Below are 57,402 nucleotides of genomic sequence, written 5' to 3'. Positions count from 1 at the left end.
GGAGAACCGGGTCCTGGACCTGGAAGTCAGAGCCCAGCTCAGCCTTGCGCTGCGCGAGGATGTCGAAGAGCTCGGCAGCGGTCTCGCCGCCCTGCACCGTCTTCACCTTCTCCTCGATGGGGGCCTGCGGGTCGCTGGCCTTCGCGATGACCGCGTTGAGGTCAGCCGCGGACGGCAGCTCCGGCATGGCGGCAGCCGAGGAGGACGAGCTCTCCGCCGAGCTCGTCGACGTGTCCTCACTCCCCTGATCATTGGAGCACGCGCTGAGCGTGACAGCGGTTGCCAGCACAGCACCCGCAGCGGCAATTCGGTAAAGCTTCACGGAAATCTCCTCTACTCGACAATTGACTGGAATATGCTATCAACTCCCCGGCCCTCGGGACGATCCCGCTCCCCGCCGCCCCGCCCGGCGACGCGCAAATCCCCAGGTCACCGGAACCCCGTCGTGGGCAATACCTCACCGCGGCTCAGTTTTCTGAGAGCCACTCATCCCACTCTAAGCTGCGCAGAGGGTCGGCCGGGCGAAGCTCGGCATCGTCGATCGCGAAGGTCCGGGTGCGCCCAGGACCCGTCGTCCGCGTCTCAAAACGCACGGATACCACGCCATGGCCCACCCCCTGGACCCAGCCGTGCCCCCACTCCGGGTGGTGGACGTCCTGCGTGGGGTACCACGTGTCCGGGTTCTCCTCCGTGGCCTCGAGCTCCGCCTCCCCCTCGGCGCGTTCCTCCGGGCTGCCCCGCACCCCCACTTCGAAATCCGTATCGACGTCGATCCTTCGCACCACCTGGTGTTCGAGCTCGGGGAAGAGCACATCCTGCCGCGCCTCCTCCAGTCCGGAATAGCCGACGCCCACCAGCCTGATGGGCCCCACCTCGTCCGGATAGCGTACGAGGCTGCGCGCGGTGGCCAGGAGGGTGTCCTCCTCATCCGTGGCATAGGGCAAGGTCGCGGAGCGGGACTCGATCCGAAAGTCCGCCATGCGCAGCTTGACGGTCACGGTCCTGGCCGCCCGGCCGTCGCGCCCGAGGCGCGCATACGCACCCTCCGCGGCGCGCTCGATGGCGGCATCGACCTGACCGTGCGTCACGAGATCCCGCGGATAGGTGTGCTCCGCCGAGACCTGTTTGGCCACAGCCCGAGGGGCGACGGGCCGCTCGTCGATACCACGCGCCAGATCCCACAGCGCCGGGCCGATGGTCCCTCCCAGGCTAGAGACCACCTCCTTGCGGCTCAGCGAGGCGAGGTCCGCAATACTTACCACGCCCAGGCTGCGCAGCTTCGCCTCCGTGATGGGCCCCACGCCCCACAGCTCCCCCACGGGGAGGGGGCCGACGATCTCGTCGTGCCGGTCCGGCGGGATCACCGCCACCCCATCGGGTTTGGCCAGCCCAGAGCCGATCTTCGCGGTCTGCTTCCCCGCCCCCGCACCGATAGAGCTCGGCAGCCCGGTCTCCTCGCGGATCCTCGCGCGCAACTGGTGGGCCCAGCGCTCCACCTCCTCGGGCGAGGCGCCCCGCAGCTCCTCTGGCTCCATGTAGCCCTCGTCGATACTCAGCTGCTCCACCAGCCCCACCTCCTCGCGGAGCAGCTCAAACACGCGCCGCGAAGCGAGCGAATAGACCTCCTTCCGGGGGCGGACGACGACGGCCTGGCTCCCCACAAGCGCCCGGGCGCGAATCATCGGCATGGCGGAGTGCGCCCCGAAGCGTCGAGCCTCATAGGAAGCGCCGGCCACCACCCCGCGGAGCCCGAGGCCGCCCACGAGCACCGGCCTTCCCCGCAGGGTTGGGCGGGTGAGCTGCTCGCAGGATGCAAAGAAGGCATCCATATCGATATGCAACACCCACCGTGACATGGCGCCCATCCTATCGAATACCTGTGCCCATAGCGGAATCGCTAGGGTGGAGCCCATGGACCAGATGCATCTCATTGAACAGGCCGTCACGCTCGCCCGCGAAGAGCATGAATCCCACCGGGATGCCGCGGGCGGCCCGCTCCTCGAGCACCTCACCCGGGTCAGCGGCGAACTGCGCGAGCAGGGTGGGACGCCTGAGGCTATCGCCGTGTGCTGGCTCCACCACATTCTGCGCGACACCGACATCGAGTCCGAGGACCTCCGCGAGATGGGTTTTAGCGATTCCATCATCGAGGCCGTCGAGGTCCTCACCCCGCAGCCCGAGCTCTCCGAGGAGGAGTGGCTCCAGCGCATCAACGCCCACGACCTCGCCCGCCAGGTCAAACAGGCCGACATCGCGGATCACACCCGCCCCGAGGCACTCGACGCCCTCGACAGCGCGCAGCGCGCTCACGCGGAGGAGTTCCGGGAGCGCGCTGCGGAGATGTTCGCCAGGTAGACGCGGGGACGGGCTGGCCTCCCCCGCGTGCCCTTAGGCCTCGGCCTCGCTGAGGCGCTCGATGCTCACCGTCACACCGGAGAGCACCTCGTGGGCCTTCGGCCCCTCGGCCGGGAGGGGCTCAGTGCTCACGCGGAAGTCCTTCGCCAGGGTTTCGCAGGCGATGAACTCCGCGTGCCGCGTTGCCCACTCCTCCTTCTCCGCGGGCACGCTGAGCACCGCGCGAATCCGGTCGGAGACCTCCAGGTCCTCGGCCTTGCGGGCGTCCTGGATCCCGCGGACCACGTCCGCCGCCCAGCCTTCGGCCTCGAGTTCCTCGGTGAGCGTCATGTCCAGGACGACGAGCCCATTGCACCCATCGATCTGTGCTGTGGATTCCGGGTTCGCCGCCACGAGCCGCTCGGTGAATTCCCCTGGTTCGAGCAACATTCCGTCCGCGTTCACGCGATCGCCTTCGCGGGTATAGTTCCCCGTCTTCACAGCCTTGATCGCGCGCTGCACATCCTTCCCCAGCCGCGGTCCCGCAACCCGAGCGTTCACGGCAATCTCGACGACGCCGACGGATGCCACATCGTCCGTCAGCTCAACATTCTTCACGTTGACCTCATCGCGGATGATGTCGCGGAACGCTGCCAGCGTCGAGGCCTCGGGAAGCGCCACCGTGAGGGAGGGCAGCGGCAGACGGTTGCGCAGCTTGTGGGCCTTGCGTACCGAGGAGGCCGCGGAGCAAGCGGCACGGACCGCGTCCATGGTAGCGACGAGTTCGTCGTCGGCCGGGTAGTCCTCCGCCTTGGGGAAGTCCGCGAGGTGGACGGAGCGGCCGCCGGTCAGGCCGCGCCAGATGACCTCGGACACCAGCGGAAGCAGCGGGGCCGTGACCCTGGTGAGGGTTTCCAGCACGGTGTAGAGGGTGTTGAAGGCGTGGAGGTTGTCCTCTTCCCCGCCCCAGAAGCGGTCCCGCGAACGACGTACGTACCAGTTGGTGAGTGCGTCGCAGAAGCGTCGGACCTCATCGCACGCGGTGGCAATATCCATGGCCTCGAGTGCGTCACCCGTCGTCTTCACCAGGTCATGGAGTTTGGCAAGGATGTAGCGGTCCAGCACTGCCGGGGATGACGTCGACCACTCCGCCGGCCGAGAGGAGTAGAGCTGCAGGAAGGTGTACGCGTTCCACATCGGAAGGAGCGCCTGGCGCACGCCATCGCGGATGCCTTGCTCCGTCACGATGAGGTTGCCGCCTCGAAGGATCGGCGAGGCCATGAGGTACCAGCGCATCGCGTCAGAGCCGTCGCGGTCGAAAACCTCGTTGACGTCCGGGTAGTTCCCCTTCGACTTGGACATCTTCAGTCCATCATCGCCGAGGATGATCCCGTGCGCGACCACCGTCGAGAACGCGGGCCGGTCAAAGAGAGCGGTCGCGAGCACGTGGAGGGAGTAGAACCAGCCGCGCGACTGCCCCGAATACTCGACGATGAAGTCCGCCGGGGAGTGCGTGTCAAACCATTCTTCGTTCTCGAAGGGGTAGTGCTTCTGCGCGAAGGGCATGGAGCCGGACTCGAACCAGCAGTCGAGGACCTCCGGGACGCGGCGCATCGTGGACTTCCCCGTCGGGTCGTCCGGGTTCGGGCGCGTGAGCTCGTCGATGTAGGGGCGGTGCAGGCTCGTGGGCCGGACGCCGAAGTCCCGCTCCAGCTCGTCGAGGGATCCGTAGACGTCGACGCGGGGGTATTCTTCGGAGTCGGACACCCACACCGGGATCGGCGAACCCCAGTAACGGTTGCGCGAGATGTTCCAGTCGCGCGCCCCCTCGAGCCACTTGCCGAACTGGCCATCGCGGATGTGCGAGGGGATCCACGTCGTGTTCTCGTGGTTGAGCTCCACCATCCGCTCGCGGAACTTCGTCACCGAGACGAACCAGCTGGGCAGCGCCATGTAGATGAGCGGCTCGCCGGAGCGCCAGGAGTGCGGGTAGGAGTGCTCGATCGTGCGGTGACGCACCACCCGGGAGGCCTCCTTGAGGTCCCGAATGATGGCCTTGTTCGCATCAAAGACCAGCTGCCCCTCGTAGGGCGGCACCTGCTCGGTGAACTTGCCGTCCATGTTGACGGGGATCACCACGTCGATGCCATAGGCCTGGCACGTCGTCATATCGTCCTCACCGAAGGCCGGAGCCTGGTGGACGATACCCGTGCCGTCCTCCGTGGTGACATAATCCGCGAGGAGCACCTGGAACGCCTTCGGGTGGTCCTTGAAGAACTCAAAGATCGGCTGGTAGGTGAGACCCTCGAGCGCCCGCCCGGGCAGGGTGAGCAGGACCTCGTGGTCCTTGCCCAACTCCGCGGCATACTCCCCGCGCAGCGTGTCCGCGAGGAGCACCTTCTTCCCGCGGATCTCCGGGGAGCTCCCCTCTTCGCCGACGCGCACCAGGGCGTACTCCGTCTCGGGGTGCACCGCGAGTGCGAGGTTCGACGGCAAGGTCCACGGGGTGGTCGTCCAGGCGAGGGCGGCGGCCTCGCCCACCTCCGGGTGCTCGGCGAGGGTCGTCTCCGCGGCGGAGCCCTCCCGGGCCCCCGTGACCGGGAAGGTCACCGTGAGGGTCGGGTCCTGGCGCATGCGGTAGGCGTCGTCGAGGCGGGTCTCCTGGTTGGACAGCGGGGTGTGCTCCGCCCAGGAGTAGGGCAGGACGCGGAAGCCCTGGTAGATGAGCCCCTTGTCGTAGAGGGCCTTGAAGGCCCACATGACGGACTCCATGAAGTCAATGTCCATGGTCTTATAGCCATGGTCAAAGTCCACCCAGCGGGCCTGGCGGGTGACATAGGAGCGCCACTCCTCGGTGTAGCGCAGGACGGAGGTGGCGCAGGCCTCGTTGAAGGCCTCGATGCCCATCTCCTCGATCTCGTTCTTGCCCTTGATCCCGAGCTGCTTTTCCGCATCGAGCTCGGCGGGAAGACCGTGTGTATCCCAGCCGAACACGCGCTGAACATACTTGCCACGCATCGTCTGGAAACGCGGGATGATGTCCTTCACATAGCCGGTGAGCAGGTGGCCATAGTGTGGAAGCCCGTTGGCAAAGGGCGGGCCATCATAAAACACGAACTCCGTGGAGCCCTCGCGCTGACGCAGAGACTCCTGGAACGTGCCGTCTTTCTCCCAATACGTGAGAACTTCGCGCTCCATATCCGGGAAGCGCGAGGATCCCCCGCTGAGATCAACCTTGGGGTACACTCCCCCGACCTTGTCGGCCATCGTCACTCCTTCACGTGCCTAGCGTTGTGCCATGCAGGGACGCAGCGACTGCTACGCGGTACCACCCTGCTTGGGCCGGCCGCAGCCAACCCCGCTTCATTGCAGTGAAGGATGATGACGGATCCACCCGTCCGGTTCTACTGAGCTCTTCCACGAGCCGTTCTTCCGGAGCGCTCCCCGGTGATAGCCGGATCAGTGCGCGAGGCCCCGGGGCGCTTCGGCTCTCCACGACGTCAAGCCAGTGCCCCAGAACACGTGCTCATCAGTATAACGGATCCTCCCCGGATCCCCTATGCCTTCCCCTCCGAACGCGCACGGCGACGTCGCACCCAGTCGATAATGAGGAAGATCAGCCCCAGGATCGCGAAGACAAAGACTCCCACCGTGGTCAGCGTCGTTCCCGTACTGAGCGCGAGAACGAGGCAGAGAAAGGCGAGAAAAGCACTCACGAGTGCCAGGGTGAGCATGTGAACCCCTTAGTGATGATGCTCGCCCTCGCGGGCGAGGATAGACGAACTCCCCGCGGGCGCATGGCCTCGCGGGGAGGGCTAATCCACGAGGGATTAGTTGTTCTTGGTGTCCGTCCGGCCGTCCGGAGCGGCGCTCCCGCGGGTCTCCAGCTCCTCGAGCTGGGTCTCCAGCAGGGTGCGGAGGCGAGTGCGGTACTCGCGCTCGAAGGTCCGCAGCTCGCTGATGCGGTTCTCCAGAGCGCTCTGCTGGCGCTTGACGGTGGCCATGATCTCGGAGTGCTTGCGCTCGGCGTCGGCCTGGAGGGCGGCAGCCTTCTCCTCGGCGTTGCGAACCTGGGCCTCGGCGCGCGCGTTGGCGTCGGACACGGTCTTCTCAGCCTGACGCTCCGCATCGCTGACGAGGGTGCGGGAGCGGGTGTCCGCCTCGGACAGCTGCTTCTCGGCGGCCGCGCGGGCTTCCTCGATCATAGAGGTGGACTCGGCCTGAGCGTCCGAGGTGAGGCGGTCGGCCATCTCCTGGGCCAGGCCCAGGACCTTGGCAGCCTGCATGTGGGTGTCGGCTGTGGCGGTCCCCGCCGCGCCGGCGAAGCCCGCAGCGGCAGCGGCCTGGCGCGGCTCCTCGGAGCGAGACTCGGTGCTCTTCTCCGAACGCGCCTTCTCCGCCTCGGAGCGAGCCTTCTCGGCTTCCTGTTCCGCGCGGCGAGCCTTGGCCTCGGCATCCTCCTGAGCGGAACGGGCCTCAGCCAGCTTCTTCTCGTAGGAGGCACGAAGCTCGGACTCGATCTTCGTGCGCAGCGCCTGCTCGTCGACGGCGGAGGAGCGGGTGGAGGTCGCTGCAGCAGCCGTGCCAGCCGCCCCGGACTTGCTCCGCGCATCCTTCAGCTCGGATTCCAGCTCCTCGGTGCGCTGACGCAGCTCCTCGTTCTCATCCTGGAGCTGGCCAAGCGTATCTTCGACGAGGTCCAGGAACTGGTCGACCTCGTCCTCGCTGTATCCGCGCTTGCCGATCGGCGGCTTGCTGAAAGCCACATTGTGCACATCTGCTGGTGTCAGCGCCATTGACATTCCCTTCGCTTGGTCTGCCCAATCGAGCGAACTACACGCCCGACAGTGTATTCCCTAACGTATCCTACGGACTTTCGGTGACAAGTCTAGCCTCTTCCACCCCCAGATCGTGAGACGGGGGCAGATTTTTTGAAAGCGTTTTTATAGATTAGCACCCATGAAGACCAGCTGCACCAGCAGCTGGAGGAAGATGATGATAAAGAAGAGGGCGAGCACCGCCACATCGAGCCCGATATTCCCCATTCGGAGGGGAGGGATGATCTTCCGGAGGAGCTTGACGGGGGGATCCGTCGGCACGAAAAACACCGTCTCCGCCAGCACCATAAACCACCGCGGGGGCTGGGGGCTCCGGGAGAAGCTCAGAATCATTTCGATGAGGATGCGTCCCACGAGCAAATAAAAGAAGATTCTGAGCAGGATGAGCAGAATAAAGCCGACATAAATCACAGCACCAAAGCCTAATGAACCTTCGCCAGAGATGCGAACAGCCCACTGCCTCGCTGGCAGTGGGCGTCGAGCAGGGGCCGCAGGCTCCCGGCGCTCCCGGTTCCGATGAGGGTTAGCGCAGGCGCAGAGCGCGGTCCAGCTCGTAGGTGGAGATCGTCGCCCCCTCGGGGATGATGGCGAAGACCAGGCGGTCGAGCTTCTTCATCTGGCCGCGGAGGCCGAAGCAGAGGCCCGCCGCGAAGTCGATGACGCGCTTGGCCTCGGAGTGCTCCATCCGGGTGAGATCGAAGACGATGGCGTCGCCGTCGCGGAAGGGCTCGCCGATGCGGGAGGCCTCCGTGTAGGAGTGCAGCTCGACGGCCAGCACGGACGGGGTGTAGCTGCGCGGCTCAGCGGCGCGGGGGGCGGGCTCATAGTCGTGTTCGCGACGGGCACCATAGCCCAGGGACTCCTCGGCGCGGCCGTAGTGCGGGTCGTCGTCGTAGTACGGATCGTCGACGTCGACAGCCGTCGGCCCGAGGCCGAAAAATTCCTTCGTGCTCTTGATAAAGGACATTCTGTTCCCCTCTTGATCTGTCGTGGCCCTATGGAACCGGGGCTCGATCAGCCCCTCGTGGTGATTGAGTTTTAGGCTAGCGGGCGGCTGCCGAGGATTGCTGTACCGACACGCACAATGGTCGAGCCCGCAGCGATCGCCTCGGCCATGTCAGCGGACATGCCCGCGGAGAAGCCCAGCCCACGGCCGGCGCGCTCCTCCATCTCGCCGCGCAGCGCGGCGGCCTGGGCAAAGACCTCCACCGGGTCGGCGCCCACCGGCGGGACGCACATGAGCCCAGCAAGGGAGAGGTGCTCGGCCTCAAGGACGCGCTCGGTGAGTGCGGGGAGGTCGGCCGTCGAGACCCCACCGCGGCTCGTGTCCCCATCCGCACTCCACTGGAGGTAGCACGGGAGGACGGCGCGCTCCTCCGGCCGGTCTCCGCGCTCGAGCGCGAGGGCCACGCCGTGGTTGAGGCCGTCGGCGATGCGGAGGGAGTCGACGCTGTGCACGCTGGAGGCCCAGCGCGCCACGGCATTGCACTTCTTCGATTGGATCTGGCCGATCATCGCGAAGCCCATGGCGGGCAGCTCGGCGGCCTTGGCCCGGGCCTCCTGCTCGCGGTTCTCCCCCACCTCGGTGACGCCGAGGTCACCCAAGATCTCGACGTCGCTGGCGGGGTGGAACTTGGTGACGGGGAGGAGCGTGACCTCCTCCGGCGTGCGGCCGGCCACACGGCTGGCCTCGGCGATCTGCTCCCTCACGGCGGCGAGTGCCTGTGCAATCTCTTCACGACGGTTCATATCACTGCTCCTCGGGCAGCCACACGATGCCGGCCTGCCGCCCAGTTGTTCCTTCCCGCCGGTAGGAGAAGAAGGTGTCATCCTCGATGGTGCAGCGGGGATCGACGTCCACCGCTTCCACGCCCAGCCCAGCGAGCTGGCGCACAAGCCCCGCACGGATGTCCAGGCCGGGCGTCCCTTTCGCGGTGCGAGCTAGGGATCCTGGAAGGTGTCGCTCCACGTCGCGGGCCATCGCCTCCGGGACTTCATAGCGGGCACCCGATGCCGCGGGCCCCAGCAGCGCGTGGATGCGGCCGGGCTCCGCGCCGAGGGTGCTCATCACCTCGACGGCGCGACGGAGAATCCCGTTGCGCGCCCCGGTGCGCCCGGCGTGGACCGCGGCGATCACCCCGGCCTCGTGGTCGGAGAGCAGGACCGGGACGCAATCGGCGACGAGGACGCAGAGCGCCAGGCCCCGGGCCGTAGTCACGAGGGCGTCCGTCGCCTCGACGGGGCCGTCCTGCGGCCCGTCGACGACGGTCACCGTCGGCGTGTGGAGCTGCTCCATCCACACGAAGCGGGCGGGGTCGAGCTCAAGGATGCGGGCCAGCCGCTCACGATTGGCCCGGACGGCCGCGGGATCATCCCCCACGTGCTCGCCGAGGTTGAAGGAAGCATACGGCGCAGCGGAAACCCCGCCCGCACGGCTCGTGAACACCTTGCGGACGGGGCGAGTGCGCGGATCAACCGACGTCATCATGACCCTAGCGCATCATCGGGGGGAGGTCGATGTCGAAGTCATCATCGTCATCGCGACGGCTCGGCGCGCGGTAGTCATCCCCGGAGGTGAACATGCCGCCGCGGTGCGGGCGCTCGTCGAGGTGGTGGCGGCCGCTCGCGGAGTCGCGGGAATCACGATCCCGGAAGTCCCGCTCGGCGCGATCCTCCCGGCCACGCTCGGAGGATCCGAAGAGGGAGTCCTGGGAGCTCGGCGCCGGAGTGGGGTTCTCGCGCTGCGGGCGCTCGGCCGGCTCCGCGGGGGCGGAGGCGGGCTGCTCGGTGCGAGCGGAGTCCTGCTGGACGGGCGCCGGGGAGGACTCGTCGAAACCCGTCGCGATGATGGTGACGCGCACCTCGTCGCCGAGGTTGTCGTCCACCGTCGCGCCGAAGATGATGTGGGCATCTTCGTCAGTCTTTTCCTCGATGAGGGAGGTGGCCTCGCCGACCTCGTTCATGCCCATGTCAGAGCCGCCCGCGACGGAGAGCAGCAGGCGGGTCGCGCCGTCCATGCTGGACTCGAGCAGCGGGGAGTTGATGGCCTGGAGGGCGGCGTCGACGATGCGGCTATCGGAGCTGGAGCTACCGACACCCATGAGGGCGGAGCCGGCGCCCTCCATGACGGAGCGCACGTCAGCGAAGTCGACGTTGATGAGACCCGGGTTGGTGATGAGGTCAGAGATACCCTTCACACCATTGTGAAGGACTTCATCGGCGGCGTGGAAGGCGTCCACCATGGAGAGGCTCTCATCGCCCAGCTGCATGAGGCGATCGTTCGGGATGACGACGACGGTGTCACACACCTCACGGAGCTTCTCGATGCCCTCCATCGCCTGGCGGTTACGGCGGCGTCCCTCGAACTTGAAGGGCCGGGTGACGACGCCGACGGTCAGCGCGCCCTGCTTCTTCGCGATGCTCGCGACGACCGGGGCGGCGCCGGTGCCCGTTCCGCCGCCCTCGCCGGCGGTGACGAACACCATGTCCGCACCCTTGAGGATCTCCTCGATCTCCGCCTTGTGCTCCTCCGCGGCGGCTCGGCCCACTTCAGGATCGGCGCCGGCGCCGAGGCCACGGGTGGTCTCTCGGCCGATGTCGAGCTTGACGTCCGCGTCGGAGAACATCAGCACCTGGGAGTCGGTGTTGACGGTAATGAACTCGACGCCCTTGAGGCCTTCCTCAATCATCCGGTTCACAGCATTGCCGCCGCCGCCGCCGACTCCGACGACCTTGATGACGGCGAGTGACTGGTTCGGGGAATTCATTGCTAGGTCTCTCGCCTTTCCGATGAGAAGTCTGTCACTAGGGTTCTTTCATTCTGGCTGCAGAAGTGCAGACCGATCCCTTCCATCATGAGGGACAGACAACGCAAACGCCGTGACATTTGCACGGCGTGTCGTTACCCTCAACCACTACTTTAGGGTTTTGGCCTGCGGTTTTAGCGCTGCTCCCCCACCGTACTCAGGAGTCTCGGCGGGTGATCAACTCGGGGTTGGAAATATTCCAATTCCCGTCCGGGAAGGTCAGCACTGATTCCAACGCGATGGCCTTATTCCGGTTGTTTTCCGTCGCACCCCAATACACCGTGCGCCCATCTTTGATGTAGAGCGTCATGGCCTTCTCCGCGGAGACGTCGACGCGCTCCAAGGCGCTGCGCTGCTCCGAACCGACCTCGCTCAGCGCCCGGGCCACCTCCGCGAGGGTCTCCCCATCCTGGGATCCCGAGCCCGTCACGGCGAGGGCATCCGGCGGCGGATCCCCCTGGAGGAAGATGTCCCCGTTCTCATCAATGAGCGAGGCCACCCCGTTCTCCTCCCGGTAGAGCGGGGCCTGACGCTCGGTGATGCGGATCGTGGCCGTCGACGGGAAGTCCCGGGAGACGGTCACCGATCGGGTCCACGGAAGCGCCGCCACGCCCTGGGCAGCGCCCGTGCTGTCCAGCCGCAGGAGGTTATCCCCCTCGTGGATGCCGCTCGCCGCCACGATCTCCTCCTGGGTGCTGTGCTCCGCGCCCTCCACCGTGATGGTGCGGATCGCGCAGAGCGGGCTCCACAGGAGGACCGCCACGAGAGCGAGGATCAGGATGATGAGGACCCCGCCGCTGATGAGCGCCGTGCGCGCGGAGGGCATCCTCAATGCTCTTCCTCCTGCAGGGCGTCGAGAATCTCATCGGCGAGCAGCGTCACGGTACCCGCGCCGATGGTGAGGATGAGGTCCCCGGGGCCGGCCATCGCGCGCACGCGCCCGGCCACGGCGGAGAAGTCCGGTTCGTAGATGACCTCCTCGGCGTCGATGGCATCCGTGATGAGCCGGGAGCTCACTCCTTCGACGGGGTCCTCCCGCGCGCCGAAGATCTCGAGGACGACGACGCGATCAGCCAGCGACAGGGCCTCGGCGAACTCAGTAGCGAAGTTCACGGTCCGCGAGTACAGGTGCGGCTGGAAGACCGCGATGAGCTGGCCGCCCTCCTCAGCCTCGAGCTTCTCCCGCGCGGCGCTGAGCACGGCGCGCACCTCGGTGGGGTGGTGCGCATAGTCATCGAAGACGCGGGCGCCCGCGAAGCGCGGGTTATCCACCGTGCCGTGATATTCGAAACGACGGCGCACGCCGGTGAAGTTGCTAAGCCCCGCGCAGAGCCGATCGCACTCACCACCGGCCAGGTGCCCGGCCAGCAGCGCGGCCGCAGCGTTGAGCACCATGTGTTCGCCCGGGATGCTCAGCCGCACCGTCACGGTGCGCCCGGCGATCTCCATCTGCGCCACGGTTCCCGCGGCGTCGATGGCGCTCTTCAGCACCTCGACCTCGCAGGGAAGATCGGGGTGGCGGGCGGCTGCTGCCGTCGTGCCATAGCCATGGACCGTGATGCCCCGCGCGGCCGCGCGCTCACCGAGGCTCGCCGCGTGCTCGTCATCGAGGCAGACGACGAGGTGCCCGTCCTCCCCCAGGCGGTCGGCGAACTGATCGAAGATGGCGAAGTACTTCTCCTCAGAACCGAAGTAGTCGAGGTGATCCGGCTCGATATTGGTGACAACGGCAATGTCCGGGGAGTAGCGGAGGAAGGAGCCGTCGGACTCGTCCGCCTCCGCGACGAAGGCGTGGCCGGTCCCGTTGTGGGCATTCGTCCCGGCGCGGTTGAGCTGCCCGCCGATGGCGAAGCTCGGGTCCATTCCCGCCTCTTGCATGGCGACCACCGTCATCGAGGTGGTGGACGTCTTGCCGTGAGTCCCCGCGATGAGGATCTGCTGGGAGCCCAGCATGAGCTCCGCGAGGAGGTCCGAGCGCCGGAGGATGGGGATGCCCGCCTCGCGCGCGGCGACGAGCTCGGGATTGTCCTGCGGGATGGCGGCGAAGGAGGTGGCGACCACCGTGGGCAGCTCCCCGGCCAGGCGCAGGTTCTCCGCGTCGTGGCCGATGGAGATGGTGGCCCCCATGGAGCGCAGCGCGAGGATGGGCCGGGACTCCTTGGCATCCGAGCCGGACACCACCGAGCCGCGGTCGAGGAGGATCCGCGCTACCCCGGACATCCCTGCCCCACCGATGCCGATGAGGTGAACCCGGCTGAGGTCATAGCCCCCGGTGCTCTCGTTATGGCCTTGTGCAGTGCTCACGGACGGTCTCCTTTAGTTCTCGGGCGTGTCGGGGCGGGCAGAGTCGAGGCGCGCCATGATGCGGTCGGCGATCGTTGCGGCCACATCGCCGGCACCGACGCGGCCGGCGGCGGAGGCCATCGCGTTGTACACGGAGGCGTCGTCGAGGATGCTCAGCACGTGGCGCTGGAGCTCCTCGGCGTCCATGTCGCTGTCCTGGACGATCCGGGCGGCGCCGGCGCTCACGGCATCGCGGGCATTGAGGCCCTGCTCGCCGTTACCGTGCGGCAGGGGAACGTAGATGGCGGGGAGGTTGGCGGCCGTCACCTCGGCGACGGTCATCGCGCCGGCCCGGCACACGATGAGGTCCGCCACCGCATAGGCGGCCGACATGTCCTCGATGTAGGGCACCGGCACGTAACCATCAGCCTCCTGAGCGGGGCGTTCGTTGCGGGGCCCATAGGCGTGAAGGATCTGGATCCCCTTGGCCGCAAGGGGCTCGACGGCACCGGCCAGCGCATCATTGAGACGCTTGGCCCCCTGAGAGCCGCCGGTGACGAGGAGCGTCTGCCGGTGGCTCTCCAGACCCCACAGGCTGCGGGCGCGCTCGGCGTCCTCGCCCTCGCGGTGCCCTCCCAAGTCAGAGCGGATGGGAATCCCGACGACATCGCCCGGCATCCCCGAGCCCGGCACGGCGTTGAGGCCCGTGCCGCCGAGGCTCACCCCCAGCTTGTTGGCCAGCCCCGCCCGGGCATTGGCCTCATGGACAAAGAAGGGGGTGCGCAGGCTCCACGCCGCGAGGTAGGCGGAGGCGGCGACGTATCCGCCGAATCCGATGAGCGCGTCGGCGTGCACATCCTTCATGATCGCGCGGGCTTGCATCACGGAGCGGCCTACCTTGGCCGGCAGGCTCAGAAGTTTCGGGGACAGCTTCCGCGGGACGGGCACTGGGTCAATGAGCCGGAGATCATAACCGCGCTCGGGGACGAGAGTTTGTTCCAGGCCCTTCGTGGTGCCCAGCGCGGTGACGCGGGCGCCATAGTGCTCCCGGAGCGCATCGGCGACAGCCAGGGCCGGCTCAATGTGGCCGGCAGTGCCACCACCAGCCACGATGATGGAAGGGGTCGCGTCAGACATGGGTGTTATCTCCTTCCGCGTGGGTCGCGGTAGCGCTCGGTTGGTCGTTCTGTCCTGACGCTACCACCGGCTGAGGAGGGCCGGCGGCGCCGGGTCACGGGCCTCGGGCGGCTGCTCTGGGAGCCTCTCGGGGCGTCGCCGCGGGCGCGCTCCCGCTCCTCCCCGCGCTGCTCACGGGGACGCACGACGGGGCCTTCCGCGAGCGGCTCGCGAATGCGCAGGAGCCGGTCAAAGAAGGGGCGGCCGTAGTTCTGCATCGAGGACACGGCCTCCGGTTCGTGCCGGGCGCAACTAGCCAGCAGACCCATGGAAGCCAGGGTGATGATGGCGGAGGTACCACCCGCCGAGATGAGCGGCAGCTGGATACCCGTCACCGGCACCACGCCGATGACATAGCCGATATTGACGAAGGCTTGGACGACGACGCCCGCGGTGAGCGTCGCGGCCATGAGGGCGTGGAAGTCATTCTGGGAGCGGCGAGCCACCCGCAGCCCGAAGTAGCCCAGGAGGCCGAAGAGCAGGATGACCATGGCCCCACCCCACAGGCCGAGCTCCTCCCCGATGATCGCGAAGATGAAGTCATTTTTGGCCTCGGGGAGGTAGAACCACTTCGCGCGCGACTGCCCGATCCCCACCCCCAGGGCCCCGCCGTCCGCGAGGGAGAGGAAGCCCTGGTGGGATTGGTAGGCGTTCGAGCGGGTGTCGTCGAAGTTACCGACGAGCGCGTCGAGGTAGACGTGAATGCGCTGGGAGCGGTACCCGCCGCCCAGCAGGATCACGCCCACCGTGAGCACCGCGAGCGCCACGACGCCGACGAAGAAACTGCGCTGCACGCCGACGAAGAACAGCAGAGCGAGGACCACAACGGCGAAGGACACAGCCATGCCGAAATCCCGCTCAGCGAAGATGAGCACGCCCATGAGCACACCCACGCCGCCGAAGACGAAGATTCGCTTGCGGCGCTCATCGGGGCTATAGCCGGCCCCGGCGAGGTAGTGCGCGCCCCAGATGGCGATCGTCACGCGGGCCACCTCCGAGGGTTGCAGGCGCAAGGGGCCCAGCACAATCCACGACTGGGATCCGAAGTCCTCCAAACCCGTTCCGATCCCAGGAATGAGGACGAGGACGAGGAGGAGGATGGAGATTCCCAGGAGAATGGGGGCCAGCCTGCGGATGAAGGAGAGGCGTGTGACGAGGCAGCACCACATGAGGATGAGGCCCAGCGCTACGAGCACGCACTGCCGGAGAGCCGAGCCCCACACGCTGTCGCCCTCGATGACGGACCACGTCATCGAGGAGGAGAACACCATGACCACGCCGATCGCGGTGAGAGCGAAGACGACGATCCGAATCATGAGGTAATCGAGGGTCGGCTGGGTCTCCATCCACTGCCGCACCGGGGCGAGGAAGGAGGCCACGCTCGACTGCTCGCGGTTCTTCTCGCGAGTCTTCTCACGGGGCCGCTCCCGGCGGGTCGGTGCGCTCGACGTCATGGCTTAGCTCCTCGAGTAGATGCTTCTCACGGTCTCGGTAAAGATGTCCCCGCGGTGTCCCATGCCGCGATACATGTCCAGCGACGCCGCCGCCGGCGCGAGGACCAGCGTGTCCCCCGGCCGCGCGATCTCCCGGGAGGCCAGGACGAGATCTCGCATCGCCTGCTCGGGGTCCGTCGACTCCGTGCTCACGACGCGGACCTCGGGCGCCAGCGTCTGAAGGGCGTCGACGATCTCCTGCCGATCAATACCCAGAACAAAGGCCGCCTTCATCCGGGAGGCGTGCTTGGCGATGAGCTCGTGAACGTCGGCGCCCTTGAGCTGGCCTCCGGCGAACCACAGGATGTTTTCCACCCCGGCCAGCGCGGCATCGGCCGCGTGCGGGTTGGTGGCTTTGGAATTATCAATGGCGCGGATGCCGTCGATGTCCGCGACGACCTGCCCCCGGTGCCCGGCCACGTGGAAGTCGGCGAGCGCGGCGGCGATGTCCTCCGGCGGGACTCCGCAGTGATAGGCCATCGCGGCGGCGGCGAGGGCGTCGAGGACCCCGGCGGGCCCCGGCGGGTCGATGCCCTCAATGGGGGCGAGCTCCACGTCCTCCGCACCCGTCCGGTCCACGATCATGCCCCCGCGCACACCCACCTGCCCCGGCTCTGGCTCCCCGGCGGTGAAGCCGGTGACCCCATCGAGGAGCTGCTCGCTGCGCAGAAGGGTGCGCAGGTTCTCATCGTCCACCCCGGCAAAAGCCTTGTGGGCCGCGAGGACCTTCGTCTTGTCCATCGCATAGGCGCGGAAGCCGCCGTGCCAGTCCAGGTGATCCTCCGCGAGGTTGAGGTAGACACCCGCCTCCGGGGCCAGCGTGGAGCACCAGTGCAGCTGGAAGCTCGAGAGCTCGACGACCAGCGTGTTCACCCGCTCCGGGCTCTGGAGCGCCTCCGTGACCGCCATGCCAATATTGCCGACGGCCAGCGCCCGGGGATCCACCCGGCGCATCATCGCGGCGAGCATGGCCGTCGTGGTGGACTTGCCGTTCGTCCCGGTGACGCCCAGCCAGCGCCGGGGCTCACCGAAGGCGCCCGACTGATCGAGGCGCCACGCGAGCTCCACATCGCCGATGACGTCCACCTGCTTCTCCTCCGCGCGGCGGAAGAGAGGGGTGTCCGGGCGCCACCCCGGGGAGGTGATGACGAGGTCCACGCCGTCCAGCGCCTCCCCCGCCTCCTCGACGCTCAGCCCGCGGATGCGGCCTGGCTGGAGGGCCTCGCACTGCTGGCGGACCGTGGGGTTGTCGTCGACAACAATGAGGGGATTATCGAAGGAGCGCAGGAGGCCGAGCACGCTTCGGCCCGTCACTCCCCCGCCCACAACCATGAGGGTTCCGCTGAGATTAAGACACGACGTCATAGATGCCTCCCACCGTGTTGAGCCACTCGCCGTAGAAGATGCTGCTGCCGATGAGCACCGCCATCGCCGCGATGAGCCAGAAGCGGATCACCACGGTGGTTTCCGCCCAGCCGCCGTTTTCAAAGTGGTGGTGGAAGGGCGCCATCCGGAAGAAGCGCTTGCCGGTGCTCTTGAACACCGCCACCTGGATGACGACGGAGGCCGCCTCCATGACGAAGAGGGCGCCGATGATGATCATGAGCAACTCGGTACGCGAGGTGACGGAGATCCCGGCCACGAGCCCACCGAGTGCGAGCGAGCCCGTGTCCCCCATGAAGATCTTCGCGGGCGCCGCGTTCCACCAGAGGAAGCCCAGGCAGGCGCCCAGACCCGCGGCCGCGAGCACCGCAAGGTCCAACGGGTCACGCACCTGGTAGCAGCCGGCGAGCACATTGTGGTCGCAGGAGTTGCGGAACTGCCAGAAGGTGATGACCGCGTAGGCGCCCATGACCAGCGCCGTCGTGCCGGCTGCGAGGCCGTCGAGCCCATCGGTGAGGTTCACGGCATTCGACCACGCGCTGATGAGGATGTACATGAAGACGAGGAAAATGATGATCCCGATGATCCCGCCGCCCAGCGCGATATCAAACGTGTCGAGGTCGCGGATGAGCGAGAGCTTCGTCGTGCCCGGGGTCAGACCGTTCTCATCGGGGAACTGCAGGATGAGAATCCCGAAGAGCAGCGCGACGACGAGCTGCCCCACCAGCTTGGCGGTCTTGTTCAGCCCGAGGTTACGGCGGCGGAAGAGCTTGATGAAGTCATCGAGGAAGCCCAGCAGGCCGAGCCCCAGCATGAGCCCCAGGACGAGCAGGCCGGAGGCGCTGAAGCCGCCAAAGCCGGTCGCCTTGCCGTAGATCCCCACCACCACATAAGCAACGGTGATGCCGAGCAGGATCGCCAGGCCACCCATCGTGGGGGTTCCCCGCTTGCGCAGGTGGCTGCGGGGGCCGTCGTCGCGGATCTCCTGCCCGAAACCTTCTGCCGAAAACCACCGGATGAGTAGTGGCGTGACAAAAATCGCCACCAGGAAGCTAACCATTCCGGCGATGATGATGTGGGTCATGAGGGTTCCTGACTCTCCTTGCCAGTATTTGTCATTCTCTTCACTTCGTGGGTTCCTCGTCGTCCTCGGCGAGGAGGGCTTCCGCCACACGCCACAGGCGCTGGGCGTTCGACGCCTTCACCAGCACAACATCGCGGGGCCGCAACCTGTCGTCCAGGTACTCCGCGGCCTCGTCCACGCTAGTGGCAATCTCTGTAGTTATACCGCGCGCGGCCGCGGCCTCACGCATTGCCCGGCAGCACTCGCCGTCGTGGGGATCGACGGTGAGGAGCACGTCAATGCGGTAGCGCGCGAGATCCTCGGCGATGGCCTCATGCGCGGCGGCGGCATCCTCGCCGAGCTCTCCCATCTCACCAAGCACCGCGACACTCCGCGCCTCCGGGCGGGCGCTGGCGGTATAGGCCAGAGCGGCGATGCCCGCGCGCATAGACTCCGGATTCGCATTGTAGGAGTCATTGATGACAGTGACCCCATCCGCCCTCGTCGTGACGTCCATCCGGTGGGCCGAGGCCGGCCGGTGCCGCTCGAGGGCCTCCGCCACCTCCGCGATGCTCATCCCGCAGTGCAGGCCGACGGCAGCCGCCGCCACGGCATTGGACACCTGGTGCTCCCCGAAGACGTTGAGCGCGATCCGCGTGGGATCCTGCCCCGGGGCGTGCAGGGTGAAGGAGGGGCGGGTGATGTCGTCGAGCGCGATGTCGCTGGCGTAGATGTCCGCATCCGTGGCCGGCGGGGTGGCCGTCGAGTAGCGGCAAACCTGCGCGCTGGTGCGCTCGGACATGGTGATGACGAAGGGGTCATCGGCGTTGAGGATGGCCACACCCTCGGCGGGCAGGGCCTCCACGAGTTCGCCCTTCGCCTGCGCGATGTTCTTCCGGGAGCCGAACTCCCCCAGGTGCGCCGAGCCGACGTTGAGGACAACCCCGATGCTCGGCGGGGCGATCCGCGCAAGGTGAGCGATGTGCCCGATCCCGCGGGCGGACATCTCCGCGACGAGGTAGCGCGTCGACTCCGTGCAGCGCAGGGCCGTGTAGGGGTGGCCGAGCTCATTGTTGAAGGATCCGGGGGGCGCCACGGTCGGCCCGGAGCTGGACAGCACGGACGCGATGAGGTCCTTCGTCGAGGTCTTCCCCGCCGACCCCGTCACGCCGATGACAGTGAGCCCGCCAGCCGTGAGCCTGCGCACGACCTCCCGCGCGAGCGCCGAGAGCGCCTCAATGACCGCCGTCGCCGAGCCGTCCTCATCGTGGGCAAAGGCCTCCGCGTTGCCGCCGGCCGGCCCGTGGGGCTCGACGATAATCGCCGGCACCCCCACCGGGCGGGCGGCGAGAACCGCGACCGCTCCGGACTCCAGCACCGCCTGCGCGGCGTAGTCATGCCCATCGACCCGCGCCCCGGGCAGGGCCACAAAGAGGTCCCCCGGGCTGATCTTCCGCGAGTCGAACTCGACCGAGCCCGTGATGGTCTGCTCGGGGTCACGCACCTCGCTGAGCGTGCCGCCCACGATCTCCGCGATCTCCGCCAGGCTGAGCTCAATCATTGTTCACCTCTCCCCGCGCTGCTGCGAGCGCTGCTCGGACTTCTTCCCTGTCATCGAAATGGTGCGTGACATCGCCGACGAGCTGCCCCGTCTCATGCCCCTTCCCGGCGACGACCACGGCGTCCCCGGGCTGCGCCCAGCGGATGAGTTCGACGATAGCCTCGCGGCGATCACCGATCACACGAATCTCCGCCTCGGTGCCGGCATCGCGTGCCCCGGCCTCGACGGCCTTTCGGATCGTGGCCGGGTCCTCGGTGCGGGGGTTGTCGTCGGTAATGATGAGGAGTTCAGCGAGTCGCGCCGCCGCCTCCCCCATGAGGGGCCGCTTGGCGGAGTCGCGATCCCCGCCGGCGCCCAGGACAATGCCCAGCCGGCCCTGGGTCTGCCCGCGGAGGGTGTCGAGCACCGCGGCCACGGCCGCCGGCTTGTGGGCGTAGTCCACCACGGCGATGAAGTCCTGGCCCTCGTCGATCCGCTCCATGCGGCCCGGGACCGCCACGTGGGCGATGCCCTCGGCGACGGCCTTCTCATCCACCCCGGCCGCGCGCGCGAGCGTGAGCGCCAGCGCGGCATTGCTGATGTTGAACGCGCCCGGCAGCGGGAGGGCGACGCGGATGTCCTCCTCCCCCTCGGTGTGAAGGAGGAAGGTCTGCGCCCCGGCGGAGTCGACTTCGATGTCGCTCACCGTGACCGTGGCCTCGGCGTCGGATCGCCGGGAGACGGTGATGGGCTCGGCGGCGATCCCGGCCATGCGCTCACCCCACTCATCGTCGACGCAGATGACGCTCTGCTGGGCGTGCACCGGCGAGGTCGGGTGGAAGAAGCGGGCCTTGGCCTCGAAGTAGTCCTCCATGGTCGGGTGGAAGTCGAGGTGATCCTGGGAGAGATTCGTGAAACCGGCGACGTCAAAGTCGCTGCCATCCACGCGCCCGAGCGCGAGCGCGTGGCTCGAGACCTCCATCACCACGTGGGTCACGCCCTCGTCCACCATGTGCTTGAAGAGCCCCTGGAGCATGGGCGCCTCCGGAGTGGTGAGCGGAGTGTTGACGGGATGACCATTGATCTTCGTCCCCGTCGTGCCGATGAGCCCCACCGAGCAGCCCGCGTGCCGGAGGCCGGCCTCGAGGAGATAACTCGTGGTCGTCTTCCCGGAGGTCCCGGTGATACCGATGAGGGTGAGGTGACGGGAGGGGTGCCCATAAACCTCTGCGGCGACGACGCCGAGGATCGCCCGCACGTCCTCGACGACGATCACCGGCCGCTCATCCCCCTCTTCCTCGAGGATGCGCTGCCCGGTGACGTCGGTGAGCACGGCGGCGGCCGGCGTGTCCGGGGCGAAGCGGGCCCCGTGCGTGCGGGTGCCCGGCAGCGCGGCAAAGAGACCTCCCTCCGGCACCGCGGTGGAGTCCAGACTGATGTCGGAGATGAGGATCTCCCCGGCGGCCTCGTCTCCGTCGAGACGTCCGCCCGCGAGATCAACGAGGGTGGCTAAGGATGTTCCCATGGTTACTCCGTTGCTTGTAGAACTAGTTGCCCTTCCATCGGCGGGGAGGGAGGCACGTTGTCTCGATCCAGAAGCCAGGAAGCAATATCGGTGAACAGCGGCGCGGCGGACTGCCCGCCCTCGCCGTGGACGCCGCGATGCGGCTCATCGAGCATGATCGCGACGACATAACGCGGATCATCCGCCGGCGCGATGCCCGCGAAGGTGATCCAGTATTGACTTTGCGAGTACGCCCCGGTGTTGGGGTCAACCTTCTGGGCCGTGCCCGTCTTCCCGGAGAGCTGATATCCGGCGAGCCCGGCATTGCCCGCCGTACCGCTTTGCACCCCGGTGGGGTCATGCTGAAGGACGGCCCGCAGCATGTCGGTGACGGTCCGGGCGGTCTTCCCGCTGACCACCTGGGTCCGCTTCGGTTCATCGAGCGGCTGCTCTTTGCCATCGGCGGAGGTGATGGAGTGGATGATCCGGGGCTCCACGCGCTCCCCACCATTGGCGATGGTCTGGTAAACCGACGCCATCTGCAGCGCGGTCCACGACATGCCCTGCCCGATCGGCAGGTTGGCGAAGGTGCCGCCACCCCACTGCTCCGGCGCGGGATAGAGCCCCTGGGACTCGTTGGGCAGCTCGATGCCGGTGCTTTGCCCGATCCCAAACTTCTCCAGGTATTCGGCGAACTTCTTCTCTCCAAGGCGCTGCGCCAGCTGGAGCGTCCCGACGTTGGAGGACTTCCCGAAGATTCCGGTGGTGGTGTACTTCACCGTGCCGTGGTCCCACGCATCCCGCACGTTGACGCCGGACATTTCGATACTTCCGGGAACGTCGTGCACCTCGTCGGGCGTCGTGAGCCCTTCTTCGATGGTGCTGGCGGCGGTGATGACCTTCGCGACGGAGCCGGGCTCAAAGGGATGCGAGGTGGAGGTGTTGTCGAAGATCTTCCCGTCACCCAGCTGCTTCTCCAGGTCCCCGTTGGGATCGATGGTGTTCGAGTTCGCCATGGCCAGCACCTCGGCGGTCTTGGCGTCGAGCACCACCGCCGAGGCATCCTTGGCGCCGGAGTTCTTCTTCGCCTGCTCCAGCTGCTGCTGGACATAGGTCTGGAGATCCAGGTCGAGGGTGAGCGTCACGTTGGAGCCGTCCACCGCGGGCACCTGGTCACGCAGCGTGCCGGGAATGACCTGCCCATCCACGGAGACATCCTCCACCTTGCGGCCGTTGATGCCGCTCAGGTCATTATCCGCCCAGGCCTCGAAGCCAAACTGCCCCTGGCCATCGACGGACACCTTCCCGATGATGTTCTCCGCCACCGCGCCATTCGGGTACTGGCGAATGTCCTGGTGGTCGGCCGCCACGCCGTGGTACTCCGCGGCGATCTCCGCCGCCACGTCCGGATCCACATTGCGGACCAGCACCTCATAGGAGGAATCCTCGTGGAGCTTCGTGAGGAGGTCCTCGCTCTTGACCTGGTCATCCTTGCTGTTCGTCGCACCCTTGATTTTCTTCGGGATGCCCTCGGCCATGTCCTTGAGACGCTTCTCGACGCGCTCATCCTTGAGTTTCTCCCGCTCATCCTTGGGCACGCCCTCCTGGGCCATCGCCTGGATTTCCTGCTCGCCGAGCTCCCGGCGCAGCACGATTGGAGAGACCGTCAGCGAGCGCGCCTGCATGGTGTAGGCCAGCTGGCGCCCTTCGCGGTCGGTGATTTCTCCGCGGCGCGCCGGCTCGACGTACTCCGAGGAGCGCTGCCTCAGCGCTTGCTGATGAAGATCCGGGCCCCACACGAGCTGCACCCACGCCAGGCGCCCGATGAGAACAAAGACCAACGCCACAATGACCACCACGACGACGGCCACCCGCGTCGTATGCCCCAGCGGGATAGCGGCCGGGCGAGCTGTCGGCCCGACGCGCGGCACGCGGCCGCGTTCGCGCTGCTCACGCCTGTCCTGGGGATAAGGCGAACGGCGGGACGAGCGACCTCGTCCCGCGTATCCCCTGCCATCCTGTGGTGGCGTCACGACCTCTGTTCACCAGCCTTACTGTTGACGCGGCGGATAGGGTGTCCGGCCCGGTTGATTCTGGCTCGGGGCCGGGGCGGCCGCCTGGGCGTCGCCCGGGGCTTGAGCCTGCGGGTCAACGGTCTGTGCGGGGGTGTTCTGCCCCTGGCTGGGCAGGCGCTCCCCGTGCGGAACGGCGGCAAGACGGTCAGCCATATTACGGGTGTCAGCTGGGTTGGAGCTGGCGGTGTGCTGAGAGGAGGTTTCAGCATTGATATCGATGACCGGCCGGGTCGTCGCATCACCGGGCCGCTGCTCCACGAGCGCGCCGTTCTCATCCGGGCCCATGACCGTCGGCTGAACAGGCACGACCATGTTCATCTCCTGGGCGCGCCGCGCGAGCTCAGAGGCCGAGGACTTGTCCGCCAGGTCCCGGTGGAGGGTCTCCAGCTGGTTCTCCAGCTGGGACTCCTGGGAGGTGAGCTGCTGCATCTCGAAAGCCTGCTGCGTGGTGACACCAGACAGGTACATAGCCAGCGCGATCCCGCCGAGCAGCATCGTCACGATGAGCCCGGCAATCTTCACCCAGCGATGGGTCACCCGCACCGAGCCGATACGGCGTCCCCGCACCGACACGACCTGCCGGGATCCCAAACGCCCCTGGCGACGCCGCGTCTCCTCCCGGCGCGGCAGCCCGGTCGCGGGCTTCTGCGGGCGCGGAGCGAACGCGGTTCCCGTCGACCAATTCCTCGTGCCCGTCCGGGAGCGCGAGGGCGTGGTCACCGGGCGCGCCGTCGGAACATGGCGGCGCTCGGCCGTCCTCACGCTCCGCCCTGGGCGCGAGGCAGCGTGCTCCCTCTCACGGGCGCGGGCACGGCCACGGCTGAAGCGATCGCTTCGGGTCGTCATGGTCATCGCTGGCCTCCGTACTCTGTGCTCGTTTTCTCCACCGCGCGCACCCGCACCGGCGCGGCGCGCGGATTGTCCTCAATTTCTACCGCCGATGCCTTCTCCGCCCCGCGCGTGAGGAGGCGGAAGCACGGCTGCGTGCCGGGAAGATCCATGGGCAGCCCGGGCGGGGTTGCCGACGACGTCATGTCCCCCAACGCCTTCTTCACGATCTTGTCCTCAAGGGACTGGTAGGACATGAACACCATCCGCCCGCCGAGCCCCAGCATCTCCGCGACGACAGGAATCGCGGCGCGCAGCGAATCAAGTTCCTGGTTCACCTCCACCCGCAGGGCCTGGAAGGTTCTCTTGGCGGGGTGGCCGCCGGTCCGCCGGGTGGCCGCGGGGATCGTGGCGTAGAGCAGCTCGACGAGCCGCGCCGAGGTCGTGAAGGGCTCCTTCTCCCGCTCGCGGAGGACCGCGCTCGCGATCTTCCCGGCGAAGCGCTCATCCCCGTACGTCTTGAGCACGCGCGCGAGATCCCCGTGGGAATAGGTGTTGAGCACGTCCGCCGCCGTCTTCCCGTGGCTGGGATCCATGCGCATGTCCAGCGGCGCATCCGTGCGATAGGCGAATCCGCGCTCGACCTGATCGAGCTGCATGGAGGACACCCCGAGGTCGAAGAGCGCCCCGGCGAGTCCATCCTCGACGAGGGCAGCCGCGCGCGGATTGTCCGCGATAGCCTCCGCGCACTCGTCGAAGCGGGCGTGGAGAGGAACAAAGCGCTCCCCGAAGGGAGCAAGGCGGGCTGTCGCATCGCGCAGGGCATTCTCATCCCGATCGACGCCGATGACATGGGTGTCGGGGAAGGTCTGGAGGAAATTCTCCGTGTGGCCCCCGGCGCCGAGGGTGGCGTCGAGAATCACGGCACGGTCCCCCGCGGCCGTGACGGCAGGGGCGAGGAGCTCTGTCACGCGATCGCGCAGCACGGGAATATGTCCGTGGTTGGCGGCTATGCGGTCCTCCAAGGCGTGGCCCCCTCCGTTGTCCTTCGCGTACACGGGACGACAATGCGCGGGGCGCATATAGGGCCCTGTCCGAGGGACGCTCTGATATCGGGGAAGTACACCAGAGCGTCAACCTCAGACAGAGTCCATATACGCACTCCGGAGTGGCTCCTTAGAGAAGACCACCGAGCACGTCATCTGAGTCAGCTGCCGAGAAATCAGCTTCCGTGTCCTCCTGGTACCGAGCCCAGGACTCCGCGTCCCAGATCTCCAGGAAGTCCACCGAGCCGATGACCACGCATTCCTTCACCAGCCCCGCATACTCACGATGCGCAGCCGATAAAGTGATCCGCCCGTGCCCGTCAGGACGCTGCTCATCCGCACTCGCAGCGAGGTTGCGGATAAACGCACGAGCCTGCGGGTTAGTCCTGGAAACCGCGGCTGCCTTGCGGGCGCGTGCCGCGAATTCCTCCCGGGGATAGACCGCCAAACTGTGGTCTTGCCCCTTCGTGACCGTCAGGCCTCCAGCCAGTTCCTCCCGGAACTTCGCTGGAAGGGTCAATCGCCCCTTGTCATCGAGCTTTGGCGTGTAGGTACCCAGAAACATGACCGGGCCCACCTCCTCCGCTCGTGACGCGGATCGACTTTCTCGAGCTGTGGCGCAGTCTCCTCTCCGGCCGAGAGGCCAACCGCCCCACCGCTGCGCCCCACATTACCCCACTTTCCCCCACAATCAACACTTTTCCTTCCCCCGTCGTCCCCAATGCCCCCTAAAGATGCAGGTTAATGCAGGAAAATTCAGGTGGGACACGAAGCGCGGCCCATACCATGACAGGCGCGCGAAAAACACCATGCGCACCACAAGAACACAGCAACCCCATAGACACCTACAGGCACCGAGGGCGACATTCTTCAGCGTTTTCGCTGTTCACAGCGGTGAGAGAGCAGAGCACTCCACCCACGCGGGAGAGCACATCACCACAACCACGGGGCACAGTGGGGGAAAGTGGGGGATCATGGTGGGGCGATGTGGGGAGCGGGGTGAGCGCGTCATCAGCGCGGCACACAGAGAGCAGCGGCGCGCCGCACCCCAGGCACAACAAAACCCCTCGCTGCAGCGAGGGGTAGGGGTCAGCGGATCAGAGGGCCGGAGGCAGGCCTAGTTGTTATCGAAGCGCCGACGGAAGTTGTCCTCCAGCTTCGAGCTCAGGCTTCCCCCGCCCGAGTGACGGCGGGGGCTCGAGGCCGCAGCCCCGACGCGGGCCGGCACCCCATCACGGCGCGCCCGGAGCATCCAGATCCCGGCACCCAGCATGAGAACGAATCCCACGATGCTCAGCGCCACCCACCACAGGTTGGACTGGGCGAGCGCAACGCCCCCGAGAAGAAGAACGAGCCCAAGGACCACGAGGGCGATCCCCCGGGCGCTGACCATCCCCTGCGACGGTCCCCCGTCATCGACGTCGCTGACGGAGGCGCCGAAGCGCGGATCGTCAGCAAACAGGGACTCCTCAATTTCGCGGAGTGCCCGACGTTCCTCATCCGATAGTGCCACGACATCCTCCCAGTTACGTCTGTGTTCTGGATTTGCAGCCCTCCCGGCGCGCTCGCGCCCGGACAAGAAGGCCACCTATGTGGTCTAACGTTCAGGCTAGCGCGAATGTTCCGCCGCGGTGGAAAAGATGCGGCGGACACCCACCCGACTGGCGGGGCGGCGCGCTTCCCTACCTTGCCCCGCCAGGCTGAGCCCTAGGCCGCGTCCTGCAGATCCACCCCTTCGCACTCATCGAGGAACTCGCCCACCCGCGCCAGGAGCTCGTCGAGACGGCGGGGGTCGTCGATCCCCCGCACGCCGGCCATGAGCCGCTGCCGAGTGGAGCTGAAACGGCGGAACACCTCCGCCCAGTAGGCCCCTCTCTCATCGATGAGGGCGAGCCGCTGCCACGCCCCGGAGGGGACGCGCCGCCGGCGCCTTAGCCCCGCCTCCTCGATCCGCGAACCAGCGGTCCGCAGCGCCGCCTGGTACGCGCTTTCGAAAGCATGCGCGTAGTCACCCTGCTCCCGCTGCGCTTCCGCCTGCTCCAGAAGGGAGTGTGCCTTCATAAGGAAGCTCATCCTCCGCGAGGACGGCTGAGCATACCTGGTCGTTGCCGACATGACCTGGACCATGATCATCACGTCCTTTCTCTCTCTATTGACACCCGTGACCCTAATCAGCACCCCGGACATCACCCGCCAACCTTTCGAACACACTTTCTATCCTACACGCCTCGCCCCCAGCCCGCCCCCGCACATGGTTCGATAGACACTGTGCCTGTCGAAATCCGCCGCCTCACGATCCCCGAATTCTCGGTGCACTGCCCCTCGTTCGTGGACATTTATCTCTCCGCGATGGGCTACCCGACTGACATCAAGGACAGGCAAGTCGCCCACTGGCGGCGTGACACCACGCACCCCGGCTTCGAGGCGCTGTGTGCCATCGACCGCGGCTACATCGTGGGATTCGCCTATGGCTTCCTGGGATCACGAGACCACTGGTGGTATCACCAGCTCGTCAAGGGGGTGCGTGAACAGGCGCCGTCGAGCCCCCTCCATTGGCAGGTGCTGAGCAGCTACTTCGAGGTGGCGGAAGTGCATGTCGCGCCCTCGTGTCAATCGCGCGGCATCGGACGCCACCTCCTGCGTGGCCTCACCCACCGCGTGCCGGCGCTCTACACCGTGCTCTCCACCCCCGAGGTTCCCGACGAAGCCAACGCGGCCTTCCACCTCTACCGCTCCGAGGGCTACCGCGACTTGCTGCGGCACTACTATTTCACCGGCGATGACCGCCCCTTCGCAGTGCTCTACTCCCCCAGCGTGGGCCAGCGGGAGGAGCGCTAACTCCTGCCCGAGGACCGGCCGGTATCGTGGGGAGAGTTCAAGAATCTTCCTCGCGCTTTCGGAGTGTGCACCTGATGACTGCCTTCGACGAGTTCCCCCGCCGCGTCACCGCGACGTTGCACCGCTACTTCGACGCCCGCGCCGAGGAGGTTGCACGCATCGGTGAGCCGGTGAGCCTCGCCGTCCAGCACCTTCGCGACTTCGTCCTCAACGGCGGCAAGCGGGTGCGCCCCACCTATGCGTGGGCGGGCTTCCTCGGCGCGAAGGGCCTCGACGGCGCAGAGGATCCCGAGGCCGTCCTCACCGCGCTCTCCTCGCTCGAGTTCATCCAGGCCTGCGCCCTCATCCACGATGACATCATCGACGCCTCCGACACCCGCCGCGGCCAGCCCACCATCCACCGACGGATGGAAGCCCACCACCGGGACCACGGCTGGCACGGCGAGGCGGGGCACTTTGGGGAATCCGTCGCGATCCTCGTGGGGGATATGGCGCTGGCCTGGGCGGAGGATATGTTCCTCGACTCGGGGCTCAGTCCCGACGCCCTCCGCCGCGCCCGAGAGCCGTGGCGCGCCATGCGCACCGAGGTCATCGGCGGGCAGGTGCTCGACATCGTCTCGGAGGCCTCCGGCACGGAGGACATCGCCGCCGCGGAGGCCGTCAACCGCTTCAAGACCGCGGCCTACACCATTGAACGGCCGCTGCACCTCGGCGCCGCCCTCGCCGGGGGAAGCCCGGAGCTCATCGCCGCGCTGCGCGGCTATGGCCGGGATATCGGCATCGCCTACCAGCTGCGCGATGACCAACTGGGCGTCTTCGGTGACCCCAGCGTGACCGGGAAGCCCGCCGGCGATGACGTGCGCAATGGGAAGCGAACCGTCCTCCTCGCGACCGCGCTCCAGGCCGCCGACGCCCACGACCCCGCCGCGGCGGAGGAACTTCGCCAGGGAGTTGGGCACACGAGGGACGAGGCCCACGTGCACCGGCTCACGGAGATCATCCGGGATATGGGGGCGGAGGATGCCGTCGAGAATTCCATTGCGGAGCTGCAGGAATCGGGCCTTCGCCATCTCACGGAGGCGGGGATCGATCCTGAACTGACAGAGAATCTGCGGATGCTGGCGCTTCGCGCCACCGAGCGGCGATCCTAGGTCGGCGGCTCGGATGCTTCGGAGAACGCAAGGAGAATCGGTGAGAATTTCAGCGCGCAACCTGCCCTCCTGCATGGCCCTGACCATTGGGTCCACGCTCGTGCTGTCGATCAGCTCCTTCGGCGCGGGGGCCACCCGCAACCGGGGTGGCATGCTCGACGCGCTGGGGCTCGACTTCCTCGCCTATGGCCACGGCGGAGCGGTATCCAACCTCTTCTTCTTCTGGTCGCTTGTCGTGCTCATTGGGACGTGGGCGCTTGCAGGACGGCGATTCGTCTTCCAGAGCACTCGCCCAGAGGCCGAGCGGCTGCGAGAGATTCGCCGCCTTCTCTTCGCACAGATTCTCTGCCTCATCCCCGCGGCGCCCATGCTCTCGCGGGACGTCTACTCCTACCTCATGCAGGGCGCCATGGTGCGCGACGGCTTCGACCCCTACACTCAGGGCGCCGCGATCAATCCCGGCCCCATGCTGCTCGAAGTCTCCTTCGACTGGCGCAACACCACGACCCCCTACGGTCCCCTCCACCTGTGGATCGGCAACGTCATCACACACATCGTGGGGCAGAACGTCACTCTGGGCGTGCTGCTGTACAAGATCGTGTCCATCCTCGGATTCTTTGCGATCGCCTGGGCGATCCCGCGGATCGCGGACCGGCTCGGAGCCTCCCCGACGCTGGCGCTGTGGATCGGCGTGTCCAACCCCCTCATGGTGCTGCACATGGTGGGCGGGATGCACAATGAGTCGATCATGGTCGGGCTCGTGAGCCTGGGTCTCCTCTGCGCGCTGCGCCGGAGATTCCTCCTCAGCGTCGCGCTCGTGGGCGTCGCGGTCTCGCTCAAGGCCACGGCGGCGATCGCGCTGCCCTTCATCGTCTGGCTCGCGGTGCGGGCCTTTGGCGGGGATCGTCACGCGCCGCGTGGCCGACGCATCGGAGCCTTCATCCTCTCCGGGGCGATTGGCGTCGTGGAAACCATCGCCGTCGTGAGCCTCGTGACGTGGGTGTCGGGCTCTAGCTGGGGCTGGCTCTCCGAGATCAGTGGAAACTCCAAGGTCATCAATCCGCTGGCGCTACCGTCGCTCCTCGCGAACCTCGTGACCCCCTTCTTCCAGCTGGGGAACGACGACTTCAGCTACAACACCCCACTCGGGATCTTCCGCACGATCAGCATGGTGTGCATGCTGGTGGGCCTCGTCCTCGTGTGGTGGTTCTTCCGCTCCGACGCCCGCCGCGCCCTCACCGGAATCTGCGCCGCCTACCTCGTGGCGTTTGTCTTCAACTCCGTGACGCTGCCCTGGTACTACGCGAGCATCATCTCACTCCTCGGCGTCATCTCGCTGCCCAAGCCCCTCATTAAGTGGGTGATCGGCGTGTCGATCGTCCTCACCCTGGCCTTCGCCGGGTCGGGCAACCACATGCTCTACAACGTGGGCTGGATGGTGGCGACGGCGCTCGGAGCCTGGATCCTCGCCGACCTCTCAATGGGCCCGCGGCGGCGCGTTTCCCTGGCGCACGCCGCCGGCCAGGATCCCGCCGAGGGGGAGGCTACACCGCCATCCCCTGCGCCCGCCGCATAACTTCCCGGGCCAGGTGGCCGTGGAGAGCGTCCACCGGGCGCCCGGGCAGGGAGTCATCCTCAGTGAAGAGGTAACGGAGGATCTCTTCATCGTTATAGCCGCCGTCGGACAGCACGGTGATGAGCCCCGGGATGAAGCGGTTGACCCCCTTCTCCCCAAAGAACACGGCGGGCACCTTGCGCACGCCCTCGTCCTTCACCGCGAGGAGCTGGTGAGACTTCACTAGGTTCACCACGTGCGTGACAGGCACGTCGAGGCGCTCGGCGATGGTGGGGAAATCGAGCAGCGGTTCCCCGTCGGGAAGCAGTGAAGCATTCACGCGGATCTCTCTTCTCTCTGACATAGTCCTCTACGAGTGGTGGATCAGGCGGAAACGGCCTCGCCGAACCCGCCACCACACTCCGCAGAGTACACGGTACGACGCCTTCCCTCGCCTCCTCCCGGCGGCCCGAGCGCGAGAGACACACACGGGACGAGAGTGGGGTATGTGGCAAGGCTAAAAGGTGATCGTCCATACTATAGCCATGGCTGAACTGAACGTCGGGGAGATTCTCGAAGCGCGCTACCGGATTGATCGTCCGATCGCCCGTGGCGGGATGTCCACGGTGTACCGCGCGGTGGACCTGCGCCTGGCCCGCGCCGTGGCGCTCAAGGTCATGGATCAGCGCTTCGCCGCAGACCCCGTGTTCCGCTCGCGTTTTCGACGGGAAGCCCGGGCGATGGCCCAGCTTTCCCACCCCAACCTCGTCAACGTCTATGACTTCGGCTCAGATGGCGATCACATCTTCCTCGTCATGGAGCTCATCACGGGCGGGACGCTGCGCGAACTCCTCGCGGAGTCCGGCCCCCTCCCGCCTTTCGCTGCCGCGGCCGTCATGCGCGCCCTCCTCACGGGACTTTCTGCCGCCCACGACGCCGGCATGGTGCACCGCGACATCAAGCCCGATAACGTCCTCATCAACGGCAACCATGCGGTGAAGCTCGCGGACTTCGGCCTCGTGCGCGCTGCGTCGCAGAGCACGGAGACGGGGAAGATCGTCGGCACGGTGTCCTACCTCTCCCCGGAGCAGGTCACCGGCGAGGAGATCACGCCGGCCAGCGACGTCTACTCCGCTGGCATCCTCTTCTTCGAGCTCCTCACCGGCCGCACACCCTTCCGCGGCGAGTCGCAGCTGGATCACGCCTACCAGCGCCTCACCGAGGACGTCCCCTCCCCCTCCTCCCTCATCGAGGGGGTGCCTCACCTCATCGATGAGCTCGTCGCCACCGCCACCGCCCGCGACCCCGAGCAGCGCTTCACCGACGCGGAGGAATTCCTCGCCGCCCTCGACGACGTCAGCCGGGAACTCAATTTCCCCTCCTATTACGTCCCCATCCCCCACAACTCCGCCGCGCATCGCGCCGCCGAGATCCCGCCGGATACCACGGGCGTGGCCGGCCCCCTCGAACCGACGAGCATCCTCGCGAGCGAGGGCCGCGATGACTCCGACGGCCTCACGGAAGTCATCCGCACGACGCGCATGGAGGATCCCCGCCGCCCCTGGGACTCCCCCACCGAGGAGGACGGGCAGACCAGCATCCTGCCCAGCGGGCAGCCGGCGCCCCCGCCTACACCCGCTGCCGCCGCCGCGCCGGGTCCTCAGCGCACCCCCGCGCGTCGCGACGCCGACAGGACGCCCACGCCCCCGCCCTCTGCCCCGGTGAGCAACCGCTCCCGCACCTCGCTTATCGCGTGGATTGTGTGCGTCGTGATCCTTACCGCGGCGATCGCGCTCGGCGGGTGGTGGTTCGGCTCCGGGCGCTACGGGGAGATCCCGCAAGTCATCGGCATGACGCAGGAGGAGGCCACCGCCCGCATCGAGCAGGCGGGCTTTAGCACCTCCATCCGCGAGGTCTACCGCGATGACGTCGCCAGCGCCCAGGTGGCCGGCACCGAGCCGGCAGGAGGCGACAAGCAGGTGCGCGGACGCGCGGTGACCATCCTCGTCTCCCGCGGGCAGCCCACCATTCCCCCGATCCCCGAGGACCGCAGCCCCGACGCCTATCGCCAGGCGCTCGCCGATCACTCGCTGAGCTACGAGCAGGCGGAGGCCGAGCATTCCGACGATGTCCCGGAGGGCAAGATCGTTCGCGTTGACCCCAGCCCGGGGCAGGTCGTGAAAGTCGATAGTGCTGTTCACGTGCATCTCAGCAAGGGCCCGGCCCCTGTCCACGTCCCGGATCTCAAGGGCGTGAGCGTCGACAAGGCTCGGGAGATCCTCGAGAAGGCGGGGCTCACGCTGGGCGATGTGCACGAGAAGTTCGATAGCGACGTGGCCGGCGGGGACGTCATCTCCTCCGAACCCGGCAAGGACACCTCCCTCGCCCGTGGCTCCAAGGTGTCCGTCACCGTCTCCTCCGCCGTGGAAATCCCCGACATCCTCGGGATGAGCCGCGACCAAGCTGCCGCGGAGCTGACGAGCGCCGGGATCGGCGTGCGCTCCGTGGAGGTCGCCGGGGGCACGGTGGCCGATGCGGCGGACACCGTCGTCGAGGTCTCCCCCTCACCCGGGAAACTGCTTGATCCCGCGGATGCGTGGGTGGTGCTGAAGACCCCGGAGAAGGTGCGAGTGCCCCGGGTGCTGGGCTCGGCGGTGAAGGATGCCCGCGATTCCCTCCGCATCGCGGGCCTGGGTATCAAGACCGATGATGAGGACGGGGATCTCGTGTACCGGCAGTCCCCGCGGCCGGGCAAGGAAGTAGACCCAGGCACGGCGATTAAGGTCGACGCCTTCTAAGGCGCCCCGGGCCGAGGTCAGCCCGGGTTCCCCCGGCGCTCCCGCCCCCGCCGCGACTCAGGCCGCGCAGCCCCCGCTGCGCGGCCTTCGCTGTGTCCGAGTGTCCTAGCGGCGCAGCATCTCCGCCACGAGGAAGGAGAGCTCCAGCGCCTGCTGGGTGTTGAGGCGCGGATCGCAGGCGGACTCATAACGGCCAGGCAGGTCGACGTCGGTGATGTCCTCTGCCCCACCGAGGCACTCGGTGACATTTTCGCCAGTGAGCTCGATGTGGATGCCGCCCGGGTGGGTCCCGAGGGAGCGGTGGACCTCGAAGAAGCCCTGGACTTCGTCGAGCACCTTGTCGAAGTGCCGGGTCTTGTACCCGTTCGAGGAGGTAAAGGTGTTGCCGTGCATGGGGTCGGTCTGCCAGACCACCTTGTGCCCGGACTCCGCCACCGCCTGCACGATGCCCGGCAGCACCGTGCGCACCTTGTCATGCCCCATGCGGGCCACCATGGTGAGCCGCCCGGGCTCGCGGTGCGGATCGAGCTTATCGGCGTAGGCCACAGCCTCCTCCGGGGTAATGCTGGGGCCGATCTTGATCCCCACGGGGTTCGCGATCATCGCCGCGAAATTGACATGGAAGTCGTCGATCCCGCGCGTGCGCTCACCGATCCACAGCTGGTGGGCGGAGAGATCGTAGAGCTTCGTCTCTCCATTCTCGTCCTCGCCGAGGCGCAGCATCGCGCGCTCATAATCCACGAGCAGCGCCTCATGGGAGCAGAAGATGTGTGCCGTGCGCAGGTTGGAGTCATCGATCTGGCAGGCGTGCATGAAGCGCAGGCCGCGCTCGATTTCCTGAGCCAGGGCCTCATAGCGGGCCCCTGCCGGAGAGTTGGCCACGAATTCACGGTTCCACTCGTTGAGCCGGAACAGATCCGCCGTGCCCGAGCCCGTCAGCGCGCGCACGAGGTTCATCGCCGCCGAGGAGTTCGCGTAGGCCCGGATCATCCGCGCAGGATCGTGACGACGCGCCTCGGGCGTTGCCTCCACACCGTTGACGATGTCCCCCCGGTAATTGGGCAGGCCGTTCGCGTCGAGATCAGAGGAGCGCGGCTTGGCATACTGCCCCGCGATGCGCGCCATCTTCACGACGGGCGTCGAGGCCCCATAAGTCAGAACGACCGCCATCTGCAGCAGCGTCTTGATGTTCGCGCGGATGTGGGGCTCAGTGTTGGACTCGAAGGTCTCCGCGCAGTCCCCGCCCTGGAGGAGGAAAGCGCGCCCCTCGGCGACCTCCGCCAGCTGGTGCTTCAGCGCATAGATTTCCGGCGGAAGAACGATGGGCGGCACAGACTCGAGAATCTTGCGGACGGTATCCGCCTGATCCTGGTCCCAGCTGGGCTGCTGCTTGGCGTCGCGGGAAATAACGTCTTCAAAGACCTCCTGGATGCCGGCGGGCAGCGGCGGCAGATCCGGGAGAGCTTCCTTGGGGATATCGACAGTCCAACTCACACCTTCATTCTTAGCATGAGCCCTGGACATGACCCCGCGCGGGTCCATCCCCGCTGGTCCTTAGGCACGCGGAAGCGGCAGAGCCTCCTCGCACACCTTGAACTTCTCCCAGTTATGCCGGGCATCCACGAGCGCATCGTGGTTGCCCTGCGGGGTCTTGGGGAGGGTCGGCTTTCCCGCCATCTCCCAGTACTGCTTGAGCTCATGGGTGAAGCGCGGCAGGGACTTCGGCATTCCGCTCATATCGCCGAACAGCTGGGCCAGCACAACATGGTCATAGGCCCCCACCCACGCCCAGAGCTCGGGACGTCCCCGGCCAGCCGTGAGGAACTCGACGACCTCATCGCGGATGGTATCCCGAGATCGCCACACCTCCGTGCCGGGGCTGGGCAGCTGGGAGAGGACATGCTCAGCCACCCACGCATTCGCCAGCGAGGGGTCGAATTCCGTGGACACCGCGTAGTACTCGCGCCCGTCCTCGGCCACGATGCCGATGGAGATCAACTCGATGGTCCGCCCATCCTCAATGAACTCCGTGTCATAGAAGTAACGCACGGCGGCGGTCATCCTTCCCAGTCATGCTTGCTCAGTCCCGAATGTGGTCCCAGTTTCTCTAGCCTATCCGTCGCTCCCTCCGGTGTGAGCTATGACCCCCTGCTAGATTGTGGTCATGCGTGTCCCCTCTCTCCCTCGCTCCCGCGATGCCGCATGGCCCATCGCCATCGCCGGCACGGTGGCGATACTGGTGGGGATCGCCTCCATCTGCGTCGGGGCGGTCATCCCCGGCCTGCCGGTGCCGCTCATCCCCGTTGATCTCAGCATTTATGTGGAAGGCAGCCATGCTGCTATCCACCACGAGGGCCTCTATGAGAACTCCTATCCCTCGGATGCCGGCTTCCTCCCCTTCACGTACCCGCCCTTCGCGGCGATAGTGTTCTGGCCGCTTTCTCTCCTGGGGCTCCCCGCCGCAGCGGCGCTCATGTGCGCCCTCTCCCTGGCCTCGCTCATGCTCATCCTTCTCCTGGGGATACGGCGCCTCGACGAGGCCTATCCCCACGCCCTGGGTTCCTCCCTCCCCACAACCAGGCGCGTGCTCCTCGCTGTCCTCCTCGTCTTCCCCACCGAGCCCATCTGGCGGACGCTCGCCTATGGCCAAGTGAACCTCCTCCTGGCGGCCCTCGTCCTCATCGATCTCTGGGGCCCGCGCTGGCGAGGGCGCGGTGTTCTCCTCGGCATCGCCGCAGCGATCAAGCTCACCCCGGCGGTCCTCGCCCTGACTTTCCTCATCGAGGGGGATCGACGCTCCGCCGCCCGCTCAATCGCCGGCGGCGTGGGAGCGACGCTGCTGGCCTGGCTCATCCTCCCCCGCGAATCGACCACCTACTGGTTGTCCACGCTGCGCCATGTCGACCGGATCGGCGAGTCCGTGATCCCAGCACAGCAGTCGCTGCGAGGGGTCGTCGATCGCCTCGGGCTGCCCCCGCACGTCTCGTCCGTGCTGTGGGGCATTCTGCTCTGCTGTGCCCTCGTGCTCTTCGGAATCATTGCCCTGCGGCTGAGCCCCCGACGCGCAGGCGAATGGACACCGCAGGCCCACCTGTGGGCTCCCCTCCTGTGCGGGCTCCTTGGCCTACTTCTTTCCCCGATTTCGTGGAGCCATCACTGGGTGTGGCTCGCCCTCGTGTGGCTCGTCCTCCTCAGCACCCGCCGCTGGGAGTGGGCCCTTGCCTACGGGGTTCTGCTCTACGCCCGCCTGCACTTCGCTGGCGAGATATCTGGCCTCCCCGGCGCGCTGTCCTGGGTTCTCGAGGCTGATTTCGTCCTCGGAGCCATCGTGCTCGCCGGGGTGGCCGTCGCCCGCGGCCTCCCTGCTGCTGAGACGACGACTAGCCCTGCTGAGGTTCAGCCCCCTCGGGGTAACCCTTCCCCGCTTCAAGAGAGGCTTTGACGTCCGAGGCATACATGTCCACGTAGGGCTTCCCCGCCATGTCCGCGAGGACATGCATGACCCTGTCGGTGATGACGCGCGCGGCCTCCCGGGAGTCCTCGCTCACGCCCTCTTCCGCAAGCACGATGTGCGGGTCGATGGGCTTGCCGACGACCATCCGCACCTTCTTCGGGCGGATGATCCACGAGCCAATGGGGTTGGCCTCCCGGCTACCGATCATCGCGATGGGAACAATTGGCAGCTTGCTGCGCAGCGCAATGCGCGCCACACCCGTGCGCCCCTTGTACACGCGCCCGTCGGGGCTGCGCGTGCCCTCAGGGTAGATGCAGAAGAGGTCGCCGTTGGCAAACACGCCCTCGGCGGCCTTGATGATGGCCTCACCAGCGTGAATATCATTGCGGTCCACGGGGATCTGCCCCACAGCGGTGAAGAACCACTTCTGGAAGCCGCCCACCAGGCCGGGGGTGGTGAAGTACTCGCTCTTCGCGGGGAAGGTCAGCTGGCGATGCACCATGAGCGGGAAGTAGAAGGAATCCATCACGGCCTGGTGGTTCGAGGCAATGATCCCCGGCCCCGACTCGGGAATGTTCTCCAGCCCAGTGATGGTCGGCCGGTTCCACACCCTCAAGAAAGGCCCGAGGAACACATTCTTGAAAGCCCAGTACCACTTATTGTGCATGCTGTCGTTGTCCTTAGGTGTTGTCGCAAAGAGCAGCCCGCGCGCGTTGCCGGGCCAGATCGGCTACACCGATCATACCGGCGTCACCCCCCAACTCCGCGCGCACCACTCGGGCGAGCGGACGGTAACCTGCACCCACAATGCGTCGTGCGAAATGTTCCCGCGCCTGATCGAGGTAGAGCTCCGAGGCCGCAGACACTCCCCCTCCCAGCACGATGAGCTCGGGATCGATGACATCGGCCACCATCGCGAAGGCCTCCCCCAGCCAGGAGGCGAAATCCTCCATGACAGCAAGCCCCAGGGGGTCCTTCGCTGAGGCGGCCGCGGTGACGTCACGCCCGGTCATCGCCTGGCCCGCGCGAATCTTCTGCGCCAGCTCACTGGTGGAGAAGTGCGCGTCGACGGCCATCTCCCGCGCCGTTTCCTCCAGCGCGGTCCCTGAGCAATAGCGCTCCAGGCACCCGGATTTGCCGCAGGCGCAGGGCCTGCCGTTGGGAACGACGCGCACGTGCCCAAATTCGGGGGCGGTGCCATAGGCGCCGCGGAAGATCGAGCCGTTGATCATGATGGTGGCGCCGATCCCCGTCCCCACAGCGAAAAACACCCACGTATCCACGTCATGCGCGGCACCATAGGTGTACTCGCCCCAGGCGGCGGCGTTGGCGTCATGCTCGAGCTTGACGGGAAGGCCCAGCAGGTCCTCGAGGAGGGGGCGCACGGCGGTGTCCCGCCACGGGAGGTGCGGGGCGAATCGGACGACCTCGCACTCCGGGTCAAGGAAGCCCGCCACCGCGAGGCCCACCCCGCTCACCTCGTGGCGCGCGGAGAGATCCTGCACCAGCTCAGCAATCCCCGATTCCATGCCCTCCGGGGTCGTGGGAGTCGGCACAGAGAGCTGATCAATGATCTTGCCCTCTGCGGTGACCACGCCCGCCCGCATGTTGGTTCCCCCAATATCGAAACCGATAGTGGAACTCCCCGCCACAGAGGCTGCTGGCATATCGCTCATCCCGCCGATCTTTCGTCACACTGTCTAGCCGTTCCAGTATAGGCCTTCGTACTTAGCGCTCCGCCGGCCCCGCCTCGAGGAGCGAACGCAAGCGCGCGCCCATGATGTCCCATGTCCACGCCGAACGCACGTAGTCCCGGCCGGCACGGCCCATCGCGTGGCGCCGCTCGGCATCGCCCAGAAGCGCGAGCAGCGCCTCCGCGAGGGCGCCGCGATTCTTCCCCGGCACGACGATCCCCGTCTCCGGGGTGACGGTCTCCGGCGCACCTCCCGAATCCCCAGCAACAACCGGGATCCCCGAGGCCTGCGCTTCGAGGTACACAATCCCCAGACCCTCGACGTCGAGCCCACCTCCGCGGGTGCGCGCCGGCATGGCCGCGACGTCAGAAGCAGCGAGAAGCCCCCTCAGCTCCTCAAAGGGCAGTGAGCCCGTGAGCTCGACGCTGCCACCCACCCCGTGGCGATCGACGAGGCGCCGCAGTGCACTCTCGTAGCGTCCCTGCCCGATGATGAGCAGACGCGCCGTCGGGAAGCGCTGCAGGACCTCGGGCCACACCCGGATGAGTTGGTCCTGCCCCTTCCTCGGGACGAGCCGTGATACGCACGTCACGAGCAGCTGATCCCTCCCGAACCCATGCTCCACGCGAATACTGGCCCGCTGTGCCTCGGTGATGGGGTGAAAGAGCTCGGTGTCCACGCCCGAGGGCAGGTGCACAAATCGCGGGTGGGTGCCGAATGCCCCGCGCACTCGCCGCAGCGTGTAATCCGAGATATAGGTGACGACGTCCGCCTCCTCCCCGATCCGCCGCAGCACCTGGCGGGCCACCGGCAGCATGGACCAGCCGACTTCGTGCCCGTGCGTCGTCGCAATAATCCGGCGTGCCCCCGCCCGACGCGCCGCCGGAGCGAGGAGTGCCAACGGAGCCGCGGCCCCGAACCACACCGTCTCGATGGACTTCTCCCGAATGATCTCCTGCATGCGCCGCGCGGTCGCAGGGGTGGGGAGCATGACGGCTCTCGGCCAGCGGATGACCTCGATGGGATACCCCCGATCATGAGCGGCCGCCGCCTCCGCGTCCTGCACGGAGGCGAAGACGCAGATGTCCTGCGGGTCGAGTGTCGCGAGAAAATCCCGCAAGTAGGACTGAATGCCACCGATCCGCGGCGGAAAGTCATTGGTGACGAGAAGTACGCGCGGCATCGTTCTCCCTCCACACACGGCGGGCGGTCAGGGTCCCGGAATCCTCGGCGCGGCTAGCGTCGGCTAGTAGCGGGAGGCTCCGTAATAGGGCATGGAATCAAGCGGCACGACCTGCACCGGAATCCCATAGTCGGAGGCGTGCACCACCTGGCCATTGCCGATGTACATCCCGACGTGCGTCGCCCCAGGATAGAAGCCCACGATATCGCCCGGCTGCAGATCGCTCTTCTCGACGTGCGTACCGCCGGCCATCTGCGCCTGGGAGGTCCGCGGGATACTCTTCCCCTGCTGCTGGAAAGCCCAGAACATGAGGCCCGAGCAGTCGAAGATGTCCGGCCCCGCAGCACCCCAACCATAGGGAGAGCCCTGCTTGCTCATGGCCGCCTTGACGGCAGAGAGCCCAGATTCCGAGCCGAAGAGCCCCTCGATGTTGACCCCCTCGACGGGGTGGTAGCGCTCGATCCAGCGGCGGCGAGCCCCCTCATCGAGCCCATCCACCTGCGCCTTGATTTGGTTGATCCGCTCGTCGAGCTTTCCTTTCTCGACGTCCAGATCACGGCGCTTCTTCTCCAAGTCGCTGAGCTTGAGCACCTGGGCGGCGCGCGAGGCCGCCGCCTTGGAGTGCGCCTCCGCGGCGGCACGGGTGGACTCATCGAGCGAGGAATAGGCCTCCGAGGCCTGGCGCGCGAGGACACCCATGTAGGCGGCGCGGTCGATGGCGTTTTGCGGATTCTCGGCAGAGATGGCGTTGGTGATGGGGTCGATCACCGCTCCGCGGTAGCGCGCGCCCGCAATCCGGTTCACCACGGCCTGCTGCTCCTTCTGGAGGGCCTGGGCCTCCTGGGCCTTACGCACTGCGTCTTCGACCTCACCCTTGCTGCGGTCCACATCTTCCTGGGTGCGGACGATGTCATCCTCCAGGGTCAGAACCTGGTCATTAAGCTCTCCCGCCTCACGAGAGACCGTCTCCATCTGGGCGATGAGATCGTCGACGTCGTCAGCCCGCGCGATTCCGGTGGATATGCTTCCCGCTACCATGACGCTAGCAGCACAGAGGGCAATAGCACCCTTATAACGCGAGCTCAGAAAGCCCGAGGCGATCGACATCGATGACTCCCCTATTCCGTAACGAAACTCCACTTACTATAGCCTCTGCGCAGCGCCTTCGGCCAATCCAAGAAAAGTGCTGTGACCAGTGTGAATTGAGAGAATAAAGAGAAAGGAGAGGCCCACTCTCTCCCGTCGGAGAAGTGGACCTCTCAGAAGATTCCAGTACGGAGATCGGACGATCTCTCGTGAGGGGCGAGGACCTCGCCCGAGCCGCTCTTAGAAGCGGACCGCGGAGTGGATCGGCATGTAGTCAAGCGGACGCTCGCCCACCGGGGTGCCGGACTGCAGGGCGTCGATGATGGTGTTGTTACCGACGAAGATGCCGACGTGGGACGCCCCACCGTAGAAGGCGACGACGTCGCCCGGCTGAAGATCAGAGAGCGCCACCGGGGTGCCCGCAGCGGCCTGGGCCTGCGAGGTGCGCGGGATGCTCTTACCAGCCTGCTGGTGAGCCCAGTAGACGAGGCCGGAGCAGTCGAAGGCATCCGGGCCAGCAGCGCCCCACACGTAGGGGGCGCCCACCTTGCTCCGCACGGCGTCGACAATGGCGTTGCCGTTAGCAACCTGGGGAGCCACCTGGCCGATCGCATCCTGGATACTGCCCGCCTGGCCCTGAATGGAGGGCACCCACTGGTTGATGCCGGGGACGTTCTCGATGCCGGGGATATTCTCCACGCCATCGGCCTGGAAGGAGAGGTTGGTGCCCGGAATGACGATGTCCGCCGCGTGAGCGGAGGGGTTCACCAGGGAGGTCGCGCCCACAGCAAGGGCGGAGGCAGCCGCAACACGGCGGGTGGTGTTCAGGTTCTGACGACGGTGCTTAGCCACGAGAGAAAACTCCAAATCTTCCTATATGCCTACCGGGTTAGCTGACGGGTTGATCAGGAAGACTCCCTCTCTTACTCCACACGCCACGGGACGCGCGCTCTTGTAAGAGATAAACCCCAGAAACACCTTGGTTCCCCGGCTCTCGCTCCCCCGCTACCGGAGAAGGAGATTCAGCTTTGTAGTTGTCGGTTCGATCAGCACGGCCCGGACCTGCCGCTGGTTGCACAGCTTCGGTGCCGCAATGTCTCGACTAGATTACGAAATGGTTACGAGCCGTGTCCAGTCAACACACCGTGATCGTCTCGTTATCTGGCTGTTATCAAACGAGATGCAATCGTTATCTCGTCGTGATCTTGCCGGCAACTGCCGGAGGTGATCCGTCGCGCCGCCCCCAATTTATGGCGCTGGCCAGGACTTTTCCTAGCAACTCCCACGAATATACAGGGCGGCCCGCTCCAAGTCCAACTTGCCCCGACGAGCTCGCTCCCACTGTTTGTGACTTTGCACACATCTCTACCTATGTGTGTCTATTAGGTCATATGGCGAGTGCGGACACGGGTCAGCATGGCTTCCAGAAAGCACGAGTGTTCTGACGGTGAGCGCTTGTCGCTGTGTTCTCTCTAGAGTCTCTGTCCGCCCTGCACGGGAGGATCCCTCTGTTGTTTATCTGAGCGCCTGCGGCGGGACGCTCCACGCCTCGATGGGCGAGTCGGCAGAGAAAGAACGGGGCCTCGTGGTGCCTGGGCCGTAGCGCCGCTCTAGAGCATAAAAACAAGGGCCACCCCACCTCGCGGTGGGATGGCCCTTGGTGACGATACAGGGGCGGACTATTTAGTCCAGGTGCCCGTTCTTGCGGTCAACTTCGCGGTTCTGATCCTGAAGGCGCTCGTACATGGCCTTCTCCTCGGCGTGGTTCTCGTGCTCCACCTCGGCAGCGCGGCGAGCGATCTCGGGGCTGTCGGGCTTGAGCAGGGAGCCACGGCCGGGGGCGCCGGAGAATCCGAGCTGGTTCATCTGCTTCGGGACGGCGGCGCCGGCGTACTCGAGCGGGATCGGGTGGCCGTGCTCGTCCACCGGGCCGAGCGGCTGGTGGACCTCGATGAAGGCACCGTTGGGCATCTGCTTGATGACACCGGTCTCAATGCCGTGCTCAAGGACCTCACGGTCAGAGCGCTGGAGGCCGAGGCAGATCCGGTAGGTGACGAAGTAAGCCACCGGCGGCAGGATGATGAGGCCGATACGGCCCACCCAGGTCATCGCGTTGAGGGAGATCTGGAAGTGGTAGGCCAGGAGGTCGTTACCGCCGGAGATGGTCACCAGCAGGTAGAACATGATGGCCATCATGCCGATGCTCGTACGAACCGGAACGTCGCGAGGACGCTGGAGCAGGTTGTGGTGGGCATCGTCGCCGGTGATCTTCTTCTCGATGAACGGGTAGCTGATGAGCAGCACCACCATGAGGCCACAGAGAAGAGCAACCCAGAAGGCGGAGGGGATGGTGTAGTTCCCCAGGTAGAGCTCCCATGCCGGCATGACACGGGCGACACCATCCGTCCACAGCATGTAGATGTCAGGCTGGGAACCAGCGGACACCTGTGCCGGGTTGTAGGGGCCGATCGTCCAGATGGCGTTGATGGTGGTGATACCACCGAGCAGAGCCAGCATGCCAGCGGTGAGGAAGCCGAAGGCGGCACCCTTCAGAGCGAACACCGGCATAATGCGGACGCCGACGACGTTGTTCTCGGTGCGGCCAGCACCCGGGAACTGGGTGTGCTTCTGGTACCACACCAGCGCAAGGTGCGCCGCGATGAGGCCGAGGATGATGCCGGGCACGATGAGGACGTGCGCGATATAGAAGCGGTCGAGCATGAGCTCCGAGGGGAAGTCGCCACCGAAGATCATCCAGTGCATCCAGGTACCGATGATCGGGATGCCCACGATGATGGCGGACATAATGCGGAGACCGACACCGGAGAGGAGGTCATCCGGAAGTGAGTAGCCCATGAAGCCTTCGATCATGCCCAACAGGAGGAGCATGACACCGATGATCCAGTTCGCCTCACGGGGGCGACGGAATGCACCAGTAAAGAAGATGCGGGCCATGTGCACGGTCATGGAGACCATGAACATGAGGGCTGCCCAGTGGTGCATCTGGCGGATGAAGAGACCGCCACGCACCTCGAAGGAAATGTTGAGAGCCGTCTCGTAGGCACGAGACATCTCCACACCCTTCAGGGGCAGGTACGCACCGTCGTACACCACCTTGGTGATGGACGGGTCGAAGAAGAGGGTCAGATAGACACCGGTGAGCAGCAGGATGATGAAGCTGTACAGAGCCAGCTCACCCAGCATGAACGACCAGTGCGTCGGGAAAACCTTGTTGATCTGGCGACGCATCCCCGCCGACGCTGTGTAGCGGGAGTCGATGTTGTCGCCGATCTGCGCCAATTTATTGCTCATTATGATCTACGCTCCCAGAATGCAGGGCCGACGGGCTCAATGAAGTCGCCCTTAGCAACGAGGTAGCCTTCCTCGTCCACCTCGATCGGCAGCTGAGGCAGCGCACGGGCGGCCGGTCCGAAGAGCGGCTTGCCGTACATCTTGGCGTCGAACTGCGACTGGTGGCACGGGCACAGAATGCGGTTCGTCTGAGCCTCGTACAGCGAGGTCGGGCAACCGATATGTGTACAAATCTTCGAGTAGGCGTAGTAGTCGCCGTAGTGGAAGTCTTCCTGACCCTGGCGCTCGACCGCCTCCTGGGCGTCCTTGTGACGCAGACGGATCAGCATGACGGCGTTACGCGGGCCGTGGATAGAGTGCATGTGCTCCTCGTACACGTCGCGCGCCTTGTCGTGCTTATCACGATCGTTGACAAGGTCAGCCGGAAGCGGGAAGACGGTTTCCATCGACCCGGCGTCGAGGTCCTCGGGGCGCATGCGCACGAGGCGGCTAATGCCCTCGGTCTTGGCGTGGCGACCAATTTCGGAATCGTGGAAGTCGGCGATCGCGCCGGTGTCACGACCCAGGTACACCTTCACGCCCTTGGAATGGAGGGTCCACCCGGAGGTCCACAGGGTGCCATCGCCCTGGATGCCCAGCGGGCCCTTCTTCCAGGGGTTCTTGATCATGCTGAAGACCGGGAAGATCACCGAGAGACCGGCGAGAACACCGGAAGCACCGAGCATGCCCGCCAGGACCTTACGACGACCCAGCGTGGAGGTGTTCCAGGAATCGTTGAGCAGCGCGGTCATGGTGCGACGGTCCACTTCGTCGGAGGGGCCGTCGTGACGACGCTGAACGGAGATCTCCTCCGGGATGATCTTCTTGACGTAGGTCACGACGGCGAGGCCGAGACCACCGATCGCCAGAGCGGCGCACACGCCGAGCAGCGGGGTGTAGAAGGTGTACATCCAGAGGCCGTCGGCCCCGTGGCCCTTGTACTGCCAGGGCCAGAAGAGGTACACGAGGAGGAACCCGAGGGCCCCAATGATGGAGAGCCCGAGGAACACGCCCACGGAGACCGAAGCCCGCTTGGAGGCGGGGTCGTTCTCGACCGGGAAGCGCTCCTTGCGATAAGCGACGGTCACGCCATCGAGCTCAGTGCCCAGGCGTGCGAGCTCATCGTTGCTCATACTGTTCAGCTCTTGGGGGGAGTACTTCTTCTTTTCACTCATGACCGGGTTCCAATCCACATTGCGGCGGCGATCATCACGACGATGCCGACGAGCCACATGAACATACCTTCAGCGACCGGGCCGAGTCCGCCGAGGCTCCATCCACCGGGGGAAGGAGTCTCCTTGGAGGCCTTGATGAAGGCGATAATGTCCTTCTTCTCATCAGCGGAGAGCTGACGATCAGAGAACTTCGGCATGTTCTGCGAGCCGTTGAGCATCGCCTGGTAGATCTCCTGCTCGTTGGCCGGGTCAAGGTACGGAGCGTACTTACCCGAGGAGAGGGCGCCGCCACGACCGGTGAAGTTGTGGCAGGAGGCGCAATTCAGACGGAAGAGGTCGGAACCGCGCGCGATGTCCTTCGGATCGATTCCGTTCTCTTCGCTGTAGTTCGCACCGCGGAGGCTCTCCAGAGCGACCTCGCCGTTCTTGTCCCACACGATGTCCGGGCCGTTGCCGTTCGCAGCGACGTAGGCAGCAAGTGCCAGGGTCTGCGCCTCGGTGAAACGCGGGGTCTTGCGCTCGGCCTGCGCGTCATTCGACATCATCGGCATACGGCCGGAGTGAACCTGGAAGTAGGTCGCACCGGCGCCGACGCCGACGAGGGAGGGACCGCGCTGGTCAACACCCTGCAGGTTCGCGCCGTGGCACGTAATGCAGGTGGTGTCGTAGAGGTCCTTACCCTGCTGAATAAGGGCTTGGTCGTCGAGCTGTGCGTTGGCAACCTGGGGGTCCGGCGTCATGGCCGTGGCCAAAACGCCCGCACCCGTCAGACCCACCGTGAGCGCCAAGGCACCCGCGGCCGTCCGGCGGGCCTTGCGGCGCGCCTTCGTCTTCTTCGCGTCCCGGTGAGGTGAGGATCCCGCCTTCCGGAACTTCCTAGTGATATCCATCTTGTACCTTTGGATCTCGATTGTGAAAGTGGCTGGGTGTTCTCCGGCCAAAGCCGGAAGACGTGTCTACTGGATGATGTAGACGATGAAGAACAGTCCGATCCAGATGACGTCGACGAAGTGCCAGTAGTAGGAGGTCACCATCGCGGCCGTCGCCTGCGCCGGGGTGAACTTCGCCTTGGCAATACGCAGCATGACCACGAGGAAGGCGAGGACGCCTGCCAGCACGTGGGCCGCGTGGAAGCCAGTGGTAATGAAGAACACCGACGCGAAGACGGAGCTAGAGATGGTGACGCCTTCCATCACCAGGTGCGCGTACTCGTACATCTGGAGGGCGAGGAAGATCACGCCCAGCAGGATGGTCACCAAGTACCAACGACGAAGTCCATAGACATTGCCCCTTTCAGCTGCGAAGACGCCGAGCTGAGAGGTCACAGAAGACGACACCAGCACGACCGTGATGACGAAGGCGTACCACGGGTTGAGGTGCTCGGTCTGCTGCTCCCAATCACCACCAGGTGCGAGACCATTGGCGCGCGACGTGAACCACATCGCGAAGAGCCCGGCGAAGAACATCAATTCCTGAGACAGGAACACGATGGTGCCCACGCTGACCATGTTGGGTCGGTTCAGCGCGGCAACACGTCGTGGTGCTGCCTTACCTTGGTTTGAAACTGCGCTCGTCACGTGTTCCAGTATGGCCGGCTCCAGCCTTAAAGTCACTTCGTCACCCCCTGAGAACTTTCCTCCATACAGGCTCCCCACCTGCGCTTTTTCTCATGTTTGCAAGAAATTTGAGATTTTTTGGAGAGATCGGGAACTTTTCCACCCTTCCGTCCGACGACCCATCTGCGCAGGTCATAAGCAGATCCATCGTTGTGCTTCACAGCACCCCTGCAGCCCTCCGCAGACCCACCCCCTTGACCTGGGGTTTTAGAGAGCTCGCAAAAGAGTTCCCGAGCGAGACGTATCTCACACCATGAGGCCGCCCATCCACCGGGGTTCCCAAACTTTCGGTTGACCCCTCCCCCGATGCCCCCGCGCCGGCGCCTTCCTCCCCTTGTCACGGCCTCACGGCACGAAGGACACATACCAAAACGACCCATCGCCGCCCCGAGGGAACGGCGATGGGTCGTGGACAGGAAGTGCGGGTTAGTGCTTTTCCTTCGGAAGCCCGTACTGCATGTTGAGCATGACGGTGGTGTACACCAACAGCACGGCGCCGAGGATGAGCAGCCACCAGTGCAGGAAGGCCACACCGAGTCCGAGGACCATCACGGCACCAGACATGGCGGCCGGCCAGATGGAGTGGGGGCTGAAGAAGCCCAGGGTGCCAGCCTTGTCAGCAATCTCGGCCTCCTCCCAGTCCTCGGGAAGGATGTCAACGCGGTTGGACGTGAGGTGCAGGTAAGCACCGAGCATGACAGCCAGCATGAAGGCGAGGACCAGGGCTACGGTACCGGCCCACTCCACCTTCGGGATGCTGCCATCATCCGCCACCAGCTTCGTCGCGAGGATGTAGATCACAGCCATCACGCCGAGGAACGCGGCGGTTCCGTACATAATCTTGGCGCTTGAGTTCATGTCTCTGTCTCCTCTAGCTCAGAGAGTTGGGATCCTGGAAGTTGTCTCCCCCGCGGGTGTCGCGCAGAGAGCTGAACGGCTTGGTGGTGGTGGCGAAGGGATCCTCGCCGATGGACTTGAGGGCCTCGGAGTTCGGAGCGTCCGGGTGGTTGATCCGGTAGTCCATGTACTGCGTGAACTTCTCCGGGGAGACGACGCGCACCTCGAAGTTCATCATCGCGTGGTAGGTACCGCACATCTCAGCGCAGCGGCCGACGAAGGCGCCTTCCTTCTCAATCTTTTCCACCTGGAAAGCCCGCTGCGAGGAGTTGGCCTCCGGGTGCGGGTAGGCGTCACGCTTGAAGAGGAACTCCGGCACCCAGAAGGAGTGGCTCACGTCCGAGGACGCCAGCTGGAACTCGATGGGGGTATTGGAGGGGAGCACGAGCACCGGGACCTCGTCGGTGGTGCCGACCGTCTCGATCTTGTCGTAGTGGAGGTAGGACTTGTCCATTTGGGAGCGGCCGTGGATCGGGTTGTTGCCGTTGGCGTTAACCCCGTTCTTCTCAGCCTCGGCCTCGCGAGCCTCGTCCTTACCGTTGTAGACGCTGCCAGTCGGCGACAGCTCCTTGCCGACCTCCTGGTAACCGAACTTCCAGTTCCACTGGAAAGCGGTGACGTCAACCTTCACCTGGGGGTTCTTGTCCAGGGCGGTCGCACGGTCCTGAGCCTGCACCGTGAAGAGGAAGAGCCCCATCACGATGACGATCGGGATGATGGTGAGGACCAGCTCCAGCGGAATGTTGTACTGCAGCTGGCGGGGGAACTCGCCGTCGCCACGCTTGGCGGCCTTCTTGGCGTTCCACCGGCCGAAGATGGCGTAGAGGAAAATCCCCCACATGATGATGCCGATAATCCAGGCGGTGACCCAGGTCCACACCCAGAAGTTGCCCAGCTGGTGCGCCTCCGGCGTGATGCCTTCCGGCCAGCCCATACGCAGGAAGTGAAGGAACTTCACCTTCTGGTCGGGACCGTCGACGTCGCAGGCAGCCATGCTCGTCCCGGCGAGGGCGAGCACGCTACCGAGGGCAACCTTGGAAGCGATTCCCTGCTTCATTCGCTGTTTCACGTGTGTCTGCCTTCCTGTCCACACAAGAGTTTAAGAACCCGCAGGTTCCTCCTAACTAGGCAGGATAGCTCATGTGCTCCTATTTCCCACGTCAGCTCCCCCACCTAATTGGGCCGCTAGCGGGCACAATCTCACTGTTTTTTCAGGATCCTACAGCTAATGCCGTTACGGGGCGGAAGCAGCCCTCCCGGCGCGTGTTATTCAACTCACAATGCATCCATCGAAGGTTTACACCCATTTATCTCCCCCTCCACCCCACCGACTGCTTCACAGTCCCTCTCTCACGACACACGCCTCACAGATTTTCCGCTGAGCCCGTTTTTCGCCGTATCGTTGAGGGATCATTGTCATCGCTCACAGAAACAAAGGAGCAGCGCGAGAATGTGCGGGTTTTTAGGACTACTGACCGCCACGAGCAACGCGAAGGACTTCGAGCCCCTCATGAGCTCTGCCCTGAGCTGCATGCGACACCGCGGGCCGGATGACTCCGGAACGTGGCTCGATGAGGACGCCATCTTCGGCTTCGCGCGGCTGTCCATTATCGATATCGCCCACTCGCATCAGCCGCTCCTCTGGGGCCCCGAGGAGAACCCCGAACGCTACCTCCTCACCTTCAACGGCGAGATCTACAACTACGTTGAGCTCCGCGAAGAACTCGCCTCTGCCGGCCTCCCCTTCCACACCACGGGCGACTCCGAAACGATCGTCGCCGGCTATCACCGCTGGGGCGCCAAGGTCGTCGAGCACCTTCGCGGCATGTTCGCCTTCGCCATCTGGGACACCGAGAAGCGCGAGCTCTTCATCGCCCGGGATCGCTTCGGCATCAAGCCCCTGTACATTGCGACGACGCCCGCCGGGACGATGGTGAGCTCCGAGAAGAAGTCCATCCTGGCCGCCGCGAAGGAACTGGGTCTCGACTCCAGCCTTGACTACCGCGCCATCGAGCACTACGTCGACCTCCAATACGTCCCCGAACCGGAGAGTCTGCACACGGGCATTCGTCGGCTCGAATCGGGCTGCTACGCCACGGTGCGCCCGGGCGAGGCCCCCGTGTCGTACCGCTACTTCGCGCCGGAGTTCCGCACCACCCCGGTCCCCGCGGACGAGGAGCAGAAGCTCTTCGATGCGATCGCCGATGCGCTTCGGGATAGCGTCGAGAAGCACATGCGCGCGGATGTGACCGTCGGATCTTTCTTGTCGGGCGGTATTGATTCGACGGCCATCGCCGCGCTGGCGAAGCAGTCCAACCCCAATCTCTTGACGTTCACCACGGGCTTCGAGCGCGAGGGCTACTCGGAGGTGGATGTGGCCGCGGAGTCGGCGGAGGCTATTGGGGCGGAGCACATCGTGAAGGTGGTCTCCCCCGAGGAGTATGCCGAGGCCGTCCCCGCCATCATGTGGTACCTCGACGATCCGGTGGCGGATCCGTCGCTCGTGCCGCTGTATTTCGTCGCGCGCGAGGCGCGGAAGCACGTCAAGGTGGTGCTCTCCGGTGAGGGCGCGGATGAGCTCTTCGGCGGATACACCATTTATAAGGAGCCGCTGTCGCTCGCCCCGTTTGAGAAGATCCCGGACGGGCTGCGTCGTGGGCTTGGCCGCCTCTCGCACATCCTTCCCGAGGGGATGAAGGGGAAGTCGCTGCTCGAGCGCGGCTCCATGAGCATGGAGGAGCGCTATTACGGCAACGCGCGCTCCTTCAACTTTGAGCAGATGAGCCGCGTCATCCCGTGGGCAAAGAAGGAATGGGATCACCGCGACGTCACCGCGCCGCTCTACGCCCAGTCCACCCACATGGACCCTGTGGCGCGGATGCAGCACCTGGATCTCTTCACCTGGATGCGCGGGGACATCCTCGTGAAGGCGGACAAGATCACCATGGCGAACTCGCTGGAGCTGCGCGTCCCCTTCCTTGACAAGGAGGTGTTCGCGGTGGCGGAATCCATCCCCTACCAGCTGAAGATCTCCCACGGCACCACCAAGTACGCCCTGCGCAGGGCCATGGAACAGATCGTGCCGCCTCACGTTCTCCACCGACGCAAGCTCGGCTTCCCGGTGCCCATGCGCCACTGGCTGGCTGGAGACGAACTCTACGGCTGGGCCCAGGACACCATCCGCGAGTCCCAGACCGAGGACATCTTCAACAAGGACGCCGTCCTCGAGATGCTCAAGGAGCACCGCGATGGGGTGAGCGACCACTCCCGTCGACTCTGGACGGTGCTGGCCTTCATGATCTGGCACGGGATCTTCGTGGAAGAGCGCATCACCCCGGCGATTGAGGAGCGCGACTACCCCGTCAATATCTAAGCCGAGATCTCGGCTGCTCCACGCATGACGCAATCAGCCCCGGCCTCCTTCACAACGAGGGGCCGGGGCTGCTGTTTTATGTCCTGAGGACGCCCAGCGGGGGATGCTTAGTTGAAGGAATCGCCGCAGGCGCAGGATCCCGTGGCGTTGGGATTGTCGATGGTGAAGCCCTGCGACTCGATAGTGTCCGCAAAATCAATGGTGGCGCCGGTGAGGTACGGAGCGCTCATCTTGTCGACGACGAAGCGGACGCCGCCCACCATTTCTGCAACATCCCCATCGAGCTCACGGTCATCAAACATCAGCTGATAGCGGAGACCAGCGCAGCCGCCGGGCTGGACAGCGATGCGCAGCGAGAGGTCATCACGCCCCTCCTGATCCATGAGGGCCTTGGCCTTCGCGGCGGCAGCCTCGGTGAGGGTGACGCCCGTACCAGTCGAGGGAGCAGTCATGCGGTTCTCCTTCTTCTCCAAGTCTTCTCGACAATGCTCAGTGTTGTGCCGATAGTACTCTTCAGCACTCTTCGCCCGCAGTCAACACCTCACTCAGTTCTTTTATTCCCCGTCCCCTGCCCGCTGCGCGAACGCACCCGCCGGGAGGCCGCCATGCGTGGGGAACGGGACTCTCTTTTTTGTTCCCCCGGAAGACTTGTAGCCTATATAGCGTGAAATTCCCCTGGCAGAAATCTCATCCCACTGACGATCCCGCGCCCGACGTCGAGGAGCACACCACCGACGCAGCGGGAGACTCCGGCGAGCACGCCCACGAGGAGGCCGCCGAGCACCACCGGAAGGGCTACACCCCACCGAAGGGCCGCCCGACCCCGAAGCGCAAGGACGTCGAAATCCAGAAGGGCGTCCGCCGCTCCACCCAGGCTCCGCTCACCCGCAAGCAGTCCAAGGAGCAGCGGAAGAAGCTCAAGGAGTCCATGTCCAAGGAGGAGTGGAAAGAGTATCGACGCAAGGAGCGCGACGAAGCCCGCTCCGCTCGCCTCGAGGCACAGCGCCGCATGGATGCCGGCGATGAGCGCTACCTCCTCGATCGCGACAAGGGCGAGGAGCGCCGCTACGTGCGGGATTGGATCGACGCCCGTCGGTTCCTCAACAACCTCGTCATGCCCTTCGCCCTCGTGTTGCTGGTGATTCTGCTGATCTCGCAGTGGCAGCCGGTCTTCGCGAACATCGCGTCGCTGGTCTGCCTCGTCGTCATCATCGTGCTGGCGATCGAAGCCGTCATCACCGGCCGCCGGGTGAACAACGCCGTGCGCGCGAAGTTCCCCGGGAGCACGGCACCGGGGTTCAGCCTGGGCTTCTACGCCTATTCCCGCATGACGCAGCCCCGCAAGTGGCGCACCCCGCGCCCGCGAGTTGAGATTGGCGCCGAGGTCTAAACCATGCCCTCAGAGAGCTTCCCCCGTGCCCCACACCCCGACGCCGCGGCCACGGATCAGCTCCTCCGGGACCTCCGCCACCGCCAGCCGCGGTGCGGGAGCCTCGGCCTTCTCAGCCCGGCCATCGCGTGGTGGGCCGGCTGCTCGGGGCTTCCGCTGCGCGCGCCCTCCCACGTCGCGCTCGTCGTCGTTGCCGGGCGGCACGGCTGGGAGGATGGCCGCGTCTGCACACTGACAGAGGCGGACACCGACCGCTCCTGCGCGGAGATCACCGAGCACTGCAGCCCCGCCGACCTCCTTGGAGTGGGCGCAGAGGTCACGCTCTGCGATCTCCGGGATGTTCCCGTCGCCCCGAGTAACAAGGAGGACGCACTCACGGAGGAAGACATGCGTTCGTGCATGGAGAGGGGCCGACGGGAGGCTTCGCGCGCCATCGACTCGGGCGCTGACCTCCTGGTGCCCGGCTCCCTCGGGGCCGCCGAGCTCAGCACCGCCGCGACCCTCGTCGGCGCCCTCTGCCAGCGGGAACCCGTGAGCCTCTATCGCACCGGGAATGACCCCGAGCTGTGGAAACGGCAGGTCGCGGCCACGCGCGACGCCCTCTTCCGGGTCAGCGGCCGCGGTTTCCGGGCAGGTCACCGCGACCCTCACCACAGCGCCGGGGAACACGCCCAAGCCGTCCTGCGTCGCCTCGGCTCCCCCGCCACAGCGGCGCTGACGGGATTCCTCATCGAGGCAGCACAGCGGCGCACCCCCGTGCTTCTTGACGGCGTGCACCCCCTGTGCGCCGCGCTCATCGCCGAGCGCTGTGCCCCTGGGAGCGCCGCGTGGATGTACCTCTCCTGCCACACCACCGAGCCGCTCGCGGAGCCGATCATCGAGGCCCTTGAGCTCCAACCCATGACCATCACCGAGGCCGAGCTCCCCGCCGGTATCGGATCACTTATGGCGCTGCCCCAGCTCAACGCGGGGATTGCGCTGTGCCGGGGCAGCGTGGAGGAACCGGAAGGCCCCTCAGCAGAGGACCTTCCGGGTGTTGAGAGCTCCTAGGAGCTCGACGCGGGGACCAGGGTGTACTTCCACTGGTGGGCGTCGTCAACCACACCATTCTGGATGCCCGTGAGGCGCTCGCGCAGCTGCATCGTCACGCTGCCGGGCTCGTTGTTGTTGATGGTGTACTCGCCGTGCGCGGACTTCACCGTGCCGACGGGGGTGATCACGGCGGCGGTACCGCAGGCGAAGGCCTCGGTCATGGCGCCGGAGCGGACGTCCTCTTCCCACTCCTGGATGGAGATGCGACGCTCCTCCACCTGGTAGCCGCAGTCCTGCGCCACCTCGAGGAGGGAGGCGCGCGTGACACCCGGGAGGAGGCTGCCGGAGAGGGCGGGGGTAACGATGGTGCAATCGGAGCCCTCGCCGTACACGAACATGAGGTTCATGCCGCCCATCTCCTCGACGTAGCGGTGCTCGATGGCATCCAGCCACACGACCTGGTCACAGCCCTTCTCCGAGGCCTGGGCTTGGGCCTGGAGCGAGCCCGCATAATTGCCCGCGCACTTCGCGGCGCCCGTGCCGCCCGGGGCGGCCCGGACGAAGTCCTCGCACAGCCAGACACTCACCGGGCGGATCCCGCCGGAGAAGTACGCACCCGCCGGAGACGCGATGACGACATAGCGGTAGGAGACCGACGGGCTCACCCCGAGCGTGGTTTCCGTCGAGATCATAAAGGGCCGGAGGTAGAGGGAGGCCTCCCCGCCGGACTCGGGGACCCAGGCGGCGTCGATGTCGACGAGCTGGCGCAGGGATTCCACGAACAGATCCGTCGGCAGCGGCGGCATCTGCAGGCGCTCGGCGGAACGCTGCATCCGGGCGGCGTTCTGGTCGGGACGGAAGGTGGCGATAGAGCCATCGGGCTGGCGGTAGGCCTTGATGCCTTCGAAGATCGCCTGCCCATAGTGGAAGACCGACGTGGCAGGATCCAGAGTGAACGGGGCATAAGGGACAACCTGGGCGTTGTGCCAACCGTTGTCCTCATCCCACTCGATGGTCACCATGTGATCGGTGAAGTACTTGCCAAAGGACGGATTGGCGAGGATCTTCTCTCGCTCATCCGCCGGGGTGGGATGATCGGTGCGCTGGATAGAAAACTCTATGGAAGCCATGCATAAACGATACACGGCGGCCCGGACACCACACCCGGGCGAGGGGGCGGCGCGCTCGGGGGCGTCGGGCGAGCGGGGAGCTCGCTATCATCGGCAGCAATCATCCGAAAACTCTTGTGGAGGTTGTCACGCCCATGAGCACAGCATCACTGCCTGTCCGCGCCGCACTTCCCGAGGTCGAGCTGGTCAAGAAGCTTCCGGCCTCGGTGGACGCCCTTCTCTTCCCCGCTTTCACCGGCGAGGACGGCCCCGAATTCCCCGCCTGCCCGGCCCTCGACAAGGACGTGACCTCCACCATCCTTGCCCAGCTCAAGGCGGTGGATGCAACAGGCAAGGCCGGCGAGATCACCCGCATCCCCGGCATTGACACTCCCGTGGTCGCGGTAGGCCTGGGTTCAGCGGAGGACCTCGACGACGAAGCCCTGCGCCGGGCCGCCGGGAGCGCTGCCCGCGCACTCCGCGGGGTATCGAGCATCGCCGTCGCCTTCGGCCCCGTCTCCCTGTCCGCGTTGGTCGAAGGCCTTCTCCTGGGCGCCTATGACTACCCCGGCTTCCGCGGCGCCGACGCCGAGGAGGCCCCCGAGCCCATCCACTCGATCGCCATTCTGGGCGACCCGAAGGCACAGAAGGACGAGCTCCTCGCCGCCCTCATCACCGTCGAGAGCGTCTATCTCGCCCGCGACCTGGTCAACACCCCCTCCTCGCACCTCTACCCCGAGACTTATGCGGACGTCATCCGCGCCGAGGCGAAGAAGGCCGGCGTGGACGTGCAGGTTCTCGACGAGAAGGCGCTCGAGAAGCAGGAGTTTGGCGGCATTCTGGCGGTTGGCAAGGGCTCTGCGCGGCCCCCGCGGCTGGTGAAGCTGAGCTGGAGCCCGCGTCGGGCGCGGTCCTCGGTGGCTTTCGTTGGCAAGGGCATCACGTTCGACACCGGCGGCATCTCCATCAAGCCCTCCGCCCACATGGAGAACATGATCTCGGACATGGGCGGTTCGGCGGCCGTCGTCGCCGCGGTGCTCGGCGCAGCGCGGATGCACCTCAACGTTGCCGTGACCGGGTACGTAGCCCTCGCGGAGAACATGCCCGACGGCAATGCCACCCGCCCCGGCGATGTCATCACCCACTACGGCGGGATCACCTCCGAGGTCATCAACACGGACGCTGAGGGACGCCTGGTCCTCGCGGATGCTCTGGCGCGTGCCAGCGAGGATAAGCCGGATTACCTCATCGACACGGCGACGCTGACGGGCGCCCAGCTGGTGGCCCTGGGCGTGAACACCAGCGGCGTCATGGGCACCGAGACCTTCCGCGATCGGCTGGCGGAGATCGGCCGCAGCGTGGGCGAGCCCGCCTGGGCCATGCCTCTGCTCGAGGAGCACGAGAAGTCAGTCCGCTCCCCCATTGCCGACATCCGCAACGTGGACAACACCCGGAATGGGGGCATGCTCTACGCCGGGACGTACCTGTCCAAGTTTGTGGGCGAGGGCATCGAGTGGGCCCACGTGGACATCGCCGGCCCCTCCTTCAACGAGGGCTCCGCGAAGGGATATCTCCCCGTTCGCGCCACCGGCGTGCCCGTGCGCACCTTCCTCGCCCTGCTCAAGGAACTGGCTGAGCAGAGCTAGAAACAGCTGATCCCGGGGCACTTCACGTCCCGCCCGCCGGGGCGGCACGTGCTCCCCGGGTCATCTTTCTCGCCAGAGGTTCCGCGAGGCGGTACCCACCGCCCCGCCGGGCCGCCTGGCGGTGACTAGTATCCTAAAGAAAGAGCGTTCACCCTGGGGGTGAAGCGCTTCCCCTGTCGGTGTCCACCCCTGCCGGTAGGCTAGGGGCGCACCCATAAAGAACTAAGCGAATTTGTCGAGGAGTCTTCAACCATGGCGTTCTCCGTCGAGATGCCCGAGCTGGGCGAATCCGTCACCGAAGGCACAATCACCCAGTGGCTCAAAGAGGTCGGTGACACAGTGGAGCAGGACGAGCCGTTGCTCGAGGTCTCCACGGATAAGGTCGATACGGAAATCCCGTCCCCTGCCGCAGGTGTGCTGCTAGAGATTAAGGCCGAGGAGGATGACACCGTCGACGTCGGCGAGGTCATCGCCATCATCGGGGATAAGGACGAGGCTCCCGCCAGCGACTCCTCCGACGATGCCGAGGAAGAACCGGCGAAGGAGGACAGCGCCCCGGAGGCCAGCGAGGAGTCTGGCTCCGCCGACAGCGGTGACGCCACCGACGTCGCCATGCCGGAACTCGGCGAGTCCGTCACCGAAGGCACCATCACCCAGTGGCTCAAGGAAGTCGGCGACACCGTCG

Annotated in this window: 51 protein-coding genes and 1 riboswitch (1 of these 52 only partly in view); of the genes, 11 read left to right on the top strand and 40 right to left on the bottom strand. The window is 66.0% G+C overall.

Features of this window, described 5'->3' with window-relative positions; all coding sequences use genetic code 11:
• Together L1O03_RS03770 and L1O03_RS03765 are read right to left on the bottom strand one after the other, a co-directional pair.
• On the bottom strand, positions 1-322 hold the 5' portion of the coding sequence (locus tag L1O03_RS03770; RefSeq protein ID WP_236118111.1) for a WKL family lipoprotein. Its footprint begins 317 nt before the window's first position; the window shows 322 of its 639 coding nt (coding positions 1-322); its start codon is at positions 320-322; the stop codon falls past the left edge of the window.
• 145 nt (positions 323-467) lie between these two features.
• Positions 468-1,856, bottom strand: a complete 1,389-nt coding sequence (locus L1O03_RS03765) for a DNA polymerase IV (RefSeq protein WP_236118110.1) — start codon at positions 1,854-1,856, stop codon at positions 468-470.
• A gap of 55 nt (positions 1,857-1,911) precedes the next feature.
• On the opposite strand from L1O03_RS03765, the gene L1O03_RS03760 reads away from it, so the two are divergent.
• Entirely contained in the window at positions 1,912-2,355 is a 444-nt protein-coding gene (locus L1O03_RS03760) for an HD domain-containing protein (RefSeq protein ID WP_236118109.1), read from the top strand.
• A gap of 33 nt (positions 2,356-2,388) precedes the next feature.
• Here L1O03_RS03760 and ileS read toward each other — a convergent pair whose 3' ends face one another.
• The 22 genes from ileS to L1O03_RS03650 form a co-directional block, all read right to left on the bottom strand.
• Entirely contained in the window at positions 2,389-5,601 is a 3,213-nt protein-coding gene (ileS, locus tag L1O03_RS03755; RefSeq protein ID WP_236118108.1) for an isoleucine--tRNA ligase, read from the bottom strand.
• A gap of 290 nt (positions 5,602-5,891) precedes the next feature.
• Positions 5,892-6,050, bottom strand: coding sequence for a hypothetical protein (locus L1O03_RS03750; RefSeq protein ID WP_236118107.1), 159 nt, complete (start codon positions 6,048-6,050; stop codon positions 5,892-5,894).
• 114 nt (positions 6,051-6,164) lie between these two features.
• Entirely contained in the window at positions 6,165-7,130 is a 966-nt protein-coding gene (locus tag L1O03_RS03745) for a DivIVA domain-containing protein (protein ID WP_236118106.1), read from the bottom strand.
• Positions 7,131-7,277: 147 nt separating this feature from the next.
• Positions 7,278-7,583, bottom strand: coding sequence for a YggT family protein (locus L1O03_RS03740; protein ID WP_236118105.1), 306 nt, complete (start codon positions 7,581-7,583; stop codon positions 7,278-7,280).
• A gap of 112 nt (positions 7,584-7,695) precedes the next feature.
• On the bottom strand, positions 7,696-8,139 hold the full coding sequence (locus L1O03_RS03735) for a cell division protein SepF (protein WP_236118104.1): 444 nt from the start codon (positions 8,137-8,139) through the stop codon (positions 7,696-7,698).
• 71 nt (positions 8,140-8,210) lie between these two features.
• Positions 8,211-8,921, bottom strand: coding sequence for a YggS family pyridoxal phosphate-dependent enzyme (locus L1O03_RS03730; protein ID WP_236118103.1), 711 nt, complete (start codon positions 8,919-8,921; stop codon positions 8,211-8,213).
• A gap of 1 nt (position 8,922) precedes the next feature.
• The gene (gene pgeF, locus L1O03_RS03725; RefSeq protein WP_236118102.1) at positions 8,923-9,660 is read right to left on the bottom strand and encodes a peptidoglycan editing factor PgeF; all 738 of its coding nucleotides are present in this window, start codon (positions 9,658-9,660) and stop codon (positions 8,923-8,925) included.
• 4 nt (positions 9,661-9,664) lie between these two features.
• Positions 9,665-10,939, bottom strand: coding sequence for a cell division protein FtsZ (ftsZ, locus tag L1O03_RS03720; protein ID WP_236118101.1), 1,275 nt, complete (start codon positions 10,937-10,939; stop codon positions 9,665-9,667).
• A 196-nt stretch (positions 10,940-11,135) separates the two neighbouring features.
• Complete coding sequence (locus tag L1O03_RS03715) at positions 11,136-11,804, bottom strand: cell division protein FtsQ/DivIB (RefSeq protein WP_236118100.1); 669 nt, start codon at positions 11,802-11,804, stop codon at positions 11,136-11,138.
• Between the two features lie 2 nt (positions 11,805-11,806).
• Positions 11,807-13,198: a UDP-N-acetylmuramate--L-alanine ligase gene (murC, locus tag L1O03_RS03710; RefSeq protein ID WP_236118497.1), complete on the bottom strand. Its 1,392-nt coding sequence runs from the start codon at positions 13,196-13,198 to the stop codon at positions 11,807-11,809.
• Between the two features lie 96 nt (positions 13,199-13,294).
• On the bottom strand, positions 13,295-14,398 hold the full coding sequence (gene murG / locus L1O03_RS03705; RefSeq protein WP_236118099.1) for an undecaprenyldiphospho-muramoylpentapeptide beta-N-acetylglucosaminyltransferase: 1,104 nt from the start codon (positions 14,396-14,398) through the stop codon (positions 13,295-13,297).
• 5 nt (positions 14,399-14,403) lie between these two features.
• Entirely contained in the window at positions 14,404-15,891 is a 1,488-nt protein-coding gene (locus L1O03_RS03700; protein WP_236118098.1) for an FtsW/RodA/SpoVE family cell cycle protein, read from the bottom strand.
• Positions 15,892-15,894: 3 nt separating this feature from the next.
• Positions 15,895-17,295 (bottom strand): UDP-N-acetylmuramoyl-L-alanine--D-glutamate ligase, encoded by a 1,401-nt coding sequence (gene murD, locus L1O03_RS03695; protein ID WP_236118097.1) that lies wholly within the window; start codon positions 17,293-17,295, stop codon positions 15,895-15,897.
• Complete coding sequence (mraY, locus tag L1O03_RS03690; RefSeq protein WP_236118096.1) at positions 17,279-18,397, bottom strand: phospho-N-acetylmuramoyl-pentapeptide-transferase; 1,119 nt, start codon at positions 18,395-18,397, stop codon at positions 17,279-17,281. The genes murD and mraY overlap by 17 nt, the downstream gene beginning before the upstream one ends.
• 40 nt (positions 18,398-18,437) lie before the next feature.
• Entirely contained in the window at positions 18,438-19,937 is a 1,500-nt protein-coding gene (locus L1O03_RS03685; RefSeq protein ID WP_236118095.1) for a UDP-N-acetylmuramoyl-tripeptide--D-alanyl-D-alanine ligase, read from the bottom strand.
• Entirely contained in the window at positions 19,930-21,441 is a 1,512-nt protein-coding gene (locus L1O03_RS03680; protein ID WP_236118094.1) for a UDP-N-acetylmuramoyl-L-alanyl-D-glutamate--2,6-diaminopimelate ligase, read from the bottom strand. Before L1O03_RS03680 ends, L1O03_RS03685 begins: the two co-directional genes overlap by 8 nt.
• A 2-nt stretch (positions 21,442-21,443) precedes the next feature.
• Positions 21,444-23,453 carry a peptidoglycan D,D-transpeptidase FtsI family protein gene (locus L1O03_RS03675; protein WP_420830285.1) on the bottom strand — a complete coding sequence of 670 codons (2,010 nt, stop codon included), beginning with the start codon at positions 23,451-23,453 and terminating at the stop codon, positions 21,444-21,446.
• An 18-nt stretch (positions 23,454-23,471) separates the two neighbouring features.
• Complete coding sequence (gene ftsL, locus L1O03_RS03670; protein ID WP_236118093.1) at positions 23,472-24,341, bottom strand: cell division protein FtsL; 870 nt, start codon at positions 24,339-24,341, stop codon at positions 23,472-23,474.
• A 2-nt stretch (positions 24,342-24,343) separates the two neighbouring features.
• Positions 24,344-25,348 carry a 16S rRNA (cytosine(1402)-N(4))-methyltransferase RsmH gene (rsmH, locus tag L1O03_RS03665; protein ID WP_236118092.1) on the bottom strand — a complete coding sequence of 335 codons (1,005 nt, stop codon included), beginning with the start codon at positions 25,346-25,348 and terminating at the stop codon, positions 24,344-24,346.
• Positions 25,349-25,499: 151 nt separating this feature from the next.
• Positions 25,500-25,934 (bottom strand): division/cell wall cluster transcriptional repressor MraZ, encoded by a 435-nt coding sequence (gene mraZ, locus L1O03_RS03660; RefSeq protein ID WP_236118091.1) that lies wholly within the window; start codon positions 25,932-25,934, stop codon positions 25,500-25,502.
• A 552-nt stretch (positions 25,935-26,486) separates the two neighbouring features.
• Positions 26,487-26,882 (bottom strand): DUF3040 domain-containing protein, encoded by a 396-nt coding sequence (locus tag L1O03_RS03655; protein WP_236118090.1) that lies wholly within the window; start codon positions 26,880-26,882, stop codon positions 26,487-26,489.
• A gap of 194 nt (positions 26,883-27,076) precedes the next feature.
• Positions 27,077-27,430, bottom strand: coding sequence for an SAV_6107 family HEPN domain-containing protein (locus L1O03_RS03650; RefSeq protein ID WP_236118089.1), 354 nt, complete (start codon positions 27,428-27,430; stop codon positions 27,077-27,079).
• Positions 27,431-27,637: 207 nt separating this feature from the next.
• Here L1O03_RS03650 and L1O03_RS03645 point away from each other — a divergent pair, with 207 nt between their 5' ends.
• From L1O03_RS03645 to L1O03_RS03635, 3 genes are all read left to right on the top strand, one after another.
• Positions 27,638-28,207, top strand: coding sequence for a GNAT family N-acetyltransferase (locus L1O03_RS03645; protein ID WP_236118088.1), 570 nt, complete (start codon positions 27,638-27,640; stop codon positions 28,205-28,207).
• Positions 28,208-28,281: 74 nt separating this feature from the next.
• The gene (locus L1O03_RS03640) at positions 28,282-29,358 is read left to right on the top strand and encodes a polyprenyl synthetase family protein (RefSeq protein ID WP_236118087.1); all 1,077 of its coding nucleotides are present in this window, start codon (positions 28,282-28,284) and stop codon (positions 29,356-29,358) included.
• A 73-nt stretch (positions 29,359-29,431) separates the two neighbouring features.
• The gene (locus L1O03_RS03635; RefSeq protein ID WP_268913982.1) at positions 29,432-30,934 is read left to right on the top strand and encodes an alpha-(1->6)-mannopyranosyltransferase A; all 1,503 of its coding nucleotides are present in this window, start codon (positions 29,432-29,434) and stop codon (positions 30,932-30,934) included.
• Here the strand turns inward: L1O03_RS03635 and L1O03_RS03630 are convergent.
• Positions 30,903-31,277, bottom strand: a complete 375-nt coding sequence (locus L1O03_RS03630) for an Rv2175c family DNA-binding protein (RefSeq protein WP_236118085.1) — start codon at positions 31,275-31,277, stop codon at positions 30,903-30,905. The two genes, L1O03_RS03635 and L1O03_RS03630, sit on opposite strands and share 32 nt — an antisense overlap.
• 181 nt (positions 31,278-31,458) lie before the next feature.
• On the opposite strand from L1O03_RS03630, the gene pknB reads away from it, so the two are divergent.
• Complete coding sequence (gene pknB / locus L1O03_RS03625) at positions 31,459-33,711, top strand: Stk1 family PASTA domain-containing Ser/Thr kinase (protein WP_236118084.1); 2,253 nt, start codon at positions 31,459-31,461, stop codon at positions 33,709-33,711.
• Between the two features lie 105 nt (positions 33,712-33,816).
• Here the strand turns inward: pknB and L1O03_RS03620 are convergent, their stop codons facing one another.
• Both L1O03_RS03620 and L1O03_RS03615 read right to left on the bottom strand, forming a co-directional pair.
• Positions 33,817-35,205 carry a class II 3-deoxy-7-phosphoheptulonate synthase gene (locus L1O03_RS03620; protein WP_236118083.1) on the bottom strand — a complete coding sequence of 463 codons (1,389 nt, stop codon included), beginning with the start codon at positions 35,203-35,205 and terminating at the stop codon, positions 33,817-33,819.
• 60 nt (positions 35,206-35,265) lie between these two features.
• On the bottom strand, positions 35,266-35,760 hold the full coding sequence (locus tag L1O03_RS03615; RefSeq protein WP_236118082.1) for a polyadenylate-specific 3'-exoribonuclease AS: 495 nt from the start codon (positions 35,758-35,760) through the stop codon (positions 35,266-35,268).
• Between the two features lie 115 nt (positions 35,761-35,875).
• On the opposite strand from L1O03_RS03615, the gene L1O03_RS03610 reads away from it, so the two are divergent.
• A complete protein-coding gene (locus L1O03_RS03610) occupies positions 35,876-37,153 on the top strand; it encodes a glycosyltransferase 87 family protein (RefSeq protein WP_236118081.1) in 1,278 nt (425 codons plus the stop codon).
• Here the strand turns inward: L1O03_RS03610 and L1O03_RS03605 are convergent.
• The 11 genes from L1O03_RS03605 to ctaC all read right to left on the bottom strand — a co-directional run bounded on the left by L1O03_RS03605 (position 37,092) and on the right by ctaC (position 49,236).
• Complete coding sequence (locus L1O03_RS03605) at positions 37,092-37,832, bottom strand: lysophospholipid acyltransferase family protein (RefSeq protein WP_236118080.1); 741 nt, start codon at positions 37,830-37,832, stop codon at positions 37,092-37,094. The two genes, L1O03_RS03610 and L1O03_RS03605, sit on opposite strands and share 62 nt — an antisense overlap.
• 13 nt (positions 37,833-37,845) lie before the next feature.
• Positions 37,846-38,832 (bottom strand): ROK family glucokinase, encoded by a 987-nt coding sequence (locus tag L1O03_RS03600; RefSeq protein ID WP_236118079.1) that lies wholly within the window; start codon positions 38,830-38,832, stop codon positions 37,846-37,848.
• A gap of 61 nt (positions 38,833-38,893) precedes the next feature.
• The gene (locus L1O03_RS03595) at positions 38,894-40,042 is read right to left on the bottom strand and encodes a glycosyltransferase family 4 protein (RefSeq protein WP_236118078.1); all 1,149 of its coding nucleotides are present in this window, start codon (positions 40,040-40,042) and stop codon (positions 38,894-38,896) included.
• Between the two features lie 63 nt (positions 40,043-40,105).
• Complete coding sequence (locus L1O03_RS03590) at positions 40,106-41,080, bottom strand: NlpC/P60 family protein (RefSeq protein ID WP_236118077.1); 975 nt, start codon at positions 41,078-41,080, stop codon at positions 40,106-40,108.
• A 288-nt stretch (positions 41,081-41,368) separates the two neighbouring features.
• A complete protein-coding gene (locus L1O03_RS03585) occupies positions 41,369-41,980 on the bottom strand; it encodes a C40 family peptidase (protein ID WP_236118076.1) in 612 nt (203 codons plus the stop codon).
• A gap of 12 nt (positions 41,981-41,992) precedes the next feature.
• A riboswitch (cyclic di-AMP (ydaO/yuaA leader) is annotated at positions 41,993-42,166 on the bottom strand.
• A 645-nt stretch (positions 42,167-42,811) separates the two neighbouring features.
• Entirely contained in the window at positions 42,812-44,440 is a 1,629-nt protein-coding gene (gene qcrB / locus L1O03_RS03580) for a cytochrome bc1 complex cytochrome b subunit (RefSeq protein ID WP_236118075.1), read from the bottom strand.
• Entirely contained in the window at positions 44,440-45,654 is a 1,215-nt protein-coding gene (qcrA, locus tag L1O03_RS03575) for a cytochrome bc1 complex Rieske iron-sulfur subunit (RefSeq protein ID WP_236118074.1), read from the bottom strand. Before qcrA ends, qcrB begins: the two co-directional genes overlap by 1 nt.
• Positions 45,651-46,544 carry a cytochrome bc1 complex diheme cytochrome c subunit gene (qcrC, locus tag L1O03_RS03570; RefSeq protein ID WP_236118073.1) on the bottom strand — a complete coding sequence of 298 codons (894 nt, stop codon included), beginning with the start codon at positions 46,542-46,544 and terminating at the stop codon, positions 45,651-45,653. The genes qcrA and qcrC overlap by 4 nt, the downstream gene beginning before the upstream one ends.
• 66 nt (positions 46,545-46,610) lie before the next feature.
• On the bottom strand, positions 46,611-47,231 hold the full coding sequence (gene ctaE, locus L1O03_RS03565; RefSeq protein WP_236118072.1) for an aa3-type cytochrome oxidase subunit III: 621 nt from the start codon (positions 47,229-47,231) through the stop codon (positions 46,611-46,613).
• Between the two features lie 465 nt (positions 47,232-47,696).
• Positions 47,697-48,128 (bottom strand): aa3-type cytochrome oxidase subunit IV, encoded by a 432-nt coding sequence (gene ctaF / locus L1O03_RS03560; RefSeq protein WP_236118071.1) that lies wholly within the window; start codon positions 48,126-48,128, stop codon positions 47,697-47,699.
• A gap of 13 nt (positions 48,129-48,141) precedes the next feature.
• The gene (gene ctaC / locus L1O03_RS03555; RefSeq protein WP_236118070.1) at positions 48,142-49,236 is read right to left on the bottom strand and encodes an aa3-type cytochrome oxidase subunit II; all 1,095 of its coding nucleotides are present in this window, start codon (positions 49,234-49,236) and stop codon (positions 48,142-48,144) included.
• A 381-nt stretch (positions 49,237-49,617) separates the two neighbouring features.
• On the opposite strand from ctaC, the gene asnB reads away from it, so the two are divergent.
• On the top strand, positions 49,618-51,540 hold the full coding sequence (gene asnB, locus L1O03_RS03550; RefSeq protein ID WP_236118069.1) for an asparagine synthase (glutamine-hydrolyzing): 1,923 nt from the start codon (positions 49,618-49,620) through the stop codon (positions 51,538-51,540).
• A 107-nt stretch (positions 51,541-51,647) separates the two neighbouring features.
• On the opposite strand, the gene L1O03_RS03545 is transcribed toward asnB, so the two are convergent.
• Positions 51,648-51,992, bottom strand: coding sequence for a HesB/IscA family protein (locus tag L1O03_RS03545; protein WP_236118068.1), 345 nt, complete (start codon positions 51,990-51,992; stop codon positions 51,648-51,650).
• Positions 51,993-52,204: 212 nt separating this feature from the next.
• Here L1O03_RS03545 and L1O03_RS03540 point away from each other — a divergent pair, with 212 nt between their 5' ends.
• Together L1O03_RS03540 and L1O03_RS03535 are read left to right on the top strand one after the other, a co-directional pair.
• Positions 52,205-52,930, top strand: coding sequence for a DUF3043 domain-containing protein (locus tag L1O03_RS03540; RefSeq protein ID WP_236118067.1), 726 nt, complete (start codon positions 52,205-52,207; stop codon positions 52,928-52,930).
• 3 nt (positions 52,931-52,933) lie between these two features.
• Positions 52,934-53,980, top strand: a complete 1,047-nt coding sequence (locus tag L1O03_RS03535) for a nicotinate-nucleotide--dimethylbenzimidazole phosphoribosyltransferase (RefSeq protein ID WP_236118066.1) — start codon at positions 52,934-52,936, stop codon at positions 53,978-53,980.
• Here L1O03_RS03535 and L1O03_RS03530 read toward each other — a convergent pair.
• Complete coding sequence (locus L1O03_RS03530) at positions 53,977-55,092, bottom strand: branched-chain amino acid aminotransferase (RefSeq protein WP_236118065.1); 1,116 nt, start codon at positions 55,090-55,092, stop codon at positions 53,977-53,979. The two genes, L1O03_RS03535 and L1O03_RS03530, sit on opposite strands and share 4 nt — an antisense overlap.
• 134 nt (positions 55,093-55,226) lie before the next feature.
• On the opposite strand from L1O03_RS03530, the gene L1O03_RS03525 reads away from it, so the two are divergent.
• Together L1O03_RS03525 and L1O03_RS03520 are read left to right on the top strand one after the other, a co-directional pair.
• Positions 55,227-56,717 (top strand): leucyl aminopeptidase, encoded by a 1,491-nt coding sequence (locus tag L1O03_RS03525; RefSeq protein WP_236118064.1) that lies wholly within the window; start codon positions 55,227-55,229, stop codon positions 56,715-56,717.
• A gap of 252 nt (positions 56,718-56,969) precedes the next feature.
• Positions 56,970-57,402, top strand: a 433-nt coding sequence (locus L1O03_RS03520) for a biotin/lipoyl-containing protein (protein WP_338026118.1), incomplete at its 3' end; no start/stop codon positions are given.

Source organism: Corynebacterium uropygiale (genome assembly GCF_021568315.1).
GTDB lineage: Bacteria > Actinomycetota > Actinomycetes > Mycobacteriales > Mycobacteriaceae > Corynebacterium > Corynebacterium uropygiale.
This window is presented reverse-complemented; position numbering and strand designations above follow the sequence as displayed.

Excerpts from the sequence above, each read along its gene's own strand:
- murC (WP_236118497.1), bottom strand. The coding sequence starts at position 13,198 with ATGTCCGGGGTAGCGCGGATCCTCCTCGACCGCGGCTCGGTGGTGTCC.
- L1O03_RS03745 (WP_236118106.1), bottom strand. The coding sequence starts at position 7,130 with ATGGCGCTGACACCAGCAGATGTGCACAATGTGGCTTTCAGCAAGCCG.
- mraZ (WP_236118091.1), bottom strand. The coding sequence starts at position 25,934 with ATGTTTCTGGGTACCTACACGCCAAAGCTCGATGACAAGGGGCGATTG.
- L1O03_RS03610 (WP_236118081.1), top strand. The coding sequence starts at position 35,876 with ATGCGTGTCCCCTCTCTCCCTCGCTCCCGCGATGCCGCATGGCCCATC.
- L1O03_RS03685 (WP_236118095.1), bottom strand. The coding sequence starts at position 19,937 with ATGATTGAGCTCAGCCTGGCGGAGATCGCGGAGATCGTGGGCGGCACG.
- murD (WP_236118097.1), bottom strand. The coding sequence starts at position 17,295 with ATGACGTCGTGTCTTAATCTCAGCGGAACCCTCATGGTTGTGGGCGGG.
- asnB (WP_236118069.1), top strand. The coding sequence starts at position 49,618 with ATGTGCGGGTTTTTAGGACTACTGACCGCCACGAGCAACGCGAAGGAC.
- qcrA (WP_236118074.1), bottom strand. The coding sequence starts at position 45,654 with ATGAGTGAAAAGAAGAAGTACTCCCCCCAAGAGCTGAACAGTATGAGC.
- L1O03_RS03545 (WP_236118068.1), bottom strand. The coding sequence starts at position 51,992 with ATGACTGCTCCCTCGACTGGTACGGGCGTCACCCTCACCGAGGCTGCC.
- L1O03_RS03605 (WP_236118080.1), bottom strand. The coding sequence starts at position 37,832 with ATGCACAATAAGTGGTACTGGGCTTTCAAGAATGTGTTCCTCGGGCCT.
- murG (WP_236118099.1), bottom strand. The coding sequence starts at position 14,398 with ATGTCTGACGCGACCCCTTCCATCATCGTGGCTGGTGGTGGCACTGCC.
- L1O03_RS03635 (WP_268913982.1), top strand. The coding sequence starts at position 29,432 with ATGGCCCTGACCATTGGGTCCACGCTCGTGCTGTCGATCAGCTCCTTC.
- ftsZ (WP_236118101.1), bottom strand. The coding sequence starts at position 10,939 with ATGAATTCCCCGAACCAGTCACTCGCCGTCATCAAGGTCGTCGGAGTC.
- qcrC (WP_236118073.1), bottom strand. The coding sequence starts at position 46,544 with ATGGATATCACTAGGAAGTTCCGGAAGGCGGGATCCTCACCTCACCGG.
- L1O03_RS03650 (WP_236118089.1), bottom strand. The coding sequence starts at position 27,430 with ATGAAGGCACACTCCCTTCTGGAGCAGGCGGAAGCGCAGCGGGAGCAG.
- L1O03_RS03680 (WP_236118094.1), bottom strand. The coding sequence starts at position 21,441 with ATGGGAACATCCTTAGCCACCCTCGTTGATCTCGCGGGCGGACGTCTC.
- L1O03_RS03765 (WP_236118110.1), bottom strand. The coding sequence starts at position 1,856 with ATGTCACGGTGGGTGTTGCATATCGATATGGATGCCTTCTTTGCATCC.
- L1O03_RS03530 (WP_236118065.1), bottom strand. The coding sequence starts at position 55,092 with ATGGCTTCCATAGAGTTTTCTATCCAGCGCACCGATCATCCCACCCCG.
- L1O03_RS03595 (WP_236118078.1), bottom strand. The coding sequence starts at position 40,042 with ATGCCGCGCGTACTTCTCGTCACCAATGACTTTCCGCCGCGGATCGGT.
- pgeF (WP_236118102.1), bottom strand. The coding sequence starts at position 9,660 with ATGATGACGTCGGTTGATCCGCGCACTCGCCCCGTCCGCAAGGTGTTC.
- L1O03_RS03525 (WP_236118064.1), top strand. The coding sequence starts at position 55,227 with ATGAGCACAGCATCACTGCCTGTCCGCGCCGCACTTCCCGAGGTCGAG.
- L1O03_RS03700 (WP_236118098.1), bottom strand. The coding sequence starts at position 15,891 with ATGACGTCGAGCGCACCGACCCGCCGGGAGCGGCCCCGTGAGAAGACT.
- L1O03_RS03730 (WP_236118103.1), bottom strand. The coding sequence starts at position 8,921 with ATGAACCGTCGTGAAGAGATTGCACAGGCACTCGCCGCCGTGAGGGAG.
- L1O03_RS03630 (WP_236118085.1), bottom strand. The coding sequence starts at position 31,277 with ATGTCAGAGAGAAGAGAGATCCGCGTGAATGCTTCACTGCTTCCCGAC.
- L1O03_RS03535 (WP_236118066.1), top strand. The coding sequence starts at position 52,934 with ATGCCCTCAGAGAGCTTCCCCCGTGCCCCACACCCCGACGCCGCGGCC.
- ftsL (WP_236118093.1), bottom strand. The coding sequence starts at position 24,341 with ATGACGACCCGAAGCGATCGCTTCAGCCGTGGCCGTGCCCGCGCCCGT.
- ctaF (WP_236118071.1), bottom strand. The coding sequence starts at position 48,128 with ATGAACTCAAGCGCCAAGATTATGTACGGAACCGCCGCGTTCCTCGGC.
- qcrB (WP_236118075.1), bottom strand. The coding sequence starts at position 44,440 with ATGAGCAATAAATTGGCGCAGATCGGCGACAACATCGACTCCCGCTAC.
- ileS (WP_236118108.1), bottom strand. The coding sequence starts at position 5,601 with ATGGCCGACAAGGTCGGGGGAGTGTACCCCAAGGTTGATCTCAGCGGG.
- L1O03_RS03590 (WP_236118077.1), bottom strand. The coding sequence starts at position 41,080 with ATGGTAGCGGGAAGCATATCCACCGGAATCGCGCGGGCTGACGACGTC.
- L1O03_RS03715 (WP_236118100.1), bottom strand. The coding sequence starts at position 11,804 with ATGCCCTCCGCGCGCACGGCGCTCATCAGCGGCGGGGTCCTCATCATC.
- L1O03_RS03600 (WP_236118079.1), bottom strand. The coding sequence starts at position 38,832 with ATGCCAGCAGCCTCTGTGGCGGGGAGTTCCACTATCGGTTTCGATATT.
- mraY (WP_236118096.1), bottom strand. The coding sequence starts at position 18,397 with ATGACCCACATCATCATCGCCGGAATGGTTAGCTTCCTGGTGGCGATT.
- pknB (WP_236118084.1), top strand. The coding sequence starts at position 31,459 with ATGGCTGAACTGAACGTCGGGGAGATTCTCGAAGCGCGCTACCGGATT.
- L1O03_RS03735 (WP_236118104.1), bottom strand. The coding sequence starts at position 8,139 with ATGTCCTTTATCAAGAGCACGAAGGAATTTTTCGGCCTCGGGCCGACG.
- L1O03_RS03760 (WP_236118109.1), top strand. The coding sequence starts at position 1,912 with ATGGACCAGATGCATCTCATTGAACAGGCCGTCACGCTCGCCCGCGAA.
- L1O03_RS03640 (WP_236118087.1), top strand. The coding sequence starts at position 28,282 with ATGACTGCCTTCGACGAGTTCCCCCGCCGCGTCACCGCGACGTTGCAC.